Below are 57,671 nucleotides of genomic sequence, written 5' to 3'. Positions count from 1 at the left end.
AATTTAGTTTTTCGCCAGACTTAGCAATTGGAGCATTGTCTGGCGTTGCTTACTTAGGCGACTACTTATATTTCGTTGGGGATGATGTTCGTTACTTATTAAAAACTAGCCTAAAAAATAAAATTACTGCAACAACAACTTTTGAAAAAGTCCCTTTATTTGAATCGTCTGAGCAAGAAGCTCTCAACATATTAAGCAAAGCAGAAAAGCCTGATTTTGAAGCATTAAGTTGTATCATTTTTAATGAACAACTTCATTTATTGGTTATGGGCTCAGGTTCGACTGAAAAGAGAAAGCAAGCTCTGTTGTATAATCCATCTAATCATCAAGTTCAGACTTTGCTCGATAAGTTGGATTATGATTATTTGCAGCACTGCGTTGCACTCACAGGCGGAGCAGATTTAAATATAGAAGCAGTATGCTCAGATAGTCATCATCTTTATATCTTTCAACGTGGCAACATTAATCACTTTCATGGTGTTTTAGTATTTGATTTAGAAAAAATTCAAGCATATAAATCTTTAGAAAATGCTCTTATACGTTCATTTAATCTCACATTACCTGAGATTAATGGTTCAGTAAGCGGTATTTCAGATGCTTATTTTTTTGCGGATAAGAATGTGATCGTTGCAACCGCTGCCGTCGAGCAAACCTTAAATACCTACGATGATGGTGCAGTGTTAGGAAGTTATATTTTAGTGCTCTCACCGAAAGGGGAAGTGCTAGATTCCTTTTTGATCCAAGATGCTGAGGGAAACACTTTAGCCATTAAGGTTGAAGGAATAACTTGGCTTGAGTCAAATGCTGATGGAGAGGTCTTCTTATTAGTCACCGATAGTGATGGCGGTTTTTCCGAAGTGATCACGGTTTTGCTCAAGAATTCGGTTTTTACCAAACTAGATACTTAGAGATTAGGTTTTATTGGTGATCTCACAATCTGAAAAAAGATGTATTTATAGAGTCTTAATTATTCCAATAACAGTGAGAGGTTTTTTTCCAAGAAAATCCACCTCTCAAGTGAGTTTTTAAGTTTTAACTTGAAGGGTTGGATAATTGCTGCTGAATCCATTGTACATTTTCTGAGGTAAATAGATTTTCAATGTTTTTCCAAATGATATGGTAGCCATATCCTCCTTGTTTCATTTCTTTGACTGCATTTTCAATTGACCAATTTTCAAAAATAATACGATACATCGCAATGGTTGCACCTGTTCGATCTGATCCGTGATAACAATGAACAAGGACTTTTTGATTATTGTTTTTTGCAATCTGAATAGCTTGCATCGCTTGAAGTAAGTCTTGGCGATTAATTGCCCATGTTTGAATTGGTATATGTACTAAATTTAGCGATTGATTTTGGAGTACTTTTGCATCTTCATTTCGAGCTCTTAAATTGATCACCGTTTCAATCTGATATTTTTTTAGTAAAGGTATTAACTCAGAATTGGGTTGTTCACTGCGATAAACATTCTGACTGATCTGATAAAAATTATGCGTATCCGAGATTAAAGCCCCCCAATTTTGAGGGCGTTGAGATTGCTCTATACTCGGATGTGTCATACATCCATTTAGACTTAATGTTGAAACAACAAAAACAGTAATAAATATTCTTTTCATTTTATTGATAGCGATTAAATTCATAAGGGTCGTGGGCACAAATTAACTCAATGCTTGGTTCATGTTGAGCTAGATATTGTAACTGTTTAAGGTTTTGCAAACGTAGTTGGTTATCTTCAGCCAATAACCGTTCAGTGAAATCTAAAGCTCTGAGTTTGTTTTTTGGGTTTAGCTCAAGATGAGTGTAATAGGCATCGCCACAGAACAACATCCAGCCATCGGCCTTTTTAATCGCAATTCCACAGTGCCCAGCGGTATGTCCAATTAAGGGAATCATTAAAATTTCATCGTGAAATAACGGAAGCCCTTTAACTTTTTGCAAGTTAAACCATGGCTCGCCATCATTATGTTCAGCAAAGTTCCAATAGCGATGCTGTTTAAACTGTTCAGTCTTATAACGAAGTTTGCCTTTGGTTGTAAGTGATTGAGTGGCATTAAACTCCGCCGCTAAGAGATGCACTGTTGCATTTGGAAAATCAGAAATTCCACCAGCATGATCAAAATCTAGATGGGTCACAAAAATATGTTTTACATCACTCGGGTTAAAACCAAGTCGCTGTATCTGTTGAATGGCAGTTAGTTTTAGGTTCGGTACAATTGAGCCAAATTGTTTGAGTAAACTCCCTAATCGCTGTTCAGTATGCAGATAATCTTGAAGTCCTAAGCCTGTATCAATTAAGACTAGACCGCGATCAGTTTCAATGAGGAGACAATGACAGACTAGATGTGCTTTCCAACCTTTTTGACCAAACAGCGGGGCGCAAACTGGACAGAAACTTCCACAGTGCAAATGATGAATGTAATAAATCATAGCGTTCTTATTTTATTAAAGTTTAAGATTTCTCTTATAACGTATCAAATAAGAAAACTAAAATGAAATTTTATAAGCTTAAAAAAATGCCTATCGATATGATAGGCGCTGGAGTTTGAAAATAAAATTTTGTTTTAATAAGTGGTTTAGTATGGCGCGTTGAATATTTTTATACGATGTATCTCATCAGTCTTGCACTTCGCTCAAAACCTTGAATTAGCTTCAATCTTACTCAGGCTGAGGCGTGAGACGTAAATAAGGTTTTACAGCAGTGTAACCCTTTGGAAAACGTTGTTTAATTTCCTCCTCATCTTTGAGTGATGGGACAATAACAACATCTTCACCGTGCTGCCAGTTTGCTGGAGTCGCCACTTTGTGATGATCTGTCAACTGTAATGAGTCAATTACACGTAATACCTCATTAAAGTTTCGACCAGTTGATGCAGGATAGGTAATAATCAAACGAACCTTTTTATTGGGATCAATAATAACCAATGAGCGCACGGTTAGGGTTTCACTGGCATTAGGGTGTATAAAATCGTATAGCTCTGAAACTTTGCGATCTTTGTCAGCAATAATCGGGAAATTCACCGTTGTGTTTTGAGTTTCATTTATATCCTGAATCCAGCTTTTATGTGATTCCACATCATCCACAGATAAAGCGATTGCTTTCACGCCTCGTTTTGTGAATTCATCTTTGAGCTTTGCGGTGAACCCCAGTTCTGTCGTACAAACAGGTGTAAAATCAGCAGGATGTGAAAATAAAATCCCCCAGTTATTGCCTAGAAACTCATAAAAATCAATTTTTCCTTCGCTCGATTCTTGTTGGAAATTTGGAGCAATATCACCTAAACGTAATGTCATACTTCGTCCTCAGAACATTTCTAATCTTATGTGTGTTGGATTAATATGCGCCAGAAGGCTTAGAAGTAAAAATATTGTTTTTTGATGTTTTTATGAGTTTAAAAGATATAGAGCTGAGTTTGGTTGGAAAATTGATCGGAAATTCACATTTTAGTCGATGTAACTTATAGTCAAATTTGCTACATTAACTGACTTTGGTTGCTTGTGGTCAGAATTGCCTCGCAGATTTTTTTACCTGTTTGGATGCAAAGCCCTTGTAGTTCTTATTTCTGACTCCATAATAACAGCTAAGAAAAAATTACCTATTTAAACAAACAGGATTAGAGAGTTTATTCATGTTGGCAAGTCTGATCGGAGGTATCTTCGGTACTAAAAATGAGCGTGAGCTCAAACGCATGCGTAAAATTGTTGAACAAATCAATGCGCTTGAACCGACGATATCTGCTCTTAACGATGCAGACCTTTCTGCAAAAACTCAAGAATTCAAAGAAAGATTTAAAAACGGTGAAAGCCTAAATAAATTATTACCTGAAGCATTTGCAGTTTGTCGTGAAGCTGCAAAACGCGTGATGGGAATGCGTCACTATGATGTTCAGTTGATTGGTGGTATCACACTGCACGAAGGCAAAATTGCTGAGATGCGTACAGGTGAAGGTAAAACCCTGATGGGTACTTTAGCGTGTTACCTCAATGCATTGAGTGGTCAGGGTGTGCATGTCATCACCGTCAATGACTATCTTGCACAACGTGATGCTGAACTCAACCGCCCATTATTTGAGTTTTTGGGTTTAAGCATCGGTGTGATTTATTCGATGCAAATGCCTGCTGAGAAAGCACAAGCTTATTTGGCAGACATTACTTACGGTACGAACAACGAATTTGGCTTTGATTATCTTCGTGACAACATGGTGTTTTCTCTACAAGAGAAAAAACAACGTGGTTTAAGTTATGCCATCATCGATGAAGTAGACTCGATCTTAATTGATGAAGCACGTACACCATTGATTATTTCAGGTCAAAGTGAAGATTCATCGCATTTATATCAGTTAATCAATAGCATTCCTCCAACATTAAAACCTCAGAAAGAAGAAAAAGTGGCTGATGGCGGACACTTCTGGGTTGATGAGAAACAACGCTCAGTTGAAATGACTGAGGTTGGTTACGAGACTGTTGAGCAAGAGTTAATCCGTATGGGATTACTTGCTGAGGGTGAAAGTCTTTATTCTGCTGCGAACCTAAATCTGGTTCACCATGTCACTGCTGCGATTCGTGCGCATTATCTCTATCAAAAGAACGTTCACTACATTATTGGCATTAATCCTCAGACTCAAAAAGAAGAAGTGATTATTGTTGATGAAAGTACAGGTCGTACGATGCCTGGTCGTCGTTGGTCTGAAGGTTTACACCAAGCGGTTGAAGCCAAAGAAAATATGGAAATTCAGCCTGAAAACCAAACTTTGGCAACCACAACGTTCCAGAACTATTTCCGTTTATATAAAAAGCTTTCAGGCATGACAGGTACAGCTGATACTGAAGCTGCTGAAATGAAAGAAATCTACGGTTTAGATGTTGTTATTATCCCAACTCACCGTCCGATGGTGCGTAAGGATCACAATGACTTAATTTATTTAAATCGTAACGGTAAATACAACGCAATTATCGAAGAAATTACCAATATTCGTAAGCAGGGTGTTGCGCCGATTTTGATTGGTACTGCAACGATTGAGGCGAGTGAAATTTTATCTGCAAAGTTATTACAAGCAGGTATCCAACACGAAGTCCTCAATGCAAAACAACATGAGCGTGAGGCGGACATTATTGCTCAAGCAGGTAGTCCAAACGCCGTAACGATTGCAACAAACATGGCAGGTCGTGGTACGGATATTTTGCTTGGTGGTAACTGGAAAGCCAAACTCGCAAAAATTGAAAATCCTACGCCAGAAGACGAAGCTCGTTTACAAGCGCAGTGGGAAAAAGATCACGAAGATGTATTGAACTCAGGTGGTTTGCATATCATCGGTTCAGAGCGCCATGAATCACGTCGTATTGATAACCAGCTACGTGGTCGTGCGGGTCGTCAGGGTGACCCTGGTGTTTCTCGCTTCTACTTATCTCTTGAAGATGATTTGATGCGTATCTTCGCGGGTGATCGTGTTGTTGCCATGATGCGTGCAATGGGCTTACAAGAAAATGAAGCCATTGAACATAAAATGGTGAGTCGTTCTATTGAAAATGCACAGCGTAAAGTTGAAGCACGTAACTTTGATATTCGTAAAAACTTATTGAAGTATGATGATGTAAATAATGAACAACGTAAAATTATTTACTCACAACGTGATGAGATTTTGGCAGAAAGTACATTACAAGATTATATCGAAGAGATGCATAAAGAGGTGATGAAAGGCGTTATCGCGAATTTCATTCCACCTGAATCAATCCATGACCAATGGGATATTCCTGGTCTAGAAACCGCTTTACGTACGGATTTAGGTATCGAGCTTCCTGTACAGCAGTGGTTAGATCAAGATCGCCGCTTGGATGAGGAAGGTCTGATTGCACGTATTTCTGATGAAGTGATTTCACGTTATCGTCAACGCCGTACTCAAATGGGTGATGAATCTGCTGCGATGTTAGAGCGTCACTTTATGCTGAACTCTTTAGATCGCCATTGGAAAGATCATTTAGCTGCGATGGATTATTTACGTCAGGGTATCCACTTGCGTGGCTATGCTCAGAAAAATCCAGAGCAGGAATATAAGAAAGAAGCATTTAATTTGTTTGTGAACATGTTGGGTATTATCAAATCAGACGTTGTGACTGATTTATCTCGTGTTCATGTACCAACAGCAGAAGAATTGGCTGAGCTTGAAGCACAACAACAACGTCAAGTTGAATCAATGCGTTTATCATTTGAACATGATGATGTAGATGGTTTAACGGGTGAAGTGACTGCATCTGAAGAGCCTGAATATACAGTGAATAATGCTCCATTCCCAGTTCCAGAAAGCCGCAATGCACCGTGTCCTTGTGGTTCGGGATTAAAATACAAACAGTGTCACGGTAAAATTTAAACTTCGATATCGTTTGATAAAAAAAGCAGGGTTAATCCCTGCTTTTTTTACGAGAAGTAACTTGAGTCGTTAAGTGCTTTATAGTTTCATTATTCAATAGAATGACTTTGACTGAATTCGCATGAAACGCGGGAAGACAATGAAAAAACCATTACAACTTTTAATTTTAGCGAGTGTTGCGGTATCAAGTGTAGGCTTTGCTAATGAAGCACCACAAGCAACGACCACAACCACAGTCGACAAAGTACTTGCAGCAAAGGGCCCGACGACAGCTGAAGCTCAAGTTAAACGTGAAGTGACCACAGTAATCAGCCCTCGTACAGGGATTCGATATACACTTGGAGATACAGGGAATCGCCCAATTGTTTTGCAAACAGCGGCTATCGCACCTGCTAACTCTGCCAATATCAATCGTATCGTAGCTGCTAACCCGGCATTATCTGCAAAGAGTCAGGAAAAGGCGAAGATCGCACTCATCGGTGAAGCCGCAGTACAAGCTGCTGATGCAGCCGCTGCTCAAACAGCAAGTGCTCAAGCACCACAAGCTACCAATCAATAAAAGTTTCAACAAAAAAGGAGATGCATCTGCATCTCCTTTTTTTTACAGCTAATTAAAGAAAGCTAGGTAATAAAATCAGACCAATAATGATTGCAAACATCAGCCATTTTGCAAGATAGTAAACTTTACGATTACGTTGTTTTAAACCACGACCATAATGATGTACGGCATAGCCATACTTGAAAATTCGATTGATAAAACCTGTTTTATCTTGATCATCATTCGGTGAACTTGCAGCTGACATAACATTGCGACCAAACCAATGATTGATCTTCTGAGCCCAGCCCCATTTCATTGGACGCTCGATGTCACAGAATAAAATAATACGGGTCTGATCCGTTTTATTTTCAGCCCAATGTACAAAAGTCTCATCAAAAACAGTTGCTTCACCGTCGCGCCAGCTATAGCGTTCTTGATCAACTTCAATAAAACAGTCATCGCTGTTTGGTGTTACTAAACCTAAATGATAACGAACTGAACCCGCATAAGGATCACGATGCTTACCTAAATAACTTCCAGATGGAAGTTCAGTAAACATTGCTGCTTTTACTGAAGGAATACTTTCTAACAAGGCAACTGTCTTAGGGCAAAGTTGTTGAGCTGATGGATGGCTAGCTTGATACCATTTTAAATAAAAACGTTTCCAACCACGTTTGAAGAAGGTATTAAAACCTGCATCGTTATTCTTTTCAGCTGCTTTAATTTGATTTTGTAGCTGGATTGCTTCTTCACGGATTACTTGCCAATTGTCCTGTAATGGTTTGAGCTCAGGAAACTGCGCCACATCAAAGAATGGTTGGTTCGGTAATTTAGAGAAACCAGTCATAAACATATTAACTGGTGCTAGAAATGTCGAATGGTCGAATAATTGTCGAGATGCTTTTAATCGTTCTTTGCCACGATAATAAGTGTATAAAAAACTGACCAAAAATACGGCAACGATAATCACTGCGTACATGAGCACAATCATCTAAAAAAAAGGGAGTCGCGTATTTTAGCACAAAAAATATTTAGCGGGAGAGATGTTGTAGCGATTGCAAACAGGTGAGTAGAGTTGCCCGATAAATGGTTTGAGTGAACCTCTCATGACGTTCACTCAATAAGAACATATAGATTAGACTTGGTTATTTACATCATCGTGTTTAGTTTCACGGATGAACAAAAACGCGATTAATGAAAGAATTGACGCTAGACTTAAATACATTCCAACAGCATCTAAACCATAGCTTTCAGCAAGTTTGGTTGCAATGTAAGGGGCAAAGGATGCACCAAATATACCTGCTAAGTTGAAGGTTAATGCCGAACCTGTATAGCGGACTGATGTTGGAAAAATCTCAGAAAGTACAGTTCCAATCGGTCCGTAAGTGAGTCCCATGATTGAGAGACCAATACATAAAAATAGGAACACAAGTAATGGGCTACCAGACCCTAAAAGCGGCGCAAAACAAAGTCCAAATAAGGCTGATAAGATACAGATAGCAACCGATGTATTTTTACGTCCAAACTTTTCAGCAAGAATCGCTGAAACAGGAATGAAGGCTGCAAAACAAAGTGTTGCGATCAATTGTAATTCAAGGAAATCACCGCGAGCATATCCCAGTTTTGTTGTACCCCAGTTGAGTGCAAAAACAGTTGTGAGATAGAACACTACAAAAGTACAAATCGCAGCAACAGTACCCAAGACCAACATTGGGAAATGCTTCGTCATGACCTCTTTGAATGGGACATTAACTTCTTTTTGTTTGTCTAGAACTTTTTGGAATGCAGGAGTCTCATGCAATTTCAGACGGATATAGAGACCAACCAGAACTAACACCGCACTTGAGACGAATGGAATACGCCAGCCCCAAGTCATGAAATCTTGTTCTGACATAAAAGCATTCAATAATAGGAAAGAACCTGTTGCGAGGATAAAACCAATCGGGGCACCCAGTTGAGGGAACATGCCATACCATGCACGTTTGCCTTCAGGTGCATTTTCAGTCGCCAGTAGAACAGCACCACTCCATTCACCACCAAGACCGAGACCTTGACCTAAACGGCATAAAGCTAATAGTAAAGGAGCTGCAAGACCAATTTGTGCATAGGTTGGCAGCAAACCGATACAAACGGTTGATATCCCCATAGTGAGTAAAGCTGCGACTAAAGTTGCTTTACGTCCAATTCGATCTCCCAAATGTCCAAAAATTGCGGCTCCGATCGGGCGAGCAATAAAGGCAATTGCAAAAGTTGCGAGGGATTTTAGTACAGCGGCACCATCACTACTTTCTGGGAAAAATAAATGAGGAAAAATTAAAACTGCTGCAGTTGCGTAGATATAGAAGTCAAAAAACTCAATCGTGGTACCCACGAGACTGGCAAATAATACCCTTGTTTTTGAATTGCTTGCCACTTCGGGGGTGACAGTCGTAGTGCTAGACGACATACGAGACCTTATTTTATTTGATCAAGACACAGAAATATGGACTTGAGAATTCCTTGAATGCAAAGTCTACTCATGAAACTAGTGTCATTTCTTTTGGCCTGTCGACAGGAGTTAAAGTACATAACAGTAGATTGCAAGAAAGTGTAAACCTGCCCCGATTAGCACAAATACATGCCAAATTGCGTGGGTATATCTTACCTTTTTTAAAGCATAAAACAATGTGCCGACAGTATAAGCAAGCCCACCCGCAATCAATAACTGGATTGCTTCTTTTGATAGATAACGTTGCATATCATCCATAACCAACACGGCTAACCACCCCATGATGATATAGGCAGCCAAAGATACTTTTTGAAAACGATGAATTAGGATCAGTTTAAATACCGTCCCAATCAAGGCGATGATCCATAGCGCAATTAATAAATAATGTGCTTTCGCTGTCGGGATTGCGATACTTAGAAAGGGGGTATATGTTCCTGCAATCAGATAATAAATCGCAGTATGGTCAAGTTTTTTATACCAGTAGCGTTTCATTCCATCTTGAGAGAAATGGTAAAGCATAGAACTGCTGAGGAGTAATACAAGACTGAACCCATATACCCATAAACTCATCCATTGTCCGAAAGGTAGTCCATATCCTTTGATAATTAGAAACACCGATGCAATTAGCGCTAGAGCCGCACCAGTCCCATGACTATAGGCATTAATTAATTCTTCTTTGGGATCATAATTGGTTAGAAAATTAGCGTTCATTGAGCTTCTAATAGTATAAAAATACAACTGTATCGTAATGCAATTTCCCTTTTAAAGTAAGACGCTATAAAATTTAGTTTCTATTTGTCAGGTTTTCACTATGTTTGCGCCCAAATTTTCCTTTGAACAAGAACAGCAATTTTTCTTGGAGATTCAGCAATCTATTGAAAACAATAGTTTTGATCGATTGATCTTGAGTCAATACAAGGGCGAAATGACTGATTTAGAAAAAATGACATTTCGCATTATTGAACTGCAAAATCAAAGTATGCTGTCCTGTTTATATCATTATAAAACGCAAGATATTACTAAGAATTATCCGATTGAAGAGGGATTAGAGAAAATAGCCGAGCTGTTGGCTCAGTCGAAACAAGCCAATCTATTTACAATGCATCAAGATATTCAACTGAAAAAAAACAAAAAGAAAGCCATGTTGAATGCACAGAAAAAGCAAATCAGTGTAAACCAAGTTCAACAGCATCATGATCGTGAAAAACGTCGATTTGTTCAGCAACAAAGTCCATTTCTTAAACATCTTGGAATTACCGATGAAAAGGCACAAATCATTCCAAGCATGGCGCGCAAGTGGAAACAGATTAATAAGTTTATTGAAATTTTTTCAAATGCTTATGAGCAAATTGATGCTTCTCAACAAGAACTTAATATTGTTGATTTTGGTTCAGGAAAAGGTTATTTAACTTTTGCTTTGTATGATTATTTATTAGAGCAAAATAAAACTCCGTTAATCACAGGTGTTGAACTGCGTTCGAATCTTGTACAGTTTTGCCAAAAAGTTGCAGATGATGTTGGATTTAATCATCTTGATTTCTTTGAAGGTGACGTGCGGAGCTATGCTCCAGAAAAGCTGGATGTCATGATTGCACTACATGCTTGTGATGTAGCAACCGACTTTGCAATTCATACAGGAATTCGTCTGAATGCCTCAATGATCATGTGTGCGCCATGCTGCCATAAAGAGTTGCGACCTCAATTAAAAAGCCCAGAAGTTTTACAACCGATGCTTCAGTTTGGCATTCATGCAGGGCAGCAAGCAGAAATGCTGACAGATACATTGCGTGCTTTGTTGCTTAAGGCTTACGGTTATGAAACTAAAGTTTTTGAATTCGTTTCACTGGAACATACCAGTAAAAATAAGATGATTTTAGCGACCAAGCGTAAAGATGTTCAGCAGCCTGATCCGAAAATTATGCAGCAAATTCAAGCCTTAAAACAGATGTATGGTATCCAAAAGCAAAGCTTGGAATTGCTGTTACAAGATCAAATGCCAATCGAAAATTTAGGTTGTAAGTGCTAATTAAGCTGAGATCGAGATGTTTAGAGTCCAAAGTGGTCACTGGGATAAGTTAGAGCAAGACGCAAAGTTAATTCGAAAACAAGTTTTTATAATTGAGCAGAACATTCCTGAAGAAGAGGAGTGGGATGATCAAGATATGATTTCAGATCATTTTGTTGTCTATGATCAAGATCAACCAATTGCGACTGCGCGTTTATTACAAAACAATAGTGTAGGGCGTGTGGCTGTACTCAAAATTTATCGCGGACAAGGAATTGGACGTATGATTATGTTAGAGATTATTCAGCTTGCACATCAACAAGATCGAACATTTCTTCAATTATCCTCACAAGTTCACGCCATTTCATTCTATGAAAAATTAGGATTTTCGATACAAGGGGATGCATACGATGAGTGTGGAATTCCTCATATAAAAATGCAGTTGGTGATTGAAACTAAAAAACACTGAAACGAAGATTTAGATCATAACTTGCTCGATCGATGCTCAGATCGAGCAAGTTATATTTCTTTATTGGTGTTGCTGATGTTGGGTTTCAACCTCTGAGCTTGCTTGAGCATTTTCTTGAGCGATTGCTTTTTGTTGTTCTGCTGCTCGCTGTGCTCCAGGCATATAATCTGGTTCATTGCTCATAGCTAAGTAGAAGAAACTGAGAAAAATTGTACTAAGTACCCCAACGATAATGACAAATTTCCAACCTAATACGGTTTCACTTGAATCGTTGTGAGAGTTTGAGCGATTACTCATAGAAAATTCCAAAAATAAAATAAATAAAAAACTTGCTAGAACAACATCATTTAATCAATTTGATAAAAAGCCTAAACATTATATGGTTTTATAGTTTGTTTTGGGCTATCTGATGATTTGTATTATTGATTGAAACTTGAAAGTTGATTCGCAAAAAAGAATAGTCTGAAATTAATATTTAGGGCTAAATCTAAGCGATTATTTAGAATAAGATATGATTTTAATAAGGTTCCAAGTCTTCAATATTTTAGTATTCAAAGACTTGGGTAAGCGTGATGATTATAGGGCTTTCCAATCTTCAATGGCTTTGAAGCCTGTTTCTAGACCAATATCATAACTATAACGAATCTTGGCTTTATTCTTGGTGAGTCGACCCGCCATATGTTTTAAGTCGGGTGGGCAAACCTCCAATATTTTTTGTTCAGATGCTGTTCTAACAAATTGAACAGATTCATTATAGCGTTGGGTTCGGGCTAATAAACTTTTGGCAAAACCATGTCGTTGCTTAAATGCGTACTTTGCAAGGAGTTGATCACCTTTACTACTGGCTTTGTAGTAATTTTTGGGGCGAGTTCTCAGTACCATGAGTTTAGATACATTGGCTTGTTTCGCCGTCCAAAGTACGGGGAGAGCATCTGCGACTCCGCCATCAAAGTAGGGTTCACCAAAAACTTCTACTGCTTGACGGGTAAGCACAGGAATAGAACTTGATGCACGTAATCCATCGAGAATGTTGTCTTTGGAGGCTTTGATATATGTTGCATCTCCTGAAATAGCATGGGTCAATACCATGTAGAACTCAGGATGATTGGCAAATAATTGAGCTTGATTGAGTGGATTTTCTTTTTCAACCACTTCCCACATCCATTTCAAATCAAGTAAGTCACCACCTTTGAAGAAGCGTCCATAATGAATGAATTCAGATCGAAGAGAATGATCTAGATAGATTTGTAGGGTGCGACCTTGTTGAGCTGCGAGGTAATTAGCGACATTGGTAGAACCAGATGAAACACCAACACAAAGATCAAATGGATTAAATTGTTGCAGTAAAAATGCATCTAAGACACCGCTGGTAAATGCGCCGCGCATTCCACCACCTTCAACGACCAGTGCTTGACGATTTTGGTGAAGCATTCAATATCTCGAATAGGATGATAAATCCCTGTTTAACACGGATTTATCATCTTCGACAAGAATACTTTAGTGATTGTGTTGCTGATGCTCGCTATGTTGAGCTTCGCCATTTGCTGGAGATTGTGACATTTCAGCTGCTGCCGCTGCTTTTTTTTGATTCATTGGCATATAGTCAGGCTCATTATTTATGGCTAAATAAAAAATCACCATAAAGATAAAGCTTAAAATGCAAGTGATGATCAGTGCTTTCCAACCCCACGGCGAGGTTTCAGGACATAATTTCTCAGACATAAGACAAATTTCCAAAGGACAAAAAGTAAAGCAGAATTGGTATATTTATAGCACAATTTGTGATGGATTAGACGTAATTCGGTTTTATATCAATAAATACAAAAAAGCTCATATCAGTTAAAGAAACTGATATGAGCGTAAAGTGAAGAGAGTGAAAAAATTATTGAATAATTTCTTTCTTCTGCGCTTTGTTTTTTAACAATTGTGGTGGATTGAAACGTTCACCATATTTAGCAGCCAATTCTTCTGAACGTTGTAGTGATTTTTCAATCCCATTTTGATTTAGGAATTGAATTGCACCACCAGTCCATGGAGCAAAACCGATTCCAAAAATTGAACCGACATTGGCATCAATTACTGATTCTAGAACACCTTCTTCATAGCAGCGTAAGGTATCGAGTGCTTGAACAAACAAGAAACGATCAATCATATCTTGTTCAGAAATATCATTCGCTTTTGTCCAACGGCTGAGCCCATCCCACAAATGTTTTTTGCCATTTTCTGGATATTCATAGAAGCCAGCACCTGCTGCTTTACCTTTACGATTGAGCTCGTGAATCATGGTGTGAACCACTTCATCTACAGGGGTTTTCGGTAAGTCTTTCCCTTCAGCTTGCAATGCTTTACGCGTTTCGCTTGCTACATGCTCAGTCAGAGTCAAAGATACTTCATCCTGAATCGCAAGAGGACCAACAGGCATACCCGCTTTGAGTGCTGCCATTTCGATTTTCGCTGGATGTACGCCCTCAGCAAGAAGACGCATACCTTCTTGAATGAACGTACCAAACACACGACTGGTAAAGAAACCACGACTGTCATTGACCACGATTGGTGTTTTAGCAATTTGTTGTACAAAGTCATAGGCTTTAGCTAATGTTTCAGCTGAAGTTTCTTTGCCTTTGATGATTTCGACCAATTGCATTTTGTCGACTGGGCTGAAGAAATGTAAGCCAATAAAGTTTTTAGCATCTTTACTTGCTGTTGCTAGGCCTGTGATCGGTAAGGTAGACGTGTTTGATGCAAAGATTCCATCTTCCGCTAAATACTGCTCAGCTTCTTGAGTCACCTTGGCTTTGAGTTCTTGATTTTCAAATACTGCTTCAATGATTAAGTCACAGCCTTGTAGATCAGCTGCATCAGCAGTAGCCGTAATAAGCGCTAACACTTGATCACGTTTTTCTGCGGTCATACGACCTTGTGAAACACGTTTATCAAGTAGCTTTTGTGAATAAGCTTTGCCTTTCTCTGCATTTTCTACAGACACATCTTTGAGTACGACAGGAATGCCCTTGATTGCAGTTGAGTAGGCAATCCCTGCACCCATCATACCTGCACCTAAAACACCGACTTTCTTCGCTTGCCATTTAGCAACTTCAGCAGGACGACTTGCACCTGATTTAATTGCATTTAGACCATGCCAAAACGTACCGATCATGTTCTTCGACACTTGACCGACAGTCAGTTGTGTAAAGTAACGTGATTCAATACGAAGTGCAGTATCTACATCGACTTGTGCACCTTCAACTGCAGCCGCCATGATCGCTTCAGGAGCAGGGTAGCAACCTTTGGTTTTGTCACGTAGCATGGCAGGGGCAATTGCAAGCACTTGTGCAACAGCAGGCGTTTTAGGATCACCACCAGGAATCTTGTAGCCTTTCACATCAAATGGTTGCTGTGATTTTGGGTTAGCTTTCACCCAAGCAATTGCTTTTTCTAACAGCTCTTGTTCATTCTCAGCCGTATCATGTACCAAACCAAGAGATTTTGCTTTATCGACACCAAACTGCTTACCCTCCATGAGGAACGGGAATGCATTTTGTAAGCCTAGCAAACGCACCATACGGACGATACCACCACCGCCAGGAAGTAGTCCTAAAGTCACTTCAGGTAAACCAAATTTAGTTTTTGGATCATTAATGGCAATACGATAATGACAACCTAAAGCGATTTCCCAGCCACCACCAAGCGCAGTGCCGTTTAAAGCTGCAACAACAGGCACACCTAAAGTTTCGATTGTGCGTAAGTCACCTTTGAGTTTTTCAATCATCTTGAAAAATTCAGTGGCGTGTTCAGGTTGTACCTGAATCAGTTCATCTAAGTCACCACCAGCAAAGAAGGTTTTCTTAGCTGAACGGAAAATAATACCTTTCAGATCAGTTTCAGCTTTAAGCTTTTGACTGACTTCATCTAAAGCATCACGGAACTCTGCATTCATGGTGTTTGCAGATTGACCAGATGAATCTAGTGTAAGAATTACAATATTGTCAGCGTTTTTTTCGTATTTAATAGCGCTCATGTTGTTCTCCTTACACCAACTCGATAATGGTAGCGATACCCATACCACCACCGACACATAATGTTGCTAGACCACGTTTTTTACCTTGACGCTCTAATTCATCTAGTAAAGTTCCTAGAATCATGGCACCAGTTGCCCCTAATGGATGTCCCATCGCAATCGCGCCACCATTGACGTTGACTTTCTCAGCAGGAACTTTCAGTTCTGTAATAAAACGCATCACCACAGCTGCAAAAGCTTCATTCACTTCAAATAAATCAATATCGTTGATGCTCAAGCCTGCTTTTTCTAATGCTTTACGTGCAGCAGGGGCAGGACCAGTCAACATAATGGTTGGATCTGTACCGACTAATGCAGTTGCAAGCACCTTGGCACGAGGTTTTAAACCTTGCTCTTTGACTGCTTTTTCAGAAGCCAATAACACCACCGCAGCACCATCGACGATACCTGATGAGTTACCTGCATGATGAACGTGATTAATTTTTTGCGCTTCAGGATACTTCTGTAAAGCAACAGCATCGAAGCCCATTTGACCCATCATTTCAAAGCTAGCATTCAGTTTTGCTAAACCTTCAACTGTGGTATTTCCTTTGATAAATTCATCTTTTTCTAGGATTGTTACACCTGCATGGTCTTTAACAGGCACAACTGATTTATTGAAATAACCATTTGCCTGAGCGGCAGCAGCCTTTTGTTGCGAACCGACCGCAAATGCATCTACATCTGCGCGGCTATAACCATCTAAAGTTGCGATTAAGTCTGCACCCACACCTTGTGGAACAAAAGACGATTTCAAATTGGTTTCTGGATCAAGCGCCCATGGACCACCATCAGAACCCATTGGAATGCGTGACATTGACTCCACACCGCCAGCAACCACAACATCTTCCCAACCTGAACGAACTTTTTGTGCTGCCAAGTTCACCGCTTCTAAACCAGAAGCACAGAAACGGTTGATTTGTACGCCTGCGACATCATCATTCCAACCTGCAGCAATCGCAGCAGTTTTGGCAATATCCCCACCTTGATCACCAATCGGTGTCACACAACCGAGAACGATATCATCGACTTTAGATGTGTCGAGTTGATGGCGTTGTTGTAATTCATTCAATAATGTTGTGAGTAAAGTAATTGGTTTTACTTCATGTAATGAGCCGTCTTTTTTTCCTTTTCCGCGTGGTGTGCGAATGGCATCAATAATATAGGCCTCGCTCATAGCTGTTCCTTGTATTGCCTTAAATTAAAATCATTGTGCTTCGAGTGTACTCAATTTAAGTGTCAGTGCAATGATGATAAACATTGGTAAGTTTGATGTTTTTCGCCAATTCAGTTCACTATTGAATAGTTGAAATATTTAGTAAAATGCATGTCCATAATTCAACATAATTTGCTTGATGAAATTTATTAATATTATTGGTACTAAGGGTTCTGGCAAATCTACGCTGGCTCGAAAGTTGGCGGAAAAATTAAAAATACAATATATCGAACTGGATGATTTGCTATGGCTAGATGATTGGCAAGAATCTTCAAATGATGCATTTTTTTGCAAACTTAAACTGAGTATGGATGCAGCATCAACGGGATGGGTGATCGATAATCTTTATTCACGCAGTATTGATATGATTTGGTCTGAGGTGGATACGGTCATTTGGCTAGATTATTCTTTTTCTATTAACTTTTATCGTCTTACTAAACGGACTTTGTGGCGTATTTTAAGTCGTGAGCGATTATGGAAAAACTCGAATAATAGAGAGAACTTGAAAATGGTATTCTCCCAAAAATCGATTTTTTTATGGATGTTTCAGAAATATCCACAAAATAAGAAAAGGTATTTAGCGATGATGAATAACCCTAAATACCAGCACATACGATTTATTCACCTAGCTTCGCCTCGGAAGACAGTTGCTTTCTTAAAACAAATGAGTGTTGATTGATAATTAGCATTAAAATCAGGATATTGGCTATGTTTTTTTCAAGATAATATTTTGGCTTTACGGCTGTAACACTTGTTATTAGATTACTTATCAATGAGTTTTTGCAAAAAACATCTTTAAAAAAGCAGATGAAAATCTGAGATTAAACTATTGATTAGATAAATTTAAATGAAAGAATTGACTATATTCAGATTCATTATATTCAGCAAAGGCTTCACCCTCTACGAAACCAAATTTCTTGTATAGATGAATTGCTGCATCAAAGTGAGAGTCTTTCCCCGTTTCTAAACTCACTTTTTGAAAATTGCTATGTTTAGCAATTTTCAAAAGATAATCGAGTAAGTGTGTCGCTACACCTTGACGTAGATGTTGGGGATGAGTCCGCATCGATTTAAGTTCAGCATGATAGGGGTTAAGCTCTTGAATCGCGCCACAACCAAGAAGCTGATCATCACGCCAAAGTGTATAAAATCGAATGGAGTCTTTTTGTAGGCTGCTGAAATCGAGTGCAAAACTATGCTCAATAGGTGTGTTCTGATGCATGCCGTGCAAATGAATGCGTATGAGGTCTTGAACTTGAGGGTCTGAAAAATCGCCTTTTTTGATTATCATTATTTATCGTGATCGTTGAGGAATATAGTGGATTAATACCATATTTTTCAACAAGTGTTCAACTTTTTAGGGTTGAACACTTTGTCTGATTTAAGTTAATTGTGATGCCCATGCAACTGACGATATAAACCTGGGGTAACACCAGTCCATTTTTTAAAGGCGCGGTGAAAGGTACTAGTTTCACTAAAGCCAACTTGTTGAGCAACATCTTCTAAAGTGAGGTTTGGAGTGAGCAATAAATGAATCGCAGCGTCACGACGTAAGGCATCTTTGACACCTTGATAGCTTTTACCTTCCGCAGCCAAACGACGACGTAATGTTTGAGGAGATAAATACAACATAGATGCCACATCATTTAAAGTTGGCATTTCTTCGCCGATTTGGCTCTTCAATACTTCACGGATACGCGAAGTGAGTGAGTTGGTGTTTTTGAATTTCACTAGAAGTTGTGCTGGTGCAGCTTTTAAAAACTCTTCTAAAGTTTTTTCATCCTGACGAATAGGTAGATCTAAATAATCTGCAGCAAAGGTAATTTCTGTACGCGGTGCGTCAAACTGCATCACTGGTGCAAAAAATAGCGCATCATATTCATCAGCATGGTTAGGGCGTTCATAACCAAAATGGACGCGCTCCAAAGGTAAGCGACGTTCGATTAACCACGAAGCAAGACCATGCCAAATCATCAGCATACTTTCCGTAATAAAATGATCAGGGTCAAGCGCTTTAGGAATGTGAGGTACTAAACGAGCTTCGTGTTTATCACGCTCTAAACTTACAGACCATTCATCACCGAATAATTTGTAAAATTGTGAGGAAAGTTCGAGTGCTTGTCCAAGTGTTTTCGAATGTATGATCAATTGGCACATGATCGCAAATGTACCTAAACGACGTGGTTGAACATCGAAACCAACGTGTTCGTCTTGGGTGACCATCCATAACATTTTGACAAAGCGAGTGTATTGCTCTGGGGAGATTCGAGCTTTAGGTTGACGAAGCAATTCTGCTTCAATACCGACATGTGAAAGTAATGTTTCAACGTCCATGCCTAGGCGTTTTACACCTGTTAAAGCCGCATTCACGAAGTGGATGCTGATCGTATCACGGCTCATATTGAATCCTTCAGTTTCTTTACTATTCACGATAATTGACCTAAATAACCGTCTAAAATATCTAATTGAGCAATTGACAAGAAAAAATTGTTGCTCACTAAGTACATGTTAAATTGCCGAAACTATCAAGGTAAATGGCTGAACATGACATTGTTTTTGTGTTTATCCGAACCTAGTATAAAAGAAAATTTGAACAATATGAGTAAAAATTATTATGCCAACTGCTTTAAAGGGATTGAAAGTTCTAGATTTTTCTACTTTGTTGCCTGGTCCATTCGCAAGTATGTATCTTGCAGACATGGGTGCAGAAGTTATCCATGTAGAATCTCCGAGTCGTCCAGATTTGGTTCGAATCATGCCACCTTATGCCAATGGTCAAGCCACTGCGCATAGTTATCTTAATCGAAATAAACAGTCCATTACGCTTGATCTAAAAGATGCTGCAAATATTGAGTTAATTAAAAATAAAATTTCAGAGTTTGACATCCTGCTTGAACAATTTCGACCAGACGTGATGCGTCGATTAGGGTTGGATTATGAAACGCTTGCTGAGATTAATCCTCGATTAATCTATTGTTCTATTACAGGTTATGGTCAAACAGGTGCATATAAAGACCGTGCAGGGCATGACATTAACTATCTAGCTTTAGCTGGTATTTCGGGTCATAGTGGTCGACAAGATAGTGGACCACCTCCATTGGGTGTACAGATTGCGGATGTCGCAGGAGGTTCTTTGCATGCGGTTATTGGGATTTTAGCTGCTGTAGTTGAGCGTCAGCGTAGTGGTATGGGGCAATACATAGATATTTCTATGACGGACTGTGTGGCTAGTTTAAATAGTATGGCCGCCTCAGCAAGTTTGGCTGGTCAGACACCGCAAGGTCCTGAGCAAGGGATGCTGAATGGTGCTATTTTCTATGACTATTATGAAACCAAAGATGGTCGTTATTTCTCTGTAGGAAGTTTAGAACCACAGTTTATGACTGGGTTAGCTGCTGCATTAGATTTACCTATATTGATGGCAAAAGGTAGTTCTTTTGACCCCGAAGATCGTCAAGTGATTAAACAAGCCTTAAAGGAAAAGTTTAGATCCAAAGATTTTGCTGAGTGGCAATCAATTTTTTCGCAATTAGATATTTGTGTGGAGCCAGTGTTGAGCTTAGATGAAGCTTTGACTTCACCGATTGCAAAACAACGCGGTTGGGTGGTCGATGTCCCTTTATCTGAAAATACAGATCAAACTGAGCCTCAATTAGCATGCCCAATCAAATTTTCACGTTCTCAAATGCGCTATCAATTTATCGGACAAGGTTTGGGTCAAGGAAAATGGTAGAAAATATGTGCATACAATCACAACTTGGTAAAATATTGCACATTTAATCAAGTGATTAACATTTTGAATAAATTAATCAATTAAAAATGGGCGTAACCTTTTATATACAAAAACATAAAAGGTTACGTAAACATGACAATCTCTAAATCATGGGTTGTATCTTGTTTATCCGTTCTTTCATTGAGTCTTTTCACACATCACACTCAAGCAGCTTCTTCCGCATTTGATCCTCATGGTCAATGGCTGTTGGGTGATTGGAACGGTCAACGCACTGCGTTACAAGATCAAGGTTATAACTTTTCTGCTGATTACACAGGTGAATTTGCAGGGGTTTTAGATTCTAAACAACATTCAAGTCATGGCAGTGAATTCACTGGGCAACTGGCTTTAGGCACACACTTTGACTTAAATAAAATTTTAGGTTGGCAAGACACTGAAGCTCAAATCACGGTGACCTATCGAGATGGCCAATCATTGTCCCAAACTGCAGATGGTTTACAAGGACATCTAAGTTCTACCCAAGAAGTTTGGGGGCGTGGTCAAACTTGGCGTTTAACTGATCTATGGATCAAAAAGAAATTTTTAGATCAAACTTTAGATATTAAGGTGGGACGTTTTGGTGAAGGTGAGGATTTCAACAGTTTTAACTGTGATTTCCAAAACTTGGCATTATGTGGCTCTCAAGTCGGCAATTGGGTGGGTGATCAATGGTACAACTGGCCTGTCAGTCAATGGGCATTGCGAGTCAAATATAACCTGCAGCCAGATTTATATGCGCAAATTGGTGCGTATGAATATAACCCAGAGAACTTACAGCGTGGTAAAGGCTTTAATTTAAGTACAGATGGATCACATGGTGCGATTATTCCAGCTGAGCTGGTCTGGGCACCAAAACTAGGTCAACAATCTCTTTTAGGTGAATACCGTTTTGGTTACTACTACAGCACTGCTGATGCTGCTGAAATTGAAAACCCAAGCAAAACTGGACATAAACAAGGCGGTTGGTTTACTGCCAAACAGCAATTAACACGTCATGATGATCAATCTGATCGTGGTTTAACTGGTTTTGTGAATGTCACAGTACATGATTCAAAAACCAACTCCATCAAAGATATGCAAAATGTTGGATTGGTTTATAAAGGTTTGCTCAATCAGCGTCCACAAGATGAACTAGCACTCGGCGTAGCACGTATTCATGCTAATGACAAAAACAATCCTTTATTAGATGAAGAATACAATACTGAGTTGTATTACGGCATCCATGCAACTAATTGGTTGACCATCCGTCCAAATATTCAATATGTACACCATGTCGGTGCATTGAAAGATGGCGATAAAACATGGGTGGGTGGCATCAAGTTTCAAACCATTTTTTAAGTGTTTTATTCGGAGTTCTATAGCTCATGTTTGCAACTCAATCGGACTATAGAACGCTTTAGCTTTTCAATTGAATGTTAAGTGAATTGATCATTTGCTTAGTCATTCTAATAAATACAAAGATGCAAGGTGATCTTATGAATCAATCTGCTTCAAAATCAGGATTGCGAACGTTGACGGTAATGATCCTTGCCCTCATTGCTTTGTTCCTGCTTATTGGTGGTGTATGGCTCGCAGCTATTGGTGGGTCTTTTTATTATGTGATTGCAGGTGTGTTGTTACTCATCGTAGCAGTACAACTTTATAAGCGTGCTTCTGGTCCGCTATGGGTCTATGCCGCTTTAATGTTAGGAAGTGTGATTTGGGGTGTTTGGGAAGTTGGAACGGACTTCTGGGCACTGGCTCCACGTCTTGATGTTTTGGGTGTGTTGGGTTTGTGGTTGTTAGTACCTGCTGTAACACGAGGTATTGATAAACTTGGCTCAAGTAAGGTTGCGCTATCATCGACTTTAGTTATTGCTATTGTGGTGATGGTGTACTCGATCTTTAATGATCCTCAAGAAATTAATGGTGTGATTCAAACACCTCAACCTGCACAAGCGAAAGCAGTTGATGGTATAGCACCTGAGGACTGGCCTGCCTATGGTCGTAGTCAAGGAGGGGAGCGTTATTCTCCTCTGACTCAAATTAATGACAAAAATGTCAAAGATTTGAAAGTTGCTTGGACATTCCGTACAGGTGATTTTAGAACTAAAAATGACTCAGGTGAAACGACTAATCAGGTGACCCCAATTAAAATCGGCAACAATATGTATATGTGTACGCCACATCAACATTTGATTGCACTTGATCCAGCAACAGGCAAAGAAAAATGGCGTTTTGATCCAAAACTTAAAACGGACAAGACTTTCCAACATTTAACTTGTCGTGGTGTGATGTATTACGATGCTGCAAACACCACTGAGTTTGCAACCAGTTTACAGGCGAAAAAATCAACTTCGACTGAATGTCCTCGCAAAGTTTTTGTTCCGGTTAATGATGGTCGTTTAGTTGCGGTGAACGCAGATACAGGTAAAGCATGTTCTGACTTCGGTCAAAATGGCGAAGTGAATTTACAAGAATTCATGCCATATGCCTATCCAGGTGGCTATAACCCAACTTCACCAGGTGTTGTATCTGGTACTACAGTGGTAATTGCAGGTTCAGTGACTGATAACCATTCCAATAAAGAGCCATCAGGTGTGATTCGTGGTTATGACGTGAATACTGGTAAGTTGCTGTGGGTATTCGATACGGGTGCTGCTGATCCGAATGCAATGCCAGGTCAAGACACAACATTTGTGCATAACTCGCCAAATGCATGGGCGCCACTTGCTTATGATGCAAAATTGGACATCGTCTATGTACCGACAGGTGTAGGTACACCTGATATTTGGGGAGGCGACCGTACTGAGTTGAAAGAGCGCTATGCGAACTCAATGCTGGCGATTAATGCAACCACAGGTAAGCTAGTTTGGAGTTTCCAAACCACACATCATGATTTGTGGGATATGGATGTACCATCTCAACCTTCATTGGCGGATATTCAGGATAAATCTGGTCAAACGGTCCCTGCGATTTATGTCTTAACTAAAACAGGAAATGCCTTTGTTTTAGATCGTCGTAATGGTCAGCCAATAGTACCGATTACTGAAAAACCAGTTCCGCAAACAGTGAAGTGGGGACCACAAACTAAAGGTGAGTTCTATGCTAAAACTCAACCATTCTCTGACTTTAACTTAGCACCTAAAGATAAATTAACAGATAAAGACATGTGGGGTGCCACCATGTTTGACCAGTTAATGTGTCGGGTGAAGTTTAAACGTTTGAATTACGATGGTATTTATACACCACCTTCTGAAAATGGCACTTTAGTATTCCCTGGTAATCTCGGTGTATTCGAATGGGGCGGTATGTCAGTGAATGCTGACCGTCAAGTTGCAGTCATGAACCCGATTGGCTTGCCATTCGTAAGCCGTTTAATTCCAGCAGATCCAAACCGTCAAGCAGTCGCACGTGGTGCGGGTACAGAGCAGGGCATGCAACCGATGTATGGTACGCCATATGGTGTAGATATTAGTCCGTTCCTGTCTCCATTCGGTTTGCCTTGTAAGCAACCTGGTTGGGGCTTTGTTGCTGGTGTGGATTTAAAAACACATGAAGTGGTTTGGAAAAAACGTATTGGTACGATTCGTGATAGTTTGCCAAATCTATTCCAATTACCACCAGTGAAAATTGGAGTACCAGGTTTAGGTGGTTCGATTTCAACAGCAGGTAATGTGATGTTTGTTGGGGCGACTCAAGATAACTACATCCGTGCCTTTAATGTTTCAAATGGCGATAAGTTATGGGAAGCTCGTTTACCTGCAGGTGGTCAGGCAACACCAATGACTTATGAAGCTAACGGTAAACAATATGTGGTGATTATGGCGGGTGGACACGGTTCATTTGGTACTAAAATGGGTGATTATCTCGTTGCCTATGCTTTGCCAGATAAGAACTAATTTCATTTGAAAATTGATTGTCAAAGCTCAGATTCGTCTGGGCTTTTCCTTTTTGTAGTCATTAGATAGGCTTATCAATAAAACCGTTATTAAATATGCAAAAAAAGCATTTTATTGATGAAACAAAGCTCGTTATGCTAAACGCCTTTATAATGAATGACTAGCCATACGCCATGTATTTATATACGGATTTCGATCAACAACTGATTAACCAACGCGTTGCTCAGTTTCGCGATCAAACAGAACGCTATTTAGCAGGAAAATTGACCGAAGACGAATATCGTCCATTACGTTTGCAAAATGGTTTATACGTGCAACGTTATGCGCCGATGCTCCGTATCGCCGTGCCGTATGGCTTGATGAATACTAAACAACTTAGAAAAATTGCTGAAATCGCGACCCAATACGATCGTGGTTATGCTCACGTTTCAACACGTCAAAACATTCAGTTAAACTGGCCGGCATTAGAAAATGTTCCAGATATTTTAGCTGAACTTGCGACAGTGCAAATGCATGCTGTACAAACCTCAGGTAACTGTATTCGTAACACCACCACTGATCAGTTTGCGGGTGTTGTTGCAGGTGAAATTGCTGATCCGCGTCCTACATGCGAATTGATTCGTCAGTGGAGTACATTCCACCCCGAATTTGCATTCTTGCCACGTAAGTTCAAAATCGCCGTTTCTGCTCTAGAAGAAAAAGATCGTGCTGCAACAGCATTTCATGATATCGGTGTTTATATCGTACGCAATGATGCTGGTGAGATTGGTTATAAAATCATGGCGGGCGGTGGCTTAGGTCGTACACCAATTATTGGTAGCGTCATTCGTGAGTTCTTACCACGTGAAGATTTGATTGCTTATCTTGAAGCGACTTTGCGTGTATATAACTTACATGGCCGTCGTGATAACAAATATAAAGCACGTATCAAAATTTTAGTTAAAGCACTTACGCCAGAAGTCTTTGCTCAAAAAGTTGAGGCTGAATTTGAGCACACACGTGAAGCTCTAAGAATTCAACCAGAAATCTTAAAAAAATTGGATGAAGAATTTACACCATTCGATTATCAAGACTTAGAAGATGAGGATTTCACAGAATTATTCGCTGAAAATCCAAAGTTCAAACAATGGTACAACGTCAATACTAATGCTCATAAAGTTAAAGGTTATCGTATCGTTACGATTTCTTTGAAGCGTGCTGGTATTGCTCCTGGTGACGTAACATCAGAAGAAATGAACTTAATCGCTGATTTAGCAGATAAGTATACGTTTGGCGAGTTCCGTACTACACATGAACAAAATATTTCATTGGTAGACGTACCTCAGAAAAATTTATTTGAATTGTGGCAAACGCTTGAACAGCACAACATGGCTCGTGCACATATTGGTTTTATTACCGATATTATTTGCTGTCCAGGTGGTGATTTCTGTTCATTAGCTAACGCAAAATCAATTCCTATTTCAGAAGCGATCACACGTCGTTTTGAAGATCTTGATACCATTTATAATTTAGGTGAACTAGACCTAAATATCTCAGGATGTATGAATGCTTGTGGTCATCACCATGTAGGCAATATTGGTATTCTTGGTGTAGATAAAAAAGGTGCTGAGTTCTATCAAATCACTTTAGGTGGTAATGCGAATCATGATGCATCTATTGGTGATATTTTAGGACCATCTTTTGCTGCAGATGCTGTACCCGACGTGATCGAGGAAATTTTGAATACTTACCTAGATTTGCGTACTGAAGGTGAGCGTTTTATCGATACATACCGTCGTGTAGGTATTCAGCCATTTAAGGAGCGTGCTTATGCTTAATACATCGCTACAAGTGCTTTCTAAAGATGGCACGATTGCAGACAATACTTATCAAGTTATTGCAGAAGATGGAGCAATTCCCCAAGGTGATGTTGTTTTAACAACAGCTCAATTGAATGAATTGCCAAATATACAAGGTAAAAAAGCGTTGTATATCACTGTAAATGATTCACCTGAAACACATCAGTTCCCTTTAAGCGAATTAGATGCAATATTCATTGAATTTGCTGGTTTTAATGATGGTCGTGGATATTCATTCGCAGCATTATTGCGTCGTCAAGGATATCAAGGTGAGTTGCGTGCAGTTGGTGATATCTTTAAAGATGTTTTAAATTATTTAAAACGCTCTGGGTTTGATACCTTTGTAGTAAAAGAAGGTAAAGATATTCAGGAAGCAGCAGCTGGTCTGCAGGACTTTACAAATCCTTATCAAGCTTCAACAGCTGTACCTCAAGCAAGCTATCAAACTGGTGCATAAGCCACCCGTAATCAATAAGCTGAACTAAGGTTCAGCTTTTTTGTTTTGTAAAATTGGATTAATCAAGAGCTGAAAAATAACAATGCTAACTCTCTTATCAAAAATCAATCCAGGTGTAATTTGGCTATTAATCGCTATAGCAACTGATGTACTTTCAACTTTTTATTCAGCCAAAGCAAATGGATTGGTCAATAAGCTGGATCAAGGTATTGCTTTGGTACTGTATCTTATTTCGTTTACTTGTGCTGCGATTGCTTTGAAATATATGCAAGCTGGAATTTTATATGTGCTTTGGTCTGGTATCGGTGTAATTGCCACAGCAGCTCTAGCAAAAGTTTTTTTGGGGCAGAATATTGATTCTGCGGGTTGGGTTGGAATCGGTTTTATTACCATCGGTTTGATGATAATTGCACAATACTCAAATATTGATGTTTAAAAGTACTATCAAAAAAGTTTCTTTTGATAGTACTTAAGATTTTTCTTATATATCTTCTAACTGACAATTCACCATCCATTTAATGCCGAACTGATCAGTAAAAGCACCGTAAAGCGCACCCCAGAAAGTTCTCTCAAGTTGCATTTCAATATGACCATGAACGGAAAGCTGATTGAATAGACGGCGTGCCTCAGTTTCATCATGTTCAATATTAATAGAGATATAATGATTGTTTCCTTGAATAAAACCTGCATTTGGGGCACAGATCTGATCGTTTACATCTGATCCCATTAAAACTGTATATTCATTGATTGGTAAAGATACATGTAGAATTAAGCTTTTATCGGCCTCAGATAAAGTTACACCTTCTGTCGGTGGCATATCTCCATAACGGCTAATCATTGCAAATTCACCGCCAAAAACTGATTGATAAAAAATAAAAGCTTGTTCTGTTTGTCCTTTAAAGTTCAAATAGTGATTTAGTTGCATTTTTTGCTCCTTGTTGTTTTTTTATACACTGCATAACGTACCGATATTTGAACGCTGGGTGAATTATTTTTTGTAATTATAGAAAACAGAAATCCTGCATATAGCAGGATTTCTGTTGCAACCTTACTATTATTTAATAGTAAGGTTCACACATTATTTTTAGATCAGTTCAATCGCAACAGCAGTTGCTTCACCACCACCGATACATAATGCTGCAACGCCTTTCTTACCGCCAGTACGCTTGAGAGCGTGGATTAATGTAAGAATTATACGTGATCCAGTAGAACCAACAGGGTGGCCTAAAGCACAAGCACCACCATTGATATTCACTTTTTCAGCATCTAGTTTAAAGTCATCAATTGGGCACATTGTCACCATAGCAAAAGCTTCATTGATTTCCCAAAGATCAACTTCTTGTGCATCCCAACCTGCTTTCTTCAATACTTTCTCAATCGCACCAACAGGAGCAATTGTGAATTCAGAAGGGTGTTGAGAGTTAGAAGCCGTAGCGATGATTTTTGCTAATGGTTGTAAACCACGTGCAGAAGCAACATCTGCTGAAGTAAGTACAAGTGCAGAAGCACCATCAGAGATAGAGCTTGCATTTGCAGCGGTAATTGTACCGTCTTTTGCAAATGCAGGTTTCAAACTTGGAATTTTATCAATTTTTGCATTTAATGGTTGTTCATCTTGATCAACAACAACATCACCTTTACGGCTAGAAACAGTTACTGGAACGATTTCATCTTTGAAATAACCTTCAGTAATTGCTTTTTGTGCACGTTGTAAAGAGCGAATTGCAAAGTCATCCATTTGCTGACGGCTATAGCCACGAGTATTTGCCATATCTTGTGCAAATGAACCCATTAAACGACCTGTTTCAGCATCTTCTAGACCATCAAAGAACATATGATCTTTAATTTCACCATGACCCATGCGGTAACCTGCACGGGCTTTTGGTAAGACGTAAGGAGCATTAGTCATTGACTCCATACCGCCAGCAACAACGATCTCAGCGCTACCAGCTTTGATCATATCTGCTGCTTGCATCACTGCTTTCATACCAGAGCCACACAATTTATTAATTGTTACAGCACCTGTAGAGTCAGGTAAGCCTGCTTTACGCATTGCTTGGCGTGCAGGTCCTTGTTTTAGTCCCGCTGGAAGAACACAACCCATGATAACTTCTTCAACATCAGTTGGTTGTAAGCCTGAACGTGCGATCGCTTCTTTGATCGTGATTGCGCCTAATTCAGGTGCTGTAGCACTTGATAAAGCACCTTGGAAGCCGCCCATAGCTGTACGAGCGCCATTTACAATTACGATGTCAGTCATTGTATGTCTCCAGACTTATAATTTGCTGAGAATGTTCAAAACCTATGCAGTATATTAAAAAAACTCTGTCTATAAAGTGTTTTACATCGTATTCGCTAGACTGAAGAGTTTTTTAGCAGCTGGAAATTTCTTGAGTACGAACATGCCCCATATTACTTAAGATGATTTGGAGATGGTGGTTTGATCGACTAGAACAATAATAGAAACTGCCATTTGAACCACGTGGTAACCCCGTATCTCCTTGAAAGGTGAGTGAGTTAATATTCAGAGTTCCACGCCATGCCAATGAGCCATATTTAGGTTGGACTGGATTTGAATACAGAATAGTTTCTGTGTTATCGCGTCTTTTATTACGATTAGCGTCAAGAAAACCAATAAATCCATGATTCCAATCGCTACTACAAGAACTAAAGTCTTGAGTTGCGCACAACGTCACATTTTTCTGATGGGTTTGTGCATCGGATTTGGCTTTTTGTATGTAAATTGTGAGAGTCTTTTTAATTTGTTCTACTTCATTTGAAATTAATATTTCGATGAAATATGGATGTGCTAGGCTGACTAAAATTGCGGAAATTGCAATCGTAATGATGATTTCAGGCAGCGTAAAGCCGGAAAATTTAAACATAATATTACCTGTTAGTGTTTCTGTAATTTTTTTATTAACAAAGTGTTAAGTAATTACTGTATTTATTAATTTAAGTTTACTATTGCGAAACTAAAGATTACTTCATGCAGCAAATGCTGTTAAACTTGAAGTGAGCGAACAATAAGCTATTCAGACTTTAAAATTGAATTAAAATTTACTGAACTACAACGGAAATTGTAAGAAATTTTGTCAATAATTTGCGAGGTTAAAGTTATCAAGCACTTGGAAAATTCATCAAGTGTTTGTATGATTCAAAGTGAAGTGAATAGCTTAAAAATAATACTGTGAACACTTCCGTGTTTATGGGGCCAAAAATCATAGGCTAAGCTTGAACAACAAACAATTGTTATCTCTGGAGGATATCCATGAAATTGAGTCGTATTGCACTTGCTATGCTTGTTGCTGCTCCTTTAGCTGCTGCTAATGCGGGTATAACTGTTACTCCATTAATGCTTGGTTACACAAAGTTCGATACTGAACACAATAACCTTGGTGACAAAGGTCAGTTAACTAATAGTGCTGAGCTTGACGATGACTTATTCGTTGGTGCTGCTCTTGGTGTTGAACTAACACCATGGTTAGGTGCTGAAGTTGAATATAGCCAAATCAAAGGCGATTCTAGCGCGAACAATGAATACAAAGGTCGTAACATTGCTGGTAATGCTTATGTGACTTCTGATTTGATCACTAAAAACTATGACAGCAAAATCAAACCTTACGTTTTAGCTGGTGCTGGTCACTACAAATATGAAGGTGCTGACATCTACGGTGGCGAGCAAGAAGGTACATTAGCTAACGCTGGTGGTGGTGTTTTCTGGCGTTTAAATGATGCTTTGTCTCTTCGTACAGAAGCTCGTGGTACTTACCACTTTGACGAAAAATTCTGGAACTATACAGCTCTTGCTGGTTTAAACGTAGTTCTTGGTGGTCACTTGAAGCCTGCTGCTCCTGTAGTAGAAGTTGCTCCAGTTGAGCCAACTCCAGTTGCTCCTCAACCACAAGAGTTGACTGAAGATCTTAACATGGAACTTCGCGTATTCTTTGATACGAACAAGTCAGACATCAAACCACAATACAAATCTGAAATTGCTAAAGTTGCAGAGAAGTTAGCTGAATACCCGAATGCGACTGCTCGTATTGAAGGTCACACAGATAACACTGGTCCACGTAAGTTAAACGAACGTTTATCTTTAGCTCGTGCTAACTCTGTTAAATCAGCTCTTGTAAACGAATACAACGTTGATGCATCTCGTTTGTCTACTCAAGGTTTCGCTTGGGATCAACCGATTGCTGACAACAAAACTAAAGAAGGTCGTGCTATGAACCGTCGCGTATTCGCTGCGATCACTGGTAGCCGTACTGTTTTAGTTCAACCAGGTCAACAAGCTAAATAATTGAGTTTTTGAACTAAAAAAAGCGACTCTTATGAGTCGCTTTTTTATTGCCAAATTTAAAATAAATAAACATTTTAATTCTCCACACTTTTGAATCTTATATATCCAAGATTTAAGATAAAAATTACCACACACCTTTACTTAGTTGTTGTTTGGTTTGTTGACGATCCCGACGATGTTGTGCACGAGGCTTCTCAGTTTCATGTATTCCACCTTTCTGTAGTAAAGGGGATAATGCGACGGGATTGCGAACTTTGATTTTAGGCATTGCTTTAAGTTTCATTTATTTAACCTTTTATACATAGAACTTGTTTTAGCGTGTGAATGATCTCGATGAGATCCGATTGATTTTGCATGACCTGATCGATGTCTTTATAAGCGCTAGGAATTTCATCAATTACACTTGCATCTTTTCGACATTCGATTCCTCGAGTTTGTTGAATTAAATCATCTTGGCTAAATAACAATTTTGCCTTATGACGACTCATTCTCCGACCTGCACCATGTGAACATGAGCAGAATGCTTCAGGATTTGCTTTACCTTTAACAATATAAGAACGTGTACCCATAGAACCTGGAATAATTCCTAATTCATCAAGTCCAGCACGAATTGCACCTTTACGTGTTATAAAAAGATCTTCGCCGAAATGATTCTCTCGACTGACATAATTGTGGTGGCAATTTATAGCTTCTTTAGTGAGTTGAAAGGGTGGAAGTAGGGGGCGAATGGCTTCTAAAATTAATCGCATCATTTCACGACGATTTTCAAAAGCATATTCTTGAGCCCATTCAACGGCTTCAACATAATCATTAAAACTACATGATCCTTCAGCGAAATAACTTAAATCTTTATCAGGAACATGACCAAAGCGATGTTGAGCTTCTTTCTTGGCCAGTTCGATAAAATACGTGCCGATCACATTACCTAATCCACGACTACCAGAATGTAACATGATCCAAACATCTTGATTTTCGTCTAAGCAGAGTTCAATAAAATGGTTGCCACCACCTAAAGTACCAAGTTGTTTTTGCCAAGTTAAATCAAAATTTCTGAGCATTCTGATTAAACCAGGATGTTTTTTTACGATTGGTTGTAAGCGTTTTTCTAACGGAATAATGCTAGATGCTTTCGCTTTAACTTGTCTATGAAACTCAAATCCTACGGGAACTTTTCGTTCTATTGCATTACGCAATGACGAAAGATTATCAGGAAGTTGTGAAGCTTTTAAATTGAGTCGAATTGCATTCATACCACAGCCAATATCTACGCCCACAGCTGCGGGTATAATTGCATGTTTAGTTGGTATAACGCTTCCGACTGTCGCACCTTTACCAACATGTGCATCTGGCATGACTGCAATATGAGAATAAACAAATTGCAGTTGTGCCATTTTCTTCAGTTGTTCAATGCTTTCATTATCAATATCGTTAGTGAAGATCTTCACTGGTACACCGTATTGAGCTTCAGCATTGAGTATTTTTTGTATGCCCATTTTTATTTCTCGATTAGCGAAATTTCTGTCCGAATAGGCATAAAAAAACCTAGCGAATGCTAGGTTTAGAAGAGCATTCGGACAAGTGATCATTTGATTTGTCACTTGTCCGTGAGACGACACAGTGCCAAATCTTAAAGTGTTTTCCTTTGTAGTAATGGCATGTGTGTTCTCCTATATAAATTGCCGATGAAAATATAAGCGTGAATTTTACTCGTATTTCTCAAAGGGTCAAGTGAAATTAAGATTTATTATTCATCTTCTTTCACATTCATCTCTTTGTAAGCAATGAGTTTGGTCTTGTGTTTCCACTTATACCCTAACCAAATTGCAAGAAATAGCGGAATACTGATATAGGTTGAAAGTAGTCCTAACCAGTCAATTTTTCCACCAATCAGGGCTTGATAGTTCTGACCTAAAATAATGATGGAACAGAGAATAAATGCAAACCACGGTGCAAATGGAAAGAATTTTGCACGATAAGCGAGGTCTTCTAACTTATGACCTTGAGCTAAATAGCCTTTGCGGAAACGATAATGTGATATTGCTATGCCTAGCCAGACGATAAATCCACACATCCCAGACATATTAAGTAACCAGTTAAAAACTTGTTGCTCACCGATAAATGTCGTTAGGAAACATAATGCTGCAACTGCTGTAGTTGCATACAGTGCATTCATTGGAACGCCACGTGTATCTAATTTGGAGAACCACTTTGGCGCACGACCTTCTTTAGCCATATCAAATAGCATACGGGTAGAAGAGTACATTCCAGAGTTACCCGCAGATAAAATTGCACTCAGAATAACTGCATTCATTAAGCTTGCAGCAAATGCGAATCCTGCTTTTTCATAGAGAAGAGTAAATGGAGAAAGTGCAATATTTTCACTTTCTGCGGCATGCAGTAACAAAGGATTATCGTAGCTGACCAGTGTACCAATGATGAAAATACACAAAATATAGAAAAGTAGAATTCGCCAAAAAATCTGTTTGATCGCCAAAGGAATCGTTTTCTTAGGATCTTTTGATTCACCAGCAGCTACACCGACCATTTCAGTACCTTGAAATGAGAACCCTGCGATCATTGCAACACCAACCAGTGCTTGTAATCCACCAACGAATGGCGCATCACCTTTGGTCCAGTTGCTAAATGCAGAAACATTTGGAGTCAGCATAATTTTTGCAATCATTGCGATACCGATGATGATAAATACAATAATGGCAATAACTTTAATCATTGAAAACCAGAATTCACTTTCACCAAAGCCTTTGACTGTCATTGCATTGATTGCAAAGATCACAGCCAAAAATACAGCACTCCAATAGAAGCCAGAAATTTCTGGAAACCAAAATTTCATGATGAATTGGACGGCTACTAATTCAAATGCGACTGTAATCGCCCAGTTGTACCAATAGTTCCATCCTAAAGCAAAACCAAAACCTTCTTCTACATAGCGACTACCATAGGTGAAGAAAGCACCAGAACTTGGGTTATGAGTTGCAAGCTCACCTAAACTAGTCATCAAGAAATAAATCATGATTCCAATAAGTGCATAGGCGAGTAGCGCACCACCAGGACCTGCGGTAGCAATCGTAGAACCTGAAGCAAGGAATAAGCCTGTACCAATCGATCCACCGATGGCAATCATATTGAGATGGCGTGCCCCAAGCTTACGCTGTAGGTGTTGAGGAGCAGAAATATCGCTCATAAGATTTCCTTAAACCGAATAAGGGTCAGTTGACACTTAAAATTACGTGTTAGGTTGAGATGTCAACCAACCTTGCCTGCACAGGCATATAATACTTTGAATCCCTGCTGATCAGCTTTCACTTCACATTGACCAAATTGTTGTTCAATGAGGGGAGGATAGTTGAGAAAGCGATTGGCTACGATCCACAGTTCACCCGAACTTTTTAAATGCGATTTTGCTAAGCGACACAGAGTTTCACTTGCATCGTAATTAGTATGTATGCCTTGATGAAATGGTGGATTACTTACAATTGCATCCAAATCTTGAGGGGCGTCACTAAAGCCAGTAACTGGTTCAAGATTTAAATTTTCCAAGTTTAAGCCATTCTGTTCAAATGTGAACTTGGTTGACTGTAATGCAAAGGCATCAACATCAAGTGCAAAAATATGCTGTTCTGGGTTTAATTTGGCTAGATAGGCACTAATCACGCCAGCGCCGCAACCAAAGTCGGCAATCTTACCTGATTTTACTTCTTGAAGGTAAGGGAGCAAAACTGCTGTACCTACATCCAAATGATCTTGACTAAATACACCAGGAAGTGCGCAAATCGTGAGTGATTGCTGGTCGATTTGAATCGTATAGGTTTTTAACCAGTCTCGTAGTGATTTAGGTTGTGCTAATTTTTCGAGTGGCATCTGCCAAAGTTGGCAATGGCGTGCACTATCTAATTTGATAGCTTTTCCATATTGCTGTAATTGTTTAGCAGCACGTTCAATCCCACCTTTTTTCTCACCAACTAAAAAGACTGATTGACTTAGCTCTAAATGGCTGGCAACAGTATGCAAAATATAGTTTAAAAGCTCTTTTGATTTTGGAACAAAAATAACCACCTGATCATAGTGATTTGCTGGAAACTCAACGCAAAAATTTGATTTTATTTCTGCGTTTAGAAAGCCTTGATGATCTGCAAAGTTCCATGTCCAAACGGAAGCTTCGACTTCGACGGGTAAGCTTTTTACGAGCTGATCATTCGGGGCATTGATTAATAAAACTTGCCCTTTTAAATAATCTTGTTGACGTATGACAACTTCACTACGTGGATCCATATTGATCTCTCATCAAAAACAAAGCCCAGTCGTGAAACTGGGCACTTGCAATTGTTAACGAATTATTTTTGAGTTTCAGGTAAAACAATATTCAAAATTAAGGCTGCAATACCACCTGTTGCAACACCTGAGCTGAAAATATTTTTAAATAATTCAGGAAGGTGTTCTAGGATTTGTGGTACTTGTGCTACCCCTAAGCCTAGTGCTAATGAAATTGCAATAATTAACAATGCACGACGATCTAAATGGATCGTTGATAAAATATTAATACCAGATGCTGCCACAGCACCGAACATTACCATCACCGCACCGCCAAGTACCGCTTGTGGAACAGCTTGAATCACAGCAGCCACAGCAGGGAATAAACCTAATAAGATCAATAATGCTGCAATCCAAAGACCTACATAACGGCTCGCAACACCAGTCAACTGGATCACACCATTATTTTGTGCAAATACAGAACTTGGAAAAGTATTGAAAATACCTGCTAAGAAAGAGTTGGCACCATTAACTAGAACACCACCTTTGATGCGTTGCATCCAAATAGGGCCATCTACAGGTTGATTGGAAATTTTGCTGGTTGCTGTGACATCACCAATTGCTTCTAGAGAAGTTACTAGATAAATAAAAGCCATTGGAATAAACAAGCTCCAAGAAAAGCTCAATCCAAAATGCATTGGTGTTGGGATTTGAATAATAGGAGCTTCTTGTAATACGGAAAAGTTTAAATGTCCCATAAATCCAGCAAGTACATAACCGATGACTAAAGCGATCAAAATTGCTGAACTTTTCACCCAAATAATGCGAATTCTATTCAGTAAAATGATAATCCCTAAAACTGTACATGACATAATGAGATTATCTGCGTTTGCAAAGGTATTATCCTGCATTGCGGTATAACCACCACCCATGCTAATCAGTCCTTCTTTGATCAATGTTAGACCAATCAACAGAACGACGATTCCTGTAACGAGAGGAGTAATCAGCTTTTTTACCCAAGGTAAAATTTGAGATACGCCCATTTCGATAAATGAACCAGCGATTACGACACCAAAAATGGCAGCCATAACTTGTTCTACAGGTGTGCCAGCAGCCACCATTGCGCTACCTATACCAATGATAGGACCAATGAAATTAAAGCTAGTTCCTTGAACAATAAGTAATCCAGCGCCAAATGGACCAACTTTTTTACATTGCAAGAAAGTCGCGATCCCTGAAATGATTAATGACATAGAAAGAATCATATTGGTGTCTTCGCGAGACACACCTAATGCCAAACAAATCAATAATCCAGGGGTGACAATTGGCACCAAAATCGCTAAAAGATGTTGAAGCGCCGCTAAAAAAGCAATAAAAGGTTTCGGTCGATCATTTAGCCCATAGACTAGATCGAGCGGTTGTTCAGAGTGGGGATTTGACATGGGAGCATAAAAAAGCGGTAAGCATTAGTTGATTATTCTAATAGACTTAGACTACTTTACCAACGATTCTGTAACTATTCGTCAGAAAAAAATTGCTCTGTCAATAAACTGTCACTACTAAACTTTAGTATTTTTCTGTATAATTTGCCCTCAAATTTAAAGCGTATCGAATTTTACATGTCAGATATTAAAACTCTCCGTAACATTGCCATTATTGCGCACGTCGATCATGGTAAAACGACTCTTGTAGACAAACTTTTACAACAATCAGGTGCTCTTGGTGATCGCGCAGGCGAGATTGAACGTGTTATGGATTCTAACGCGCTTGAGTCTGAACGTGGTATTACCATTCTTGCTAAAAACACTGCAATCAAATGGTTAGATAAGCGTACAGATACTGAATACCGTATCAATATCGTGGATACCCCGGGACACGCAGACTTCGGTGGCGAAGTTGAACGTGTAATGTCGATGGTTGACTGTGTATTGCTTCTTGTTGACTCTCAAGAAGGTCCAATGCCACAAACTCGTTTCGTAACGCAAAAAGCGTTCGCACGTGGTTTGAAGCCAATCGTAATCATCAACAAAGTTGACAAGCCAAGCGCTCGTTGTGACTGGGTTATTGATCAAGTATTCGACTTATTTGATAACTTAGGTGCATCTGATGAGCAATTGGACTTCCCAGTTGTTTATGCTTCTGGTCTTCGTGGTGTGGCTGGTCCATCACCAGAAGAATTAGCAGATGATATGACACCGTTGTTTGAAACGATTGTTGATATCGTAGAACCACCAGCAGTTGATGTTGATGGTCCATTCCAGATGCAGATTTCATCACTTGACTATAACAGCTTCGTCGGTGTTATCGGTGTTGGTCGTATTCAACGTGGTTCTGTAAAATTAAACACTCAAGTCACTGTAATTGATAAGGATGGTAAGACACGTAATGGTCGTATCCTTAAAATCATGGGTTACCACGGTCTAGAGCGTGTTGATGTTGAATCTGCTTCTGCTGGTGATATCGTTTGTATCACAGGTATTGATGCACTCAATATTTCTGACACGATTTGTGATCCGAAAAATGTTGAAGCATTACCTGCATTGTCTGTTGATGAACCTACAGTTTCGATGACGTTCCAAGTGAACAACTCACCATTTGCGGGTAAAGAAGGTAAATTCGTTACTTCACGTAATATCCGTGAACGTCTTGATCGTGAATTGATTCACAACGTTGCATTACGTGTTGAAGATACTGATAGTCCAGACCGTTTCAAAGTTTCAGGTCGTGGTGAACTTCACCTTTCAGTATTGATTGAAAACATGCGTCGTGAAGGCTTTGAAATGGGCGTATCACGTCCACAAGTCATCATGAAAGAAATCGATGGTGAAAAACAAGAGCCATACGAAAACGTAACTTTTGACGTTGAAGAACAGCATCAAGGTTCTGTAATGGAACAAATGGGCTTCCGTAAAGGCGAAATGACCAATATGGAAGTTGACGGTAAAGGTCGTATCCGTATTGAAGCAACTGTACCTTCACGTGGCTTGATTGGTTTCCGTTCTGAATTCTTAACCATGACTTCTGGTACAGGGATCATGACATCAAGCTTCTCGCATTACGGTCCAGCAAAAGCAGGTACTGTTGCGAAACGTCAAAATGGTGTGTTGATTTCTATGGTTCAAGGTACTTGCTTGGGCTATGCATTATTCACACTTCAAGACCGTGGTCGTTTATTCGCTAAACCACAGCTTGAAGTATATGAAGGCATGATCATCGGTATTAACTCTCGTTCAGATGATATGGTTGTTAACCCAACCAAAGCGAAGCAGTTAACCAACGTTCGTGCATCAGGTACTGATGAAGCACTGACTTTAACACCAGCATTGGAATACACGCTAGAACAAGCGCTTGAATTCATTGAAGATGATGAGTTAGTTGAAGTAACACCAAAATCAATTCGTATTCGTAAGCGTTACTTGACTGAAAACGAACGTAAGCGTAATCGCGATAAATAATCTTTTAGCATAGAAGATTTAAAAAAACCGCTAAATTAATTTAGCGGTTTTTTTATTGAAAATGAATTATGACTGATGCATGCTTAAGTTCATATTTTTACTACAATAAAATATGTTGTTAAAGTGTGAAATAACTTTATTTTTTTCAGAATAATATTAAATTATCTATATTATGATGAATAACTGTGCCTATGTAATAAACAATGCAAAAGTAGGTGCGATCATGTCAATTCTGGAGAGTTATAAATGAGTATTATTCAAGAATTTAAAGAATTTGCCATCAAAGGCAATATGATGGATCTTGCCATTGGTGTCATCATTGGTGGTGCATTTGGTAAAATTATTGATTCATTGGTGAAAGATATCATCATGCCACTTATTTCAGTTATTACTGGTGGGGGTGTTGATTTTACGCAGAAGTTTATTGTGCTAGGAGACAATCCAAATAATTTACAGTCTTTAGATCAATTAACGAAAGCAGGTGTCAATGTTTTAACCTATGGTAATTTCTTAACCATCTTTATTAATTTCATTATTTTGGCATGGGTTGTGTTTCTTATGGTGAAAGTAATGAATCGTATGCGTAAACAAAAAGAAGCAGAGCCAGCAGCACCAGCGCCTACACCAGAAGATATTCAGTTGTTACGTGAAATCCGTGATGAATTGAAAAAACAGGGTTAATAGACCTTGATACAGAAAACGGCATTTGATATGCCGTTTTTTTATTGTAGATTGGAATAAAATTAGCTAAAGAACGATAGATGAATAATCGTTTTTACATAGAAAACTTTCTACTTTCATTTTAAGATGCGGAGCGTATTGCTAGGGGATTAACCAACATGAACAGATTATTTGTTTACGGCACACTTTGTCCAAATCGAGAAAATTCGCATATTTTAGGAAATATTGGTGGCGATTGGCAAAAGGCACAAGTACATGGAACTGTGCATGTACTTGATTGGGGGCCTGACAAAGGTCTGCCAGCCATTGTGCTCAATGAAAATGATCCTTTAGTTGATGGCTATCTTTTTAGTACAGAAAAGTTAGAGCAAAACTGGCAAATGTTGGATGATTTCGAAGGCTTCCAATATCAACGCGTTGTTGCACCAGTGATATTAGATTCAGGTGAAAAAGTTGAAGCTTGGACTTATATCATGCAGCCAAAGATTTGAATACTTTACTGGAGGGGCACAGAAATACTTTACTTCGAAGATTATCTCAGCCCATCCATACGAAATTTAATCTCAACTAAGTGAAAGCCAAATTGGCTTTTGATTGGACCATGTAAAATACGTTCGGCTGCAGTAAAAACCAACTTATCAATCACAGGCACAAGCTGTCCTTTTTTTACTTCACCCAGTTCACCACCGCGTTTAGCTGAATTACAGGTTGAATATTGTTTGGCAATTTTGCTGAAATCAGCACCTGACTGAATTCGTTTTTTTAACTGTTCAGCAAGATCTTTATCTTTTACTAAAATATGTCGAACGATTGCGGTTTGCATGAAATTAGTCTCCGTCAAATAGATTTGCAATTAAGCTTTGGTGGATTTTAGAGGCTGACACTGCGGGCAAAATACACTGGCACGTTGACCAAGTTTTAAATTCTCCAGTGTGGTTTCACAGTTCACACACATTTCACCAGCTCGACCATAAGCAAGTAGTGTTTGTTGGAAATATCCATTTTCACCCATTGCATTGGTATAATCGCGTAATGTAGAACCACCTAGCTCAATTGCATGCTTTAGAATGCGTTTTACTTCAATCACTAAGCTTTCAATTTGCACTAAACTCAATGTTGAAGCGGGTTGTGCAGGATGTATACCGACATTGAATAAGCTTTCAGTCGCATAAATATTACCAACACCTACAACATTATGATTATCCATTAAAGCAATTTTGATGCCGACATTCTTTTTTGAGAGTTTTTCAAATAAATAAACTGCGTTAAATGCATCACTTAGCGGTTCTGGCCCTAAGGTATCGATCAATTTTTCTTGATTGTTTTGATCTAACCATAGAATACAACCAAAGCGACGTGGATCATGATAGCGAAGCTGTTGATCTTCGAAGTCGATTACAAGATGATCATGTTTACGCAATTCTTCGTTTGGTTCACATAAACGAAAGCTGCCTGACATACCTAAATGCCATAGCATCTGATCTCGTTCAAATTCAGCCAAAATATATTTAGAACGACGTTTAAGCGCCATTAAACGTTGCCCAATCAGTTTGTTCAAATCATCGGGTATAGGCCAACGTAAACTTGAGTTATAGACCTGTATTGATTGGACTCGTTGTTCTAAGAGTGGGAGTAAACTGGTCTTAGTAGTTTCAACTTCTGGAAGTTCAGGCATATTCAGCTCAAGTTGTTTTCAACAACAATACAATGAGGGTAAATGTTTCATTTACAATTATGCTGATATTTATTTTTAATTGCGAATCATGATGAAAAAATACTTTGATCTTTTTCGCTAAGGTTAAATCTCTAACACAACAATAAAATAATCAAAATTTAGCTTTAAGAAACTATTTCATCATCGCCACACAGAAATAAGGAATACTCATGCCTTCACTAAAAATTAACTTGTTATACGGTTCAGTTGCAATAACTATGGGCATGGCAAGTACCTTTGTATGGTCAGAGGAATCTAGTAATGATCAAATTGAACCTTTACCTGTAATTAAAGTCGAAGCTACTCGTACTGACACGCCTTATATGCAAACACCAGCATCTGTTTATCGAATTGATGCCCCTAAAAATGATCAATCTTTGCAGGTTAATTTAACAGAACTTGTTAAGGGGATTCCGAGCGTTCAATTACGTAATCGGGAAAATTATGCTCAAGACTTGCAGCTATCAATGCGTGGTTTTGGTGCTAGATCGACCTTTGGGGTGCGGGGAATACGTTTATATGTTGATGGAATACCTGCAACGATGCCTGATGGGCAGGGGCAAACTTCTAACATTGATATGAATAGTTTGAGTCATTTAGAGGTTTTGACTGGACCATTTTCTTCACTGTATGGTAATTCATCTGGTGGAGCTGTTCTTGCAACTACTCGAGAGGGGCAGGGTAAAGACTCCATTGAGATGAATTATGCGGGTGGTAGCCATAATAAAAATCGTGCAGGTATCGTGTTACAGGGGGGCGCTAAAAACCAGAACGAACCGAGTTATATCGTCAGCTCCTCTTATTTCGATACCGATGGCTATCGCGACCATAGTGGCGCAAATAAAGTTTTAAGCAATGCCAAGCTGACATGGAATCTCGATGATGGTAGTAAGATCAACTGGGTCACGAACTATGTCAAGATTGATGCAGATGATCCGGGCGGTTTAACCCGTGCTGATTGGGAAAAGAATCCCAAACAGGTTGCTAAAAATGTTCTGGATTACAATGCCCGCAAAACAATTGATCAAACTCAGACAGGTTTGACTTGGTCAAAACCACTCAATGATCAAAATGAACTGTATGCGATGACTTATATTGGGCAACGTCAGGTAACACAATACCAGTCTATTCCAGATACGGTACAGAAGAACCCTAACACACCCTATCAAGCTGGTGGCGTGATCGATTTTAAGCGTGATTATTATGGTGCTGATTTCCGCTGGACAGGAAAAGATTTATTACCTAATACCCAATTCAGTGCGGGTGTTGCGATCGATGCAATGAACGAAGATCGACAAGGCTATCAAAACTTTAATGATGCGGGTGATAAAGGTATAAAAGGTGCTGTGCGCCGTGATGAACGCAATACTTTGTGGAATGTAGATCCTTATCTACAAGCATCTTGGTCTTTTTTACAAACCATGCGTTTAGATACAGGGGTGCGTTATAGCAATGTACATTACAAGTCGAAAGATCATTATATCGTTGGTTTGAACGGCGATAATAGTGGTAAGACAACATACGAAGAGGTATTACCTTCAGTTGCATTAAGCTGGCAAATCATCCCAGAAGTGCTGGCTTACGCGAGCTATGCCAAAGGGTTTGAAACACCGACTTTTACTGAAATGGCTTATCAAACAGATTCAACGAAATCTGGATTTAACTTTGATTTAAAACCAGCAACCAGCGATAACTACGAATTGGGTTTAAAATCACAAAATCAGCTCGGTGATTTTACGGTGGCTGTTTTCCAGAGCAAAACCCAAAATGATATTGTTTCTGCGGGTACTTCTAATGGACGTTCGACATTTAGAAATGCAGCTAAGACTCTTCGTGAAGGAATTGAATTTAGTTGGAATAAAAAGTTATGGAAAGATCTAGAAATCAACACGAGTTATAGTTATTTAGATGCTAAGTTTGATGCTGTCATTCCAGCTATTGGCGCAGTAAAGGCTGTTCAAAAGGGGAACGTCATTCCAGGAATTGCAAAGAACCAAGCTTTTCTTGCTTTAGCGTGGAAACCAGAACAGGGCTTCTATACAGGGATTGATGCCCAATATATGGATAAGGTCTATGTAGATGATATCAATAGTGATACAGCACCAAGTTATACTGTTGCTTCAATTTATACGGGCTATGCATGGAAGTATGCAGATTGGGGCATTAATGGCTTTGCGCGTATAGATAACCTGTTTGATAAAAACTATGCAGGCTCAGTAATTGTAAATGATAGTAATAGCCGTTTCTTTGAACCTGCAGATGGCCGGAACTGGAGTGCTGGTCTAAAAGTCTCTAAACAATTTTAAAATTATAAATATTGGCAGCACTTTTTATGTGCTGCCAATATATGATTACTTTTTAGGTGGTTGAGTTGCTACTGGTGCTGCTTTTTGAGCGGCAATAGCTTGTTCAACTTTTTCCAAAGATTCTTTAGCATTTGGAATATTTTGGGCTGCTAAGGTCTTGAATATTTTTTGAGCTTCAGGAAGATTTTGGTCAACCACATCTCCGTTCGCCATCAAATTCCCAAGAACCATTAACGATGGTGCATATCCTTTAGAGGCTAAAGAGCGAAAGCTGTTCACAGCAACCTGCTGTAGGACAGGATTTTTATTTTTATTTCCCATACCTAGATCGTAGATCGCCTTTAGGTGTATCGCTGGATAATAATTCTTTTGTATCAATGGACGTAGCTGTCGAATCGCCAATTGGTCGTACTCTGGTTTTCCTTGAGCAAATAATATCGTTGCCACCTCTACACCAGCTTCTTCTGAGCCTTGTTTCGCAGCTTTATCTAAATATATTTTATATTTCTGTGTGTCTTTCGTGATTCCAATATTGCTTTTACCATATCGATATATTTGTGCGAGTTCATAACTCGCCTTACCAAATCCTTTATTTGAGGCATCTTGAAAGTATTCAAATGCCTTTTTTTCATCTTTTGCTGTGCCTAAGCCTTGCTGAGTCATAGAGCCAAGATTGTAAATTGCTTGAGCATTACCCGATGCCGCAATTCGCTGAATTTCTTGAAAAGCAGCTGTGTAGTTTTTTGCTTCATAAAGTTGATTTGCTTTAGAAAATATTACATCAGCATTACCTTTTTCTGCAGCAAATACTGAGTTACAGGTTATGGTAATTAAACTAGCAATAAGCAATTTTTTCATCTTCTTTCCTTTTAGTTTGGTCTGCTATCACTCCTTTGCGTAGCAGAAAGCAATCTTTAACCCTAATCATAAATTTATAATCTGAAATGTAAATCTTGATTTTGTATAAGTGTTGAGTGCAATTTATTGGCTTAATTAGAGTATTAATTTCTCTAAATCTAAGAAAAATATAATAACGAGTCTTAATAGAAATAATCTTATTCAAACTCTATGGAGATATTGTGAATTACTCATAAATATTCTTTACATTACGCAAGTTTAGCTTTCTAAGTAGTTACTTATTTTGTTGCAAATCAACAGGAATTGCTGCAATTCGAATTACATTTTTTTAGAAAAACTGATATCTACTCAAAAAGTTAAATTACTGCATGAAGATTTTCGAACTGCTTGAACAGTGTGCTTATCGTCATTCAATAGATTTCATTAAGGAGTTGTAGTAAAGGATAACCATGTTATTACAGCTCCTAAAATGAAAAAGGTTTTTACAATTGTTAACTTGGTCTTGCTACATCACCATTCAAAGCCTCTGGTAAATCTAGGATGTCTAGTCCTAATTCTTCTAAAGCCGTTGGCTTGGCAATCACGAGCGCTAAATAACCATCATTAATATTTACACTATTTACAACTTCAACATCCTTATTTAGTTGTGTTGCTGGAGCAGGTAGATCACCTTTGGCATGAATTAGATGTAACCAGTGTTTAGGTTTAGCTTTAAACCAAAGACGAGCTACAATTTCTTGACCTAAATAACAGCCCTTATCAAAATGTACTCCGTCTCGCTGATGTAATCGTAATTCTTGTGGCTGGAATAAGTGTTCTGTTGTTTTACTAATCCAAGCTTGCCCTGACTTGATCGCTTCAATCTGCCAAGTATAGATATCCGTTTCATTTGAAGAAAATTCTGTTTGGATCCCATGTATCGTTGGAAAAACAGAACCTATTTCTTCTAATTTCATTTTAGAAAAAGCACCAAATTTCTTAATGTGCTTGGCAAACTCTTCAGCTTGATCGTGAGTCGTAACTAGTTCAAAACTTTCTTTATTTAGCTTTTTTATCCACAAACCAAAATGAATTCGTCCTTTTAAATCGCAAATAGCAGTGTAGCGACTTTCATTTAAAGCTAAACGTTCAACATGAACCGTCACCTGACCTTGTAAAAATTTTTGTGCATCAACACCATTTAAACTAAAAGCCGTAAAAGCAAGCTCACTCATTGATCGATCCTAAACTATTTGTTCATCTAAAAACATAAAGACATTTTGCGCCATTTTTTATAAAAATGCAGCCCGAAATTCTCGATAATCGTAGCCAAATAGAAGATTAGAAGTGTCGCTATCGGTTTGAAAACCGCTATGATATTTTTAGTCAATAAAACTATGCATTAAAAATAAAAATTCAACTCATAAGATGAAGGGGAGTCAATAATGGCTAATCATTTGGGGCTTAATCGAGAGCAAATCGCTCGTGCAGCGATGCGAACCGCATTAGAAAATCAACAAGCTGAAGATAGTGTCGAGTTATTTATTCAACATCACCTCGAAGAGATTGAACCTGATTATTGGGAAAAACATTTTGGAACCAGTCAACCCAATTGTTTACAAGTTCTAGAACACTTAGTGCTTGTTCATCAATTTGAAGATGAAGACCTAGAAATAATGGAAATTTTGGATTTTAGCTTACCAGAAGAAGTAACTAACTATGTTATTTGCGTGAGTTTTGATGCTAAAGGTGAAGTGGTTGATATCTCTATGGAAAGTTAGTTTTGTCTTTTCAGGTGGTGTTTAATGGATATTCAAATTAAGAGAATTTATGAGGATTCTAAAAAATCAGATGGGTTGAGGATCCTTGTTGACCGTTTATGGCCAAGAGGAGTATCAAAGGAAAAAGCACATCTTGATTTATGGTTAAAGGAAATAGCACCATCAACACAATTACGTACTGCATTTTGCCATAAAGTAGAAAATTGGTTGGAATTCCAAGATAAGTATTATGAAGAATTGTCTAGGAATCCATGTATTAATGAGTTGGTAAACTTGGCTGAAAAGAATAAGCTAACCCTTATATATGCTGCAAAGGATCCAAACTTGAATCATGCTTTGGTGCTTAAAAATTTTATATTAGCTAAGGAAAAATGAATTTTTATAATTTTAGCAATACTTAAAATGATGTTTTGAAAAAAATTGTCTTTGATTCATAATGGCATTTTGAGTTTCTTTTATGTCTTTGCCAAATTGTCCAAAATGCCAATCAGAATATACTTATCAAGAAGCTGATTTATTTATTTGCCCTGAGTGTGCACACGAGTGGAAAGAGGGTTCTGTTGCCACAAATGAATCAGAAGAAATCATTAAAGATGCAAATGGTAATGTATTGGCTGATGGGGATAGTGTTACTGTTATTAAAGATTTAAAAATAAAAGGTTCGTCTTCTGTTGTAAAAGTCGGTACAAAAGTAAAAACGATTCGTTTAGTTCACGGTGCAAGTGATGGTCATAATATCGATTGTAAAATTGATGGTATAGGCGCTATGAAACTTAAAGCTGAATTTGTAAAGAAAGCGTAGTTTAAGCATAAGAAAAGCAGCAGAAATGTTGCTTTTCTTATAAATTACTAAATGAGAACAAAAAACAATCTTCTATAGTTTTCTACTCAACTATATTGAAATATCAATTTATAAATAACAACTCCGATAAGAGAGGTTCTCATGGCAGGTTGGTTTGAAGTCAGTCAAGCGAATGATGGGCAGTATCGCTTTGTTTTAAAAGCAGGGAATGGTGAGCCCATTCTAAATAGTGAACTTTATAAAACAAAAGCAGCAGCGCTCAATGGTATAGCATCTGTTCAAAAAAATAGTCCAGATGATGGGCGATATGAGCGAGTGGTCGCAAAAAATGATAAACCTTATTTTAATTTAAAAGCAGCGAATCATCAGGTGATTGGAACTAGCCAATTGTATTCAAGTGAACAATCACGCGATAAAGGGATTGAATCTGTTAAAAATAATGGTTCATCAGAGACCATAAAAGATTTAACTGCCTAAATTTAGAGAATAAAAAAGCCGTTTTAAAAACGGCTTTTTTGCTATCTAAGAATTAACAATTAACCAGCAAGTTTTGTGATTAACTCTTCTTTACTTAGATTGATTGATTCTTCATCACGACGACCTTTATATTCAAAAGTACCAGCGTCTAAGCCTTTTTCACCGATTACAATACGATGAGGAATACCCATCAATTCAAGATCAGAGAACTTAACACCAGGGCGTTCATTACGGTCATCTAATAACACGTCATAACCTTGGGCTTGTAATTCAGCATAAAGTGCTTCTGCTGCCTCAAGAGTACGCGGTGACTTATGAGCATTCATTGGAACGATTGCAACTTCGAATGGTGCGATTGCTTGTGGCCAAATAATGCCTTTATCGTCAAAGTTTTGCTCAATTGCTGCAGCAACTACACGTGTGACACCGATACCATAGCAACCCATTGTGACAGTAAATGGTTTCCCATCTTCGCCAAGTACTTTACAACCTAATGCTTCAGAATATTTCGTACCCAGTTGGAAGATGTGACCAACTTCGATCCCTCGTTTAATCTGCAATGTACCTTTACCATCTGGTGATGGATCGCCTTCAACCACATTACGAAGATCATAAACTTCACTATACTTCGCATCTCGTTCCCAGTTTAAGCCAGTAGCATGCTTATCAACTTGGTTAGCACCTGCGATAAAATCAGATAATACAGATGCTGCACGATCAACAATTACGGTTAAGCCTTTTTCTACAAGTCCCTGAGGACCACAGAAGCCAGCTGTTAAACCATTTTGCTTTAATTGTTCTTCTGTAGCAAAGCTCAGAGGCGCTGCAATAAGAGGATGTTTTTCAGCTTTAATCTCATTCAGTTCGTGATCACCGCGTAAGAAAAGTGCAATTACTGGAATATTGCCGTTTTCATCCGCGATACCTTGTACAAGTAGAGCTTTGATCGATTGTTTCGCTTCAGCATTTAAAAAACCACAGACATCTTCAATCGTTTTTTGATTCGGTGTTTCAACGATTTTAAATTCTTGTGTAGCTGCTAAACGCTCACCAACTAACACAGCCTCAGCCATTTCAACGTTAGCTGCGTAATCTGATTCTGTAGAGAAGGCGATGTCGTCTTCACCACTAGATGCCAATACATGAAACTCATGCGATGCAGAACCACCAATCGAGCCTGTATCAGCCTGAACTGGGCGGAAGTCCAATCCTAATCGTGTGAAGATACGGCTGTATGTGTCATACATTACGTCGTAAGTTTCTTGAAGAGATTCTTGGTTTGCATGGAAAGAATAAGCATCTTTCATAATGAATTCACGTGAACGCATCACGCCAAAACGAGGACGAATTTCGTCACGGAATTTGGTTTGAATCTGGTAGAAATTTAAAGGTAATTGTTTATAACTTTTAAGTTCATTACGCGCTAAATCGGTGATGACTTCTTCATGTGTAGGTCCCAATACAAAGTCATTTGTATGGCGATCTTTGAAACGTAATAATTCAGGTCCGTATTGTTCAAAACGACCAGATTCTTCCCATAGTGCAGCAGGTTGTGTGACTGGCATAAAGACTTCTAATGCACCAGAACGATTCATTTCTTCACGAACAATCGCATCAACTTTCTTTAGAACGCGTGTTCCCATGGGCAACCAAGAGTATAAGCCAGAAGCTAATTTACGAATCATCCCCGCACGTAACATAAGCTGATGAGAAATAACTTCAGCATCATTTGGGGTTTCTCTTAACGTTGCAAATAAAAAGCGGCTTGCGCGCATGGAAACTATCCTAGGGTTAAATGTTGTCTAAAAATTAGTTTACAAAAAGGACTTTTAAGATGTCTATTTTGAATTGAGCGCATTATGACATGAATCATTCAATTTCGGAAAAGTTAGCACATCCAATTCAAGCGAAAGTTGTATAGAGGGGGAGGTAATTATTGATTACGAGATGCTTCATCTTGTTCTAATTTATTTAAGCGACGAATGATCTCAGCATAATCTGACTCAGTTTTATGATAGCTATTACGTAAACTTTCAACAGTGTTTTTTACATTATCAATATTTTGAGCATTATTGGCTAAATTGTTTTTGAGTGATGCTGGAATTGATTCTCCTTTGCGATGATAATCCATTTCTTGACGCTTGAAGCCGATCTTATCGCGTTGTAACTGTTGTAATTGGTTCTGCTGATAATTCAACTGCTTTTTAATGTTTGCTAACATTTGATCGCGTTTTATTGCTGCAATTTTTGCACTTCCATAGGCACGTTTGAGCTTTAAATCTTTTTCTCGTTGTCTAGCTAAAGCTTCACGATGAGATGCTTGTTGAACATCTTTATTCGCATTATATGGTTGATTTCGTTTGATCACTTGCATGTTACGATCGAGTGCTTCATACCCATAACGAATATGCTCTGGTGTCACAGAAGTACTAACATTAGCAACACCATTTCTGTCGTAGTAACGATACCATGCTGCTTTGGGTTGATCAGTTGCTGCGAAAGTTGATGTATAAAAAAAACATAAAAAAAATGCGCAAATGTAATTACGAGCAATCGTTGTAAAGTGACGAATGCGGAAACCGCACTTTAACGAACCAGTCATTACATTCCCCGATAAAAAGTTAATTAAATCACTTATTTTTAAAAAATAATCTGTAGTATATTAGTAGCTATTTATACAATTAAAAATACTTCTTATGCAAAAAAAATAGGAATTTGATGAAAAGTGTGAACTGCTTGGTATTGTTTTGAAAAACTGATAATTTGGTTCAAAAAACTTCATTGATAATGCAAGTAAAGATATGTTAAAAATATCAAATAGTCTGTATAAAACAAATTAAACAACCATAATTTGTATTGAGTGAATGGGGCAGGACAATAAATGGAAGATAAATTTCAAAATTTAAAAGTAATGGTGATTGACGATTCTAAAACGATTCGACGTACAGCTGAGACACTGTTACAACGCGAAGGTTGTGAGGTGATTACAGCTGTCGATGGTTTTGAAGCATTATCGAAAATTGCGGAAGCAAATCCTGATATCGTATTTGTCGATATTATGATGCCTCGTCTAGATGGTTACCAAACCTGTGCATTAATTAAAAACTCTCTAAATTATCAAAATATTCCAGTAATCATGTTATCAAGCAAAGATGGTTTGTTTGATCAAGCCAAAGGGCGTGTCGTGGGGTCAGATGAATATTTAACTAAGCCATTTAGTAAAGATGAGCTGTTAAGTGCGATTCGTAACCACGTAAGCGCATAAAATTTAAAATCGAGGAAAAAATGGCTCGTATACTTATTGTAGATGATTCTCCTACTGAAACGTTTCGTTTTAGAGAAATTTTGACAAAGCACGGTTATGAAGTTTTAGAAGCAACTAATGGTGCTGACGGTGTAACAATGGCACAGGCTGAGTTACCAGACCTTGTGTTAATGGATGTGGTAATGCCAGGGATGAATGGCTTTCAAGCAACACGTCAAATCAGTAAAGGTAAGGATACACAACATATTCCAGTCGTGATTGTAAGTACCAAAGATCAAGCGACAGACAGAGTATGGGGTAAACGTCAAGGTGCTTGTGATTACTTAACTAAGCCTATTGATGAACAGCAACTGATAGATGTGATCAAGCAACTATTAAGTTAATTGTACGAGCCTTTTCAATACTCAATATGGGATAGGTTATGGCTGCAAATGGATTTATCGAATTGCTTCGCTTATCCAAGCGAGGCAATAAACAATACGCTTCAACACAAAATGAAGTCAGTCGTTGGTCTGGTATTGCATTTGAGATGTTAGGGCAATATTTTGTTGCGCCACTTGGGGAAATTTCGGAGGTGATTTATCCACCGAAATATACTCCTGTACCAAATACTCAATCATGGGTGCGTGGTTTGGCAAATATTCGTGGGCGGTTGCTCTCAGTTTCTGATTTAACACATTTTATTTCAGGACAAAGGAGCCAATTTTCACCAACGCAAAAAGTAATTTGTATAAGCCATCAAGATCATTATGTTGGTTTGGTTGTAGACCAAGTTTTGGGGATTCAGCACTTTAATAAAAAGAGTTTTTTTTCTCAAAGTTCTGAACTAGACAATAAGCTCAAAGAGTATTGTCAGGGATACTTCCACCAACATAACCAACAATGGCATGTATTTTTACTGAGTCGGTTGTTGCAAAACCCTCAATACATGAATGCATCAATAAAATTTATAAACTAATTTTTACGCTACGGAACATAAATGCGTATTCAGGGGAGAAGCTGGTATGGGCTTTAAACTTAAAAAGAAAAATGGCAGTGGTAATGATAGTTCTGGTACTAAGAAGAGCAGCGCATTTTTAGAAAAAATACGCACTCAATTAGATCAGTTTTCACGATTATTCGGTGAAACTGAGAAATCTAGACCGATTCTTTATCGAGCTTTAATCGCTTTAGCTCTAGCAGTTATCCTCTTAATTTACCTTTTTGTCAGTGTTCCACGTTCAAACCAATTAACTCGTAGTTTGGGCGAGTTGCGTTTGTTATCGCAGATGATTTCGCGCCAAGCAACAGAGGCAACGGCTTCAGGTACACCTGAAGCGATGAAGAGTTTGGTTGAGTCAGAAAAACGATTTGCTGAGAACTTGGAACTTGTTGAGAATGTTTATGGTAAAGGCTCAACAGAGTACAAAAAAGTAAATGAACTTTGGACTAATGTTTCTAAAAACATTGATTTAATTGCTTCACAACAAAAAGTCATTAATCAGCTTTATGATACGAACATTTCCATCAGTGAAACGATTCCTGAGATTCAGGCTGAGTATAACTTGATGGTTGATCAAATGGTTCGTGAGAACATGCCAAGTAGTCAGGTAATTATCACTAAAAACCAAGTGTTTATTGCAGAACGTATTTTACGTTCAATTAACTCAGTACTAGTAGGTACGGATAACTCTAATATCTCTGCAAATGACTTCGGTGCTGATATTGATACTTTTGGTGTTTACTTAAATGCTCAATTAAATGGTAGTGCTGAACTTGGTGTAGATCGTATCGAATCACCTGATTTACGTGAATCTGTGGATAGCATTAAATCTGATTATGATGCTGTTCTAAAATCAGCTGCAGAAACAGTATTACAGAATGCCAATCAAATCGTTCGTGTTCGTCAAGCTTCATCTCAAATTTTCTCTCAGTCAGATGCCTTACTTGGGTCATTAAATGCATTATCTGATAAAGCAGAGGGTGGTTGGGGTAATGTTGTTGCAGGTATCGTATTAATTGGTGCTTTGGGACTATTGGTTTTCTCTGCGTTACAATTACTCGCATTACGTAGTAATACTGATAAAGAGCGTGTAACTCGTTTACAAGATGAATATGACCGTAACCAAAATGCGATTCTACGTTTACTTGATGAGATTGCCGACTTAGCTGACGGTGACTTACGTTCTTATGCAACAGTATCAGAAGACTTTACGGGTGCGATTGCCGACTCGATTAACTTCGCAATTGATCAGTTACGAGATCTAGTTTCTCGAATCACTGAGACATCTCAAGAAGTTGCACGATACACGCAAGATACACAGAATATTACTAACCAGTTAGCTGAAGCTTCTGAGCACCAAGCACAAGAAATTGCAGGTGCATCTGCTGCAATGAATGAAATGGCATTGTCAATTGACCAAGTATCTGCCAACGCTTCTGAATCTGCTGATGTAGCATTGCGTTCTGTACAAATTGCATCAAACGGGGCAGATGTTGTAAACCGTTCAATCGAAGGTATGGATCATATTCGTGAGCAGATTCAGGAAACCTCTAAACGTATTAAACGTTTGGGTGAATCTTCTCAAGAAATTGGTAACATCGTATCGTTGATTAATGATATTGCCGATCAAACGAACATCTTGGCATTAAACGCAGCAATTCAAGCATCGATGGCTGGTGAAGCTGGTCGTGGTTTCGCGGTAGTTGCGGATGAGGTACAACGTCTAGCTGAACGTTCAGCATCAGCAACTAAACAGATTGAAGGATTGGTAAAAACAATTCAAACAGATACCAATGAAGCCGTAATTTCAATGGAACAAACAACGGCAGAGGTTGTTCGCGGTGCAAACTTGGCAAAAGATGCAGGTATCGCACTTGACGAAATTCAAACGGTATCTGGCGACTTAGCGAAATTGATTGCAAGCATTTCTGATGCCGCAAAACTACAATCTGCTTCAGCAAGTCATATTGCAACTACGATGAACGTCGTTCAAGAAATTACATCTCAAACGACTACTGCAACCTTCGATACAGCTCGTTCTGTTTCTGAATTGGCAAGCATGGCTGAATCATTACGTGAGTCTGTAACTGACTTTAAGTTACCTGAATAAACATTGAGTCAGAGGGTTGCTGAGAATCAACCCTCTGACTGAAATGAAATTTAGAATATCTCGGCAAGATGATGAGTATATGGAACGACATCTTGTACGGTTGGTACACGTATTTTTAAGCCACAATTAGTGGATAAAAACGAAAGAAGCCGCTATGAAAGAAATATTAAAAACATTAGTTGAAACGATGACGCTTCCTGAAGACAGTTATCTTGAGCAGGACTCAGAGATTCTTGATATTTTTATTGAAGAGTTAGATGAGATTTTTGTCGAATTAGAACCATTATTAGTTCAATGGATCGAACATCCTGATCAAAAAGATGTAATTACAGATATTCGCCGCCACTTTCATACATTGAAAGGTTCTGGTCGAATGGTCGGTGCGAAATCGTCAGGCGAATTGGCATGGACTGTTGAAGATACTCTGAATCGCATAATTGCAGGTACCATTTCACTGGATCAGAATATTCAGCAATATGTACAAACGGTATTTAATGTCTATAGATTTAAACTCGTCCAAGATTTTAAATCAGTTCAAGCTCATCATATTAATTTAAAACCATTAGTGTTATTGGGGCAGCAACTACAAAAAGAACAAAACCTTGAGCCTGCTTTAGCCGAATTGCTACAACTGTCAGTTACTTTAGATAAAGAAGATGTCATGACAGGTTTGGAAGTAAGTGCTGACGATAGTTTGGAAGAAGCAAAAGCTGTTTCTAATGAAGAAAATCTTGTTGAAGACCAAACTGAAGAAGATGGTTTAATAAAAGAAACTTTAGCAATCTTCTTAGAAGAGTCGGAAGATCATTTAGCAACGATTGATCAATTTTTGTTAAAAGATCGTCCAACAAATGATAATTACAATACCTTGATTCGAGCTTTACATACCTTGCGTGGTAGTTCAGCTATGGCACATGTAGATCAGGTATTTGATGCAAGTTCAAAAGTTGAGAACTTATTCAAAACGCTCTTACAAGAAGAATTAGATTCAAGTTCGGATGAAACTGCATTACTCATCCATTATGCTCAGTTTGTGCGTGATTATTTACACACACTTAAACAAGAAGGTCCAAAGCAAAAGTTTGATGAAATTTTTGATACCTTCAATGTTGCTTGGGATAGTTATGATTTTCAATTAGAAGACAAACAAGGCGATACCGTACGTCCTCAAGGTCTTGTTTCTCAATTATTAGAGCTTGATATCAATGATCTACTTGATGTGGAGTTTGATTTTGAAAAGCGTGCCCGCAGTGAATTTCCTCAGTATATTCAAACACTAAGCAAGCAAACAGAGCTTTTATTACAACATACTCATCACCATGCCACAATTGGGATGTACCAATATACGAGTTTGTTGCGTTCAAGTTATCAAGATATTCTATTCAAACCGAGTTTATTAAATCTTGATTATGCTTTTGAGTTATATCAGCAAGTTCATCAACACTTTATTCAGTTATTTGATACGTTGGCAGCAGGACAACGGGTGACGTTGACTAAAGTTCATGAGCGTATTCTCAATGAACTGAGTTCATTTACTCAGCAGAATGTTGAAAGTGTTGCATCAAGTGATGAATTACCTGCCGAGATTGTTGAAGTCACTCAAGATCAGCCTGACACGTCAGATATTAGTGAACATACAACGGTAAATGATCTCTCAACGCAGTTTGCGCTTGATAAGCAAATGATTGACTCTAATGAGTCCAATCGAGATTTTGACCCTGATCTTTTAGATATCTTCCTTGAAGAGGCTGATGAGTTACTCGCTGGTATCGATGCAGATTTAACGACATGGTCATCTGATCAACAAAATCTAAATGCTCTAAAGAATTTGATGCGTTATTTACACACCTTAAAAGGTGGGTCAAATATGATTCAAGCAAGGCATATTGGGTTGATTGCACATGAGCTGGAAACTATTTATGAGAAGTTAATCAATCAACAGATACAGGCTTCCTCTGCTTTAGTTAATTTAATTCGTGCTGTACAGGATGATATTGCTGATCGTATTCAAACTATTAAAGATCATCAAGTTGATTATCCTTCAACTCATGTTTTGGGTTTGTTAAAAGGCGTAGGTGCATCGGATTCGTCACAAGTATCTGAAGTTTCACACGAGCAAAAAGCTGAGCAAGAATTAATACTTGATGTGCAAGACCAAGAGCTAAGCTTAAATAACAGTGAAATCATTATTGAAAGTGACGAGGTTGAAGCCCTTTCATCTGATGACAATAGTCAAACGACCATCAGTAATACAGTAGATGTAACAGATTTTGCTCAACAACTGGCTTTAGACAAACAACTACTACAATCTAGTGATTCAAATCGTAATTTTGATCCAGACTTACTTGATATCTTCTTAGATGAGGCGGACGAGTTACTTGCTGGTATTGATTCAGATTTAAGTCTTTGGACTGCTGATCATACCAATTTAGCTGCATTAAAAAATCTTATGCGTTATTTGCACACCTTAAAAGGTGGATCAAATATGATTCAAGCAACGCATATGGGACTAATCGCACATGAGCTAGAAACAATTTACGAAAAGCTCATTAATCAGCAACTTCACGCATCTTCTGAGCTGATCGCATTAATAAGATTGGTACAAGATGACATTGCTGATCGTGTTCAAACAATTCGTGATCAACAAATCGATTATCCATCAGTACATGTCGTAAATCTTCTACAGCAGCAACATCAAGGTTCTGTTTTAGAATCAGTTTCTTCCACACTTGTGCAGTCTGTTGAAGTTGTTGATAGCCAACCGCAAGATCACTATGATGCGACTACTTCTTTGGTGACTGAGACATCTAGTCCAACCATTGAAATTGACGGTGAAGTTGCAGCTACGATTGAGCAGAATGCTCTCGAAACATCTCAAAATGCCGATGAGGAAGTACGTTCACTTGTCGAAGAAACTTTCCTTGAAGAAGCAGAAGAATTACTAGAACAAGCTCAAAGTTTATTAAAACAATGGTTTGAACAACGTGGTAATCGTAGCTTGTTATTGCAGTTGCAGCGTAATGCCCACAGTTTAAAGGGTGGAGCACGCATGGCTCAACTCGAAGCAGTTGGTGTTATTGCTTATCATTTGGAAAATACCTTTGAGCAGTTTGGTTTACATCATTTCAACTCTAATGTTTATGATAATTTACTCAATACAGCATTAACGTGGTTACATGACGCTATTTTCAAACGTCAATACGCCAATTTTGATGGTTTAAAACATAGTTTAGAAAATATCGAATTCGTTGATGTTTCTGCACAGCTTCCACAAAAAATCTCTGCTAAAGATGTATTTACTCCTGAATATACGATGGAGTTTGTGCAAGGTGATGGTACTGAGCCACCATCAATGTTTGGTGAGTGGGAAAGTTCTGAGCGTATCGAACAGAACAATGAAATGATCCGTGTTTCTGCTGATGTCATTGAAAAAATGATTGATTTATCAGGCGAGAATGCGATCAACCGTTCGCGTATTGAGATGGACTTGGGACAGTTAGGTGGAACTCTAACTGAGATGGAGCTAGCGATTAAGCGTTTGGCTGATCAGTTGCGTCGAATGGAAGGTGAGTTAGAAAGTCAAATTATTGCTCGTCATGGCGGTGAAA

Annotated in this window: 53 protein-coding genes (2 of these 53 running past the window's edge); 26 read left to right on the top strand and 27 right to left on the bottom strand. The window is 38.6% G+C overall.

Annotation, left to right across the window (positions count from 1 at the left end; genetic code table 11):
* A protein-coding gene (locus tag Q9Q86_RS09575) for a hypothetical protein (RefSeq protein ID WP_112986209.1) crosses the window boundary here: on the top strand, window positions 1-908 show its 3' portion. The gene continues 31 nt to the left of window position 1, outside the view; the window shows 908 of its 939 coding nt (coding positions 32-939); its start codon lies beyond the left edge, outside the window; its stop codon occupies window positions 906-908.
* Between the two features lie 124 nt (window positions 909-1,032).
* Here the strand turns inward: Q9Q86_RS09575 and Q9Q86_RS09570 are convergent, their stop codons facing one another.
* The 3 genes from Q9Q86_RS09570 to Q9Q86_RS09560 form a co-directional block, all read right to left on the bottom strand.
* On the bottom strand, window positions 1,033-1,617 hold the full coding sequence (locus Q9Q86_RS09570) for a dual specificity protein phosphatase family protein (protein WP_171293770.1): 585 nt from the start codon (window positions 1,615-1,617) through the stop codon (window positions 1,033-1,035).
* A gap of 1 nt (window position 1,618) precedes the next feature.
* Window positions 1,619-2,428: an MBL fold metallo-hydrolase gene (locus Q9Q86_RS09565; RefSeq protein WP_112986207.1), complete on the bottom strand. Its 810-nt coding sequence runs from the start codon at window positions 2,426-2,428 to the stop codon at window positions 1,619-1,621.
* 228 nt (window positions 2,429-2,656) lie between these two features.
* Complete coding sequence (locus Q9Q86_RS09560; protein ID WP_004950459.1) at window positions 2,657-3,292, bottom strand: peroxiredoxin; 636 nt, start codon at window positions 3,290-3,292, stop codon at window positions 2,657-2,659.
* Between the two features lie 335 nt (window positions 3,293-3,627).
* On the opposite strand from Q9Q86_RS09560, the gene secA reads away from it, so the two are divergent.
* Both secA and Q9Q86_RS09550 read left to right on the top strand, forming a co-directional pair.
* Window positions 3,628-6,363, top strand: coding sequence for a preprotein translocase subunit SecA (gene secA, locus Q9Q86_RS09555; protein ID WP_112986206.1), 2,736 nt, complete (start codon window positions 3,628-3,630; stop codon window positions 6,361-6,363).
* Window positions 6,364-6,502: 139 nt separating this feature from the next.
* A complete protein-coding gene (locus tag Q9Q86_RS09550) occupies window positions 6,503-6,922 on the top strand; it encodes a hypothetical protein (RefSeq protein WP_099949109.1) in 420 nt (139 codons plus the stop codon).
* 52 nt (window positions 6,923-6,974) lie between these two features.
* On the opposite strand, the gene lpxO is transcribed toward Q9Q86_RS09550, so the two are convergent.
* The 3 genes from lpxO to Q9Q86_RS09535 form a co-directional block, all read right to left on the bottom strand.
* Complete coding sequence (gene lpxO, locus Q9Q86_RS09545; RefSeq protein WP_035338465.1) at window positions 6,975-7,880, bottom strand: lipid A hydroxylase LpxO; 906 nt, start codon at window positions 7,878-7,880, stop codon at window positions 6,975-6,977.
* Between the two features lie 156 nt (window positions 7,881-8,036).
* Window positions 8,037-9,347: an MFS transporter gene (locus Q9Q86_RS09540; protein WP_042891787.1), complete on the bottom strand. Its 1,311-nt coding sequence runs from the start codon at window positions 9,345-9,347 to the stop codon at window positions 8,037-8,039.
* A 111-nt stretch (window positions 9,348-9,458) separates the two neighbouring features.
* Window positions 9,459-10,100, bottom strand: coding sequence for a hemolysin III family protein (locus Q9Q86_RS09535; protein ID WP_112986205.1), 642 nt, complete (start codon window positions 10,098-10,100; stop codon window positions 9,459-9,461).
* A 100-nt stretch (window positions 10,101-10,200) separates the two neighbouring features.
* On the opposite strand from Q9Q86_RS09535, the gene Q9Q86_RS09530 reads away from it, so the two are divergent.
* On the top strand, window positions 10,201-11,415 hold the full coding sequence (locus Q9Q86_RS09530; RefSeq protein ID WP_112986204.1) for an SAM-dependent methyltransferase: 1,215 nt from the start codon (window positions 10,201-10,203) through the stop codon (window positions 11,413-11,415).
* A 16-nt stretch (window positions 11,416-11,431) separates the two neighbouring features.
* Entirely contained in the window at window positions 11,432-11,863 is a 432-nt protein-coding gene (locus Q9Q86_RS09525) for a GNAT family N-acetyltransferase (protein ID WP_112986203.1), read from the top strand.
* 60 nt (window positions 11,864-11,923) lie between these two features.
* On the opposite strand, the gene Q9Q86_RS09520 is transcribed toward Q9Q86_RS09525, so the two are convergent.
* The 5 genes from Q9Q86_RS09520 to Q9Q86_RS09500 form a co-directional block, all read right to left on the bottom strand.
* Window positions 11,924-12,160, bottom strand: a complete 237-nt coding sequence (locus tag Q9Q86_RS09520) for a hypothetical protein (protein ID WP_004963976.1) — start codon at window positions 12,158-12,160, stop codon at window positions 11,924-11,926.
* Between the two features lie 279 nt (window positions 12,161-12,439).
* Window positions 12,440-13,294 (bottom strand): patatin family protein, encoded by an 855-nt coding sequence (locus Q9Q86_RS09515; RefSeq protein WP_112986202.1) that lies wholly within the window; start codon window positions 13,292-13,294, stop codon window positions 12,440-12,442.
* Window positions 13,295-13,360: 66 nt separating this feature from the next.
* On the bottom strand, window positions 13,361-13,585 hold the full coding sequence (locus Q9Q86_RS09510) for a hypothetical protein (protein ID WP_004908835.1): 225 nt from the start codon (window positions 13,583-13,585) through the stop codon (window positions 13,361-13,363).
* Between the two features lie 160 nt (window positions 13,586-13,745).
* Window positions 13,746-15,881, bottom strand: a complete 2,136-nt coding sequence (locus tag Q9Q86_RS09505; RefSeq protein WP_112986201.1) for a 3-hydroxyacyl-CoA dehydrogenase NAD-binding domain-containing protein — start codon at window positions 15,879-15,881, stop codon at window positions 13,746-13,748.
* 10 nt (window positions 15,882-15,891) lie between these two features.
* Window positions 15,892-17,097 (bottom strand): acetyl-CoA C-acetyltransferase, encoded by a 1,206-nt coding sequence (locus Q9Q86_RS09500; protein ID WP_112986200.1) that lies wholly within the window; start codon window positions 17,095-17,097, stop codon window positions 15,892-15,894.
* Window positions 17,098-17,275: 178 nt separating this feature from the next.
* Here Q9Q86_RS09500 and Q9Q86_RS09495 point away from each other — a divergent pair, with 178 nt between their 5' ends.
* Window positions 17,276-17,815, top strand: a complete 540-nt coding sequence (locus tag Q9Q86_RS09495) for a shikimate kinase (protein WP_112986199.1) — start codon at window positions 17,276-17,278, stop codon at window positions 17,813-17,815.
* A gap of 147 nt (window positions 17,816-17,962) precedes the next feature.
* On the opposite strand, the gene Q9Q86_RS09490 is transcribed toward Q9Q86_RS09495, so the two are convergent.
* Window positions 17,963-18,427, bottom strand: a complete 465-nt coding sequence (locus tag Q9Q86_RS09490; protein WP_004908828.1) for a GNAT family N-acetyltransferase — start codon at window positions 18,425-18,427, stop codon at window positions 17,963-17,965.
* A gap of 95 nt (window positions 18,428-18,522) precedes the next feature.
* Window positions 18,523-19,536, bottom strand: coding sequence for an AraC family transcriptional regulator (locus Q9Q86_RS09485; protein ID WP_112986198.1), 1,014 nt, complete (start codon window positions 19,534-19,536; stop codon window positions 18,523-18,525).
* Between the two features lie 214 nt (window positions 19,537-19,750).
* Here Q9Q86_RS09485 and Q9Q86_RS09480 point away from each other — a divergent pair, with 214 nt between their 5' ends.
* The 6 genes from Q9Q86_RS09480 to Q9Q86_RS09455 all read left to right on the top strand — a co-directional run bounded on the left by Q9Q86_RS09480 (window position 19,751) and on the right by Q9Q86_RS09455 (window position 27,520).
* Window positions 19,751-20,869: a CaiB/BaiF CoA-transferase family protein gene (locus Q9Q86_RS09480; protein ID WP_112986197.1), complete on the top strand. Its 1,119-nt coding sequence runs from the start codon at window positions 19,751-19,753 to the stop codon at window positions 20,867-20,869.
* Window positions 20,870-21,001: 132 nt separating this feature from the next.
* Window positions 21,002-22,246: a carbohydrate porin gene (locus tag Q9Q86_RS09475; protein ID WP_112986196.1), complete on the top strand. Its 1,245-nt coding sequence runs from the start codon at window positions 21,002-21,004 to the stop codon at window positions 22,244-22,246.
* A 137-nt stretch (window positions 22,247-22,383) separates the two neighbouring features.
* Window positions 22,384-24,789 (top strand): glucose/quinate/shikimate family membrane-bound PQQ-dependent dehydrogenase, encoded by a 2,406-nt coding sequence (locus Q9Q86_RS09470; protein WP_112986219.1) that lies wholly within the window; start codon window positions 22,384-22,386, stop codon window positions 24,787-24,789.
* A 173-nt stretch (window positions 24,790-24,962) separates the two neighbouring features.
* Window positions 24,963-26,606 (top strand): nitrite/sulfite reductase, encoded by a 1,644-nt coding sequence (locus tag Q9Q86_RS09465; protein ID WP_112986195.1) that lies wholly within the window; start codon window positions 24,963-24,965, stop codon window positions 26,604-26,606.
* Window positions 26,599-27,084, top strand: a complete 486-nt coding sequence (locus tag Q9Q86_RS09460) for a DUF934 domain-containing protein (RefSeq protein ID WP_004950495.1) — start codon at window positions 26,599-26,601, stop codon at window positions 27,082-27,084. The genes Q9Q86_RS09465 and Q9Q86_RS09460 overlap by 8 nt, the downstream gene beginning before the upstream one ends.
* An 82-nt stretch (window positions 27,085-27,166) precedes the next feature.
* On the top strand, window positions 27,167-27,520 hold the full coding sequence (locus tag Q9Q86_RS09455) for a multidrug efflux SMR transporter (protein ID WP_112986194.1): 354 nt from the start codon (window positions 27,167-27,169) through the stop codon (window positions 27,518-27,520).
* A 45-nt stretch (window positions 27,521-27,565) separates the two neighbouring features.
* Here Q9Q86_RS09455 and Q9Q86_RS09450 read toward each other — a convergent pair whose 3' ends face one another.
* The 3 genes from Q9Q86_RS09450 to Q9Q86_RS09440 form a co-directional block, all read right to left on the bottom strand.
* Window positions 27,566-28,009: a VOC family protein gene (locus tag Q9Q86_RS09450; RefSeq protein WP_112986193.1), complete on the bottom strand. Its 444-nt coding sequence runs from the start codon at window positions 28,007-28,009 to the stop codon at window positions 27,566-27,568.
* A gap of 159 nt (window positions 28,010-28,168) precedes the next feature.
* Window positions 28,169-29,344: a thiolase family protein gene (locus tag Q9Q86_RS09445; RefSeq protein WP_112986192.1), complete on the bottom strand. Its 1,176-nt coding sequence runs from the start codon at window positions 29,342-29,344 to the stop codon at window positions 28,169-28,171.
* A gap of 112 nt (window positions 29,345-29,456) precedes the next feature.
* Window positions 29,457-29,969 carry a GspH/FimT family protein gene (locus Q9Q86_RS09440; protein WP_112986191.1) on the bottom strand — a complete coding sequence of 171 codons (513 nt, stop codon included), beginning with the start codon at window positions 29,967-29,969 and terminating at the stop codon, window positions 29,457-29,459.
* A gap of 386 nt (window positions 29,970-30,355) precedes the next feature.
* On the opposite strand from Q9Q86_RS09440, the gene omp38 reads away from it, so the two are divergent.
* A complete protein-coding gene (omp38, locus tag Q9Q86_RS09435; protein WP_112986190.1) occupies window positions 30,356-31,384 on the top strand; it encodes an outer membrane protein Omp38 in 1,029 nt (342 codons plus the stop codon).
* A gap of 124 nt (window positions 31,385-31,508) precedes the next feature.
* On the opposite strand, the gene Q9Q86_RS09430 is transcribed toward omp38, so the two are convergent.
* From Q9Q86_RS09430 to Q9Q86_RS09410, 5 genes are all read right to left on the bottom strand, one after another.
* Window positions 31,509-31,667 (bottom strand): hypothetical protein, encoded by a 159-nt coding sequence (locus tag Q9Q86_RS09430; RefSeq protein ID WP_004908791.1) that lies wholly within the window; start codon window positions 31,665-31,667, stop codon window positions 31,509-31,511.
* A gap of 4 nt (window positions 31,668-31,671) precedes the next feature.
* Window positions 31,672-32,877, bottom strand: coding sequence for an RtcB family protein (locus tag Q9Q86_RS09425; protein WP_112986189.1), 1,206 nt, complete (start codon window positions 32,875-32,877; stop codon window positions 31,672-31,674).
* 251 nt (window positions 32,878-33,128) lie between these two features.
* The gene (locus tag Q9Q86_RS09420) at window positions 33,129-34,586 is read right to left on the bottom strand and encodes an amino acid permease (RefSeq protein WP_112986188.1); all 1,458 of its coding nucleotides are present in this window, start codon (window positions 34,584-34,586) and stop codon (window positions 33,129-33,131) included.
* Between the two features lie 62 nt (window positions 34,587-34,648).
* Window positions 34,649-35,674, bottom strand: a complete 1,026-nt coding sequence (locus Q9Q86_RS09415) for a class I SAM-dependent methyltransferase (RefSeq protein WP_112986187.1) — start codon at window positions 35,672-35,674, stop codon at window positions 34,649-34,651.
* Between the two features lie 62 nt (window positions 35,675-35,736).
* Entirely contained in the window at window positions 35,737-37,095 is a 1,359-nt protein-coding gene (locus Q9Q86_RS09410; protein WP_004908784.1) for a uracil-xanthine permease family protein, read from the bottom strand.
* Between the two features lie 177 nt (window positions 37,096-37,272).
* Between Q9Q86_RS09410 and typA the strand changes: the two genes are divergently transcribed.
* The 3 genes from typA to Q9Q86_RS09395 all read left to right on the top strand — a co-directional run bounded on the left by typA (window position 37,273) and on the right by Q9Q86_RS09395 (window position 40,280).
* A complete protein-coding gene (typA, locus tag Q9Q86_RS09405; protein WP_112986186.1) occupies window positions 37,273-39,108 on the top strand; it encodes a translational GTPase TypA in 1,836 nt (611 codons plus the stop codon).
* Between the two features lie 246 nt (window positions 39,109-39,354).
* Complete coding sequence (mscL, locus tag Q9Q86_RS09400; RefSeq protein ID WP_112986185.1) at window positions 39,355-39,789, top strand: large conductance mechanosensitive channel protein MscL; 435 nt, start codon at window positions 39,355-39,357, stop codon at window positions 39,787-39,789.
* A 158-nt stretch (window positions 39,790-39,947) separates the two neighbouring features.
* Window positions 39,948-40,280, top strand: coding sequence for a gamma-glutamylcyclotransferase family protein (locus Q9Q86_RS09395; protein ID WP_112986184.1), 333 nt, complete (start codon window positions 39,948-39,950; stop codon window positions 40,278-40,280).
* Between the two features lie 41 nt (window positions 40,281-40,321).
* Here Q9Q86_RS09395 and Q9Q86_RS09390 read toward each other — a convergent pair whose 3' ends face one another.
* Window positions 40,322-40,612, bottom strand: coding sequence for a peptidylprolyl isomerase (locus tag Q9Q86_RS09390; protein WP_004908776.1), 291 nt, complete (start codon window positions 40,610-40,612; stop codon window positions 40,322-40,324).
* A gap of 30 nt (window positions 40,613-40,642) precedes the next feature.
* Complete coding sequence (mutM, locus tag Q9Q86_RS09385) at window positions 40,643-41,464, bottom strand: bifunctional DNA-formamidopyrimidine glycosylase/DNA-(apurinic or apyrimidinic site) lyase (protein ID WP_112986183.1); 822 nt, start codon at window positions 41,462-41,464, stop codon at window positions 40,643-40,645.
* Between the two features lie 209 nt (window positions 41,465-41,673).
* Here mutM and Q9Q86_RS09380 point away from each other — a divergent pair, with 209 nt between their 5' ends.
* Window positions 41,674-43,809: a TonB-dependent receptor gene (locus Q9Q86_RS09380; protein ID WP_112986182.1), complete on the top strand. Its 2,136-nt coding sequence runs from the start codon at window positions 41,674-41,676 to the stop codon at window positions 43,807-43,809.
* Between the two features lie 45 nt (window positions 43,810-43,854).
* Here Q9Q86_RS09380 and Q9Q86_RS09375 read toward each other — a convergent pair whose 3' ends face one another.
* On the bottom strand, window positions 43,855-44,667 hold the full coding sequence (locus Q9Q86_RS09375) for a tetratricopeptide repeat protein (RefSeq protein ID WP_112986181.1): 813 nt from the start codon (window positions 44,665-44,667) through the stop codon (window positions 43,855-43,857).
* Between the two features lie 491 nt (window positions 44,668-45,158).
* On the bottom strand, window positions 45,159-45,881 hold the full coding sequence (locus tag Q9Q86_RS09370) for a folate-binding protein YgfZ (protein ID WP_112986180.1): 723 nt from the start codon (window positions 45,879-45,881) through the stop codon (window positions 45,159-45,161).
* 210 nt (window positions 45,882-46,091) lie between these two features.
* On the opposite strand from Q9Q86_RS09370, the gene Q9Q86_RS09365 reads away from it, so the two are divergent.
* The 4 genes from Q9Q86_RS09365 (at window position 46,092) to Q9Q86_RS09350 (ending at window position 47,706) form a co-directional block, all read left to right on the top strand.
* Window positions 46,092-46,427 (top strand): DUF2004 domain-containing protein, encoded by a 336-nt coding sequence (locus Q9Q86_RS09365; protein ID WP_112986179.1) that lies wholly within the window; start codon window positions 46,092-46,094, stop codon window positions 46,425-46,427.
* 24 nt (window positions 46,428-46,451) lie between these two features.
* Entirely contained in the window at window positions 46,452-46,802 is a 351-nt protein-coding gene (locus Q9Q86_RS09360; RefSeq protein ID WP_004908749.1) for a DUF488 domain-containing protein, read from the top strand.
* Between the two features lie 82 nt (window positions 46,803-46,884).
* Window positions 46,885-47,229, top strand: a complete 345-nt coding sequence (locus Q9Q86_RS09355; protein WP_004908748.1) for a zinc ribbon domain-containing protein YjdM — start codon at window positions 46,885-46,887, stop codon at window positions 47,227-47,229.
* Between the two features lie 141 nt (window positions 47,230-47,370).
* Window positions 47,371-47,706, top strand: coding sequence for a YegP family protein (locus Q9Q86_RS09350; protein WP_112986178.1), 336 nt, complete (start codon window positions 47,371-47,373; stop codon window positions 47,704-47,706).
* Between the two features lie 59 nt (window positions 47,707-47,765).
* Here Q9Q86_RS09350 and Q9Q86_RS09345 read toward each other — a convergent pair whose 3' ends face one another.
* Together Q9Q86_RS09345 and Q9Q86_RS09340 are read right to left on the bottom strand one after the other, a co-directional pair.
* The gene (locus Q9Q86_RS09345) at window positions 47,766-49,481 is read right to left on the bottom strand and encodes a proline--tRNA ligase (protein WP_112986177.1); all 1,716 of its coding nucleotides are present in this window, start codon (window positions 49,479-49,481) and stop codon (window positions 47,766-47,768) included.
* A 158-nt stretch (window positions 49,482-49,639) separates the two neighbouring features.
* Window positions 49,640-50,308 carry a hypothetical protein gene (locus Q9Q86_RS09340; RefSeq protein WP_112986176.1) on the bottom strand — a complete coding sequence of 223 codons (669 nt, stop codon included), beginning with the start codon at window positions 50,306-50,308 and terminating at the stop codon, window positions 49,640-49,642.
* A gap of 279 nt (window positions 50,309-50,587) precedes the next feature.
* On the opposite strand from Q9Q86_RS09340, the gene pilG reads away from it, so the two are divergent.
* The 5 genes from pilG to Q9Q86_RS09315 all read left to right on the top strand — a co-directional run.
* Window positions 50,588-50,971, top strand: coding sequence for a twitching motility response regulator PilG (gene pilG, locus Q9Q86_RS09335; protein WP_004640629.1), 384 nt, complete (start codon window positions 50,588-50,590; stop codon window positions 50,969-50,971).
* Between the two features lie 20 nt (window positions 50,972-50,991).
* The gene (locus Q9Q86_RS09330) at window positions 50,992-51,354 is read left to right on the top strand and encodes a PleD family two-component system response regulator (protein ID WP_004664659.1); all 363 of its coding nucleotides are present in this window, start codon (window positions 50,992-50,994) and stop codon (window positions 51,352-51,354) included.
* 38 nt (window positions 51,355-51,392) lie between these two features.
* Window positions 51,393-51,929: a chemotaxis protein CheW gene (locus Q9Q86_RS09325; RefSeq protein ID WP_004908738.1), complete on the top strand. Its 537-nt coding sequence runs from the start codon at window positions 51,393-51,395 to the stop codon at window positions 51,927-51,929.
* 46 nt (window positions 51,930-51,975) lie between these two features.
* Complete coding sequence (locus Q9Q86_RS09320; protein WP_112986175.1) at window positions 51,976-54,063, top strand: methyl-accepting chemotaxis protein; 2,088 nt, start codon at window positions 51,976-51,978, stop codon at window positions 54,061-54,063.
* Window positions 54,064-54,217: 154 nt separating this feature from the next.
* Window positions 54,218-57,671, top strand: the 5' portion of a protein-coding gene (locus Q9Q86_RS09315) for an Hpt domain-containing protein (protein ID WP_112986174.1). 1,610 nt of this gene lie beyond the right edge of the window; 3,454 of the gene's 5,064 nt are visible here — the first part of the coding sequence; it begins with the start codon at window positions 54,218-54,220; its stop codon lies beyond the right edge, outside the window.

It is taken from the genome of Acinetobacter sp. A22 (assembly GCF_030913345.1).
GTDB classification, from domain to species: domain Bacteria; phylum Pseudomonadota; class Gammaproteobacteria; order Pseudomonadales; family Moraxellaceae; genus Acinetobacter; species Acinetobacter junii.
This window is presented reverse-complemented; position numbering and strand designations above follow the sequence as displayed.

Excerpts from the sequence above, each read along its gene's own strand:
- Q9Q86_RS09570 (WP_171293770.1), bottom strand. The coding sequence starts at position 1,617 with ATGAAAAGAATATTTATTACTGTTTTTGTTGTTTCAACATTAAGTCTA.
- Q9Q86_RS09565 (WP_112986207.1), bottom strand. The coding sequence starts at position 2,428 with ATGATTTATTACATTCATCATTTGCACTGTGGAAGTTTCTGTCCAGTT.
- Q9Q86_RS09560 (WP_004950459.1), bottom strand. The coding sequence starts at position 3,292 with ATGACATTACGTTTAGGTGATATTGCTCCAAATTTCCAACAAGAATCG.
- secA (WP_112986206.1), top strand. The coding sequence starts at position 3,628 with ATGTTGGCAAGTCTGATCGGAGGTATCTTCGGTACTAAAAATGAGCGT.
- Q9Q86_RS09550 (WP_099949109.1), top strand. The coding sequence starts at position 6,503 with ATGAAAAAACCATTACAACTTTTAATTTTAGCGAGTGTTGCGGTATCA.
- lpxO (WP_035338465.1), bottom strand. The coding sequence starts at position 7,880 with ATGTACGCAGTGATTATCGTTGCCGTATTTTTGGTCAGTTTTTTATAC.
- Q9Q86_RS09540 (WP_042891787.1), bottom strand. The coding sequence starts at position 9,347 with ATGTCGTCTAGCACTACGACTGTCACCCCCGAAGTGGCAAGCAATTCA.
- Q9Q86_RS09535 (WP_112986205.1), bottom strand. The coding sequence starts at position 10,100 with ATGAACGCTAATTTTCTAACCAATTATGATCCCAAAGAAGAATTAATT.
- Q9Q86_RS09530 (WP_112986204.1), top strand. The coding sequence starts at position 10,201 with ATGTTTGCGCCCAAATTTTCCTTTGAACAAGAACAGCAATTTTTCTTG.
- Q9Q86_RS09525 (WP_112986203.1), top strand. The coding sequence starts at position 11,432 with ATGTTTAGAGTCCAAAGTGGTCACTGGGATAAGTTAGAGCAAGACGCA.
- Q9Q86_RS09520 (WP_004963976.1), bottom strand. The coding sequence starts at position 12,160 with ATGAGTAATCGCTCAAACTCTCACAACGATTCAAGTGAAACCGTATTA.
- Q9Q86_RS09515 (WP_112986202.1), bottom strand. The coding sequence starts at position 13,294 with ATGCTTCACCAAAATCGTCAAGCACTGGTCGTTGAAGGTGGTGGAATG.
- Q9Q86_RS09510 (WP_004908835.1), bottom strand. The coding sequence starts at position 13,585 with ATGTCTGAGAAATTATGTCCTGAAACCTCGCCGTGGGGTTGGAAAGCA.
- Q9Q86_RS09505 (WP_112986201.1), bottom strand. The coding sequence starts at position 15,881 with ATGAGCGCTATTAAATACGAAAAAAACGCTGACAATATTGTAATTCTT.
- Q9Q86_RS09500 (WP_112986200.1), bottom strand. The coding sequence starts at position 17,097 with ATGAGCGAGGCCTATATTATTGATGCCATTCGCACACCACGCGGAAAA.
- Q9Q86_RS09495 (WP_112986199.1), top strand. The coding sequence starts at position 17,276 with ATGAAATTTATTAATATTATTGGTACTAAGGGTTCTGGCAAATCTACG.
- Q9Q86_RS09490 (WP_004908828.1), bottom strand. The coding sequence starts at position 18,427 with ATGATAATCAAAAAAGGCGATTTTTCAGACCCTCAAGTTCAAGACCTC.
- Q9Q86_RS09485 (WP_112986198.1), bottom strand. The coding sequence starts at position 19,536 with ATGAGCCGTGATACGATCAGCATCCACTTCGTGAATGCGGCTTTAACA.
- Q9Q86_RS09480 (WP_112986197.1), top strand. The coding sequence starts at position 19,751 with ATGCCAACTGCTTTAAAGGGATTGAAAGTTCTAGATTTTTCTACTTTG.
- Q9Q86_RS09475 (WP_112986196.1), top strand. The coding sequence starts at position 21,002 with ATGACAATCTCTAAATCATGGGTTGTATCTTGTTTATCCGTTCTTTCA.
- Q9Q86_RS09470 (WP_112986219.1), top strand. The coding sequence starts at position 22,384 with ATGAATCAATCTGCTTCAAAATCAGGATTGCGAACGTTGACGGTAATG.
- Q9Q86_RS09465 (WP_112986195.1), top strand. The coding sequence starts at position 24,963 with ATGTATTTATATACGGATTTCGATCAACAACTGATTAACCAACGCGTT.
- Q9Q86_RS09460 (WP_004950495.1), top strand. The coding sequence starts at position 26,599 with ATGCTTAATACATCGCTACAAGTGCTTTCTAAAGATGGCACGATTGCA.
- Q9Q86_RS09455 (WP_112986194.1), top strand. The coding sequence starts at position 27,167 with ATGCTAACTCTCTTATCAAAAATCAATCCAGGTGTAATTTGGCTATTA.
- Q9Q86_RS09450 (WP_112986193.1), bottom strand. The coding sequence starts at position 28,009 with ATGCAACTAAATCACTATTTGAACTTTAAAGGACAAACAGAACAAGCT.
- Q9Q86_RS09445 (WP_112986192.1), bottom strand. The coding sequence starts at position 29,344 with ATGACTGACATCGTAATTGTAAATGGCGCTCGTACAGCTATGGGCGGC.
- Q9Q86_RS09440 (WP_112986191.1), bottom strand. The coding sequence starts at position 29,969 with ATGTTTAAATTTTCCGGCTTTACGCTGCCTGAAATCATCATTACGATT.
- omp38 (WP_112986190.1), top strand. The coding sequence starts at position 30,356 with ATGAAATTGAGTCGTATTGCACTTGCTATGCTTGTTGCTGCTCCTTTA.
- Q9Q86_RS09430 (WP_004908791.1), bottom strand. The coding sequence starts at position 31,667 with ATGAAACTTAAAGCAATGCCTAAAATCAAAGTTCGCAATCCCGTCGCA.
- Q9Q86_RS09425 (WP_112986189.1), bottom strand. The coding sequence starts at position 32,877 with ATGGGCATACAAAAAATACTCAATGCTGAAGCTCAATACGGTGTACCA.
- Q9Q86_RS09420 (WP_112986188.1), bottom strand. The coding sequence starts at position 34,586 with ATGAGCGATATTTCTGCTCCTCAACACCTACAGCGTAAGCTTGGGGCA.
- Q9Q86_RS09415 (WP_112986187.1), bottom strand. The coding sequence starts at position 35,674 with ATGGATCCACGTAGTGAAGTTGTCATACGTCAACAAGATTATTTAAAA.
- Q9Q86_RS09410 (WP_004908784.1), bottom strand. The coding sequence starts at position 37,095 with ATGTCAAATCCCCACTCTGAACAACCGCTCGATCTAGTCTATGGGCTA.
- typA (WP_112986186.1), top strand. The coding sequence starts at position 37,273 with ATGTCAGATATTAAAACTCTCCGTAACATTGCCATTATTGCGCACGTC.
- mscL (WP_112986185.1), top strand. The coding sequence starts at position 39,355 with ATGAGTATTATTCAAGAATTTAAAGAATTTGCCATCAAAGGCAATATG.
- Q9Q86_RS09395 (WP_112986184.1), top strand. The coding sequence starts at position 39,948 with ATGAACAGATTATTTGTTTACGGCACACTTTGTCCAAATCGAGAAAAT.
- Q9Q86_RS09390 (WP_004908776.1), bottom strand. The coding sequence starts at position 40,612 with ATGCAAACCGCAATCGTTCGACATATTTTAGTAAAAGATAAAGATCTT.
- mutM (WP_112986183.1), bottom strand. The coding sequence starts at position 41,464 with ATGCCTGAACTTCCAGAAGTTGAAACTACTAAGACCAGTTTACTCCCA.
- Q9Q86_RS09380 (WP_112986182.1), top strand. The coding sequence starts at position 41,674 with ATGCCTTCACTAAAAATTAACTTGTTATACGGTTCAGTTGCAATAACT.
- Q9Q86_RS09375 (WP_112986181.1), bottom strand. The coding sequence starts at position 44,667 with ATGAAAAAATTGCTTATTGCTAGTTTAATTACCATAACCTGTAACTCA.
- Q9Q86_RS09370 (WP_112986180.1), bottom strand. The coding sequence starts at position 45,881 with ATGAGTGAGCTTGCTTTTACGGCTTTTAGTTTAAATGGTGTTGATGCA.
- Q9Q86_RS09365 (WP_112986179.1), top strand. The coding sequence starts at position 46,092 with ATGGCTAATCATTTGGGGCTTAATCGAGAGCAAATCGCTCGTGCAGCG.
- Q9Q86_RS09360 (WP_004908749.1), top strand. The coding sequence starts at position 46,452 with ATGGATATTCAAATTAAGAGAATTTATGAGGATTCTAAAAAATCAGAT.
- Q9Q86_RS09355 (WP_004908748.1), top strand. The coding sequence starts at position 46,885 with ATGTCTTTGCCAAATTGTCCAAAATGCCAATCAGAATATACTTATCAA.
- Q9Q86_RS09350 (WP_112986178.1), top strand. The coding sequence starts at position 47,371 with ATGGCAGGTTGGTTTGAAGTCAGTCAAGCGAATGATGGGCAGTATCGC.
- Q9Q86_RS09345 (WP_112986177.1), bottom strand. The coding sequence starts at position 49,481 with ATGCGCGCAAGCCGCTTTTTATTTGCAACGTTAAGAGAAACCCCAAAT.
- Q9Q86_RS09340 (WP_112986176.1), bottom strand. The coding sequence starts at position 50,308 with ATGACTGGTTCGTTAAAGTGCGGTTTCCGCATTCGTCACTTTACAACG.
- pilG (WP_004640629.1), top strand. The coding sequence starts at position 50,588 with ATGGAAGATAAATTTCAAAATTTAAAAGTAATGGTGATTGACGATTCT.
- Q9Q86_RS09330 (WP_004664659.1), top strand. The coding sequence starts at position 50,992 with ATGGCTCGTATACTTATTGTAGATGATTCTCCTACTGAAACGTTTCGT.
- Q9Q86_RS09325 (WP_004908738.1), top strand. The coding sequence starts at position 51,393 with ATGGCTGCAAATGGATTTATCGAATTGCTTCGCTTATCCAAGCGAGGC.
- Q9Q86_RS09320 (WP_112986175.1), top strand. The coding sequence starts at position 51,976 with ATGGGCTTTAAACTTAAAAAGAAAAATGGCAGTGGTAATGATAGTTCT.